The 51,226-nt window shown below is 45.7% G+C and carries 38 protein-coding genes; 13 read left to right on the forward strand and 25 right to left on the reverse strand.

Going from position 1 to position 51,226, the window contains the following annotated elements; genetic code table 11:
- Window positions 1–5: 5 nt before the first annotated feature.
- The 5 genes from dnaB to QVA83_RS14660 form a co-directional block, all read right to left on the reverse strand.
- Window positions 6–1,391, reverse strand: coding sequence for a replicative DNA helicase (dnaB, locus tag QVA83_RS14640; RefSeq protein WP_014951107.1), 1,386 nt, complete (start codon window positions 1,389–1,391; stop codon window positions 6–8).
- 115 nt (window positions 1,392–1,506) lie between these two features.
- Window positions 1,507–1,977, reverse strand: a complete 471-nt coding sequence (locus tag QVA83_RS14645) for a hypothetical protein (RefSeq protein WP_014951108.1) — start codon at window positions 1,975–1,977, stop codon at window positions 1,507–1,509.
- A gap of 254 nt (window positions 1,978–2,231) precedes the next feature.
- A complete protein-coding gene (locus QVA83_RS14650; protein ID WP_069945118.1) occupies window positions 2,232–3,233 on the reverse strand; it encodes a DUF4097 family beta strand repeat-containing protein in 1,002 nt (333 codons plus the stop codon).
- 13 nt (window positions 3,234–3,246) lie between these two features.
- Window positions 3,247–3,759 (reverse strand): hypothetical protein, encoded by a 513-nt coding sequence (locus QVA83_RS14655; protein ID WP_069945119.1) that lies wholly within the window; start codon window positions 3,757–3,759, stop codon window positions 3,247–3,249.
- Complete coding sequence (locus QVA83_RS14660) at window positions 3,752–4,327, reverse strand: RNA polymerase sigma factor (protein WP_014951111.1); 576 nt, start codon at window positions 4,325–4,327, stop codon at window positions 3,752–3,754. Before QVA83_RS14660 ends, QVA83_RS14655 begins: the two co-directional genes overlap by 8 nt.
- 117 nt (window positions 4,328–4,444) lie before the next feature.
- Between QVA83_RS14660 and QVA83_RS14665 the strand changes: the two genes are divergently transcribed.
- On the forward strand, window positions 4,445–5,095 hold the full coding sequence (locus QVA83_RS14665; RefSeq protein ID WP_069945120.1) for an MOSC domain-containing protein: 651 nt from the start codon (window positions 4,445–4,447) through the stop codon (window positions 5,093–5,095).
- Window positions 5,096–5,116: 21 nt separating this feature from the next.
- Here the strand turns inward: QVA83_RS14665 and QVA83_RS14670 are convergent, their stop codons facing one another.
- The gene (locus QVA83_RS14670; protein WP_069945121.1) at window positions 5,117–6,229 is read right to left on the reverse strand and encodes an MBL fold metallo-hydrolase; all 1,113 of its coding nucleotides are present in this window, start codon (window positions 6,227–6,229) and stop codon (window positions 5,117–5,119) included.
- Window positions 6,230–6,518: 289 nt separating this feature from the next.
- Between QVA83_RS14670 and QVA83_RS14675 the strand changes: the two genes are divergently transcribed.
- Both QVA83_RS14675 and QVA83_RS14680 read left to right on the forward strand, forming a co-directional pair.
- Window positions 6,519–7,208 carry a response regulator transcription factor gene (locus QVA83_RS14675; protein WP_014977663.1) on the forward strand — a complete coding sequence of 230 codons (690 nt, stop codon included), beginning with the start codon at window positions 6,519–6,521 and terminating at the stop codon, window positions 7,206–7,208.
- Window positions 7,205–8,635, forward strand: a complete 1,431-nt coding sequence (locus QVA83_RS14680) for a sensor histidine kinase (RefSeq protein ID WP_069945122.1) — start codon at window positions 7,205–7,207, stop codon at window positions 8,633–8,635. The genes QVA83_RS14675 and QVA83_RS14680 overlap by 4 nt, the downstream gene beginning before the upstream one ends.
- Here QVA83_RS14680 and QVA83_RS14685 read toward each other — a convergent pair.
- The 7 genes from QVA83_RS14685 to rpsF form a co-directional block, all read right to left on the reverse strand.
- Window positions 8,613–9,743: a PepSY-associated TM helix domain-containing protein gene (locus QVA83_RS14685; protein WP_069945123.1), complete on the reverse strand. Its 1,131-nt coding sequence runs from the start codon at window positions 9,741–9,743 to the stop codon at window positions 8,613–8,615. The two genes, QVA83_RS14680 and QVA83_RS14685, sit on opposite strands and share 23 nt — an antisense overlap.
- 13 nt (window positions 9,744–9,756) lie before the next feature.
- Window positions 9,757–11,802 carry a TonB-dependent receptor gene (locus QVA83_RS14690; protein ID WP_061096100.1) on the reverse strand — a complete coding sequence of 682 codons (2,046 nt, stop codon included), beginning with the start codon at window positions 11,800–11,802 and terminating at the stop codon, window positions 9,757–9,759.
- Window positions 11,803–11,898: 96 nt separating this feature from the next.
- Window positions 11,899–12,987, reverse strand: a complete 1,089-nt coding sequence (locus QVA83_RS14695) for an efflux RND transporter periplasmic adaptor subunit (RefSeq protein WP_069945124.1) — start codon at window positions 12,985–12,987, stop codon at window positions 11,899–11,901.
- Between the two features lie 13 nt (window positions 12,988–13,000).
- Window positions 13,001–16,186: an efflux RND transporter permease subunit gene (locus QVA83_RS14700; RefSeq protein ID WP_069945125.1), complete on the reverse strand. Its 3,186-nt coding sequence runs from the start codon at window positions 16,184–16,186 to the stop codon at window positions 13,001–13,003.
- Window positions 16,187–16,645: 459 nt separating this feature from the next.
- A complete protein-coding gene (gene rplI / locus QVA83_RS14705; protein ID WP_012519953.1) occupies window positions 16,646–17,098 on the reverse strand; it encodes a 50S ribosomal protein L9 in 453 nt (150 codons plus the stop codon).
- Between the two features lie 26 nt (window positions 17,099–17,124).
- On the reverse strand, window positions 17,125–17,352 hold the full coding sequence (gene rpsR / locus QVA83_RS14710) for a 30S ribosomal protein S18 (protein ID WP_012519954.1): 228 nt from the start codon (window positions 17,350–17,352) through the stop codon (window positions 17,125–17,127).
- 11 nt (window positions 17,353–17,363) lie between these two features.
- Window positions 17,364–17,765 (reverse strand): 30S ribosomal protein S6, encoded by a 402-nt coding sequence (gene rpsF, locus QVA83_RS14715; RefSeq protein WP_014951120.1) that lies wholly within the window; start codon window positions 17,763–17,765, stop codon window positions 17,364–17,366.
- A gap of 246 nt (window positions 17,766–18,011) precedes the next feature.
- On the opposite strand from rpsF, the gene QVA83_RS14720 reads away from it, so the two are divergent.
- The 3 genes from QVA83_RS14720 (at window position 18,012) to QVA83_RS14730 (ending at window position 20,656) form a co-directional block, all read left to right on the forward strand.
- Window positions 18,012–18,299, forward strand: coding sequence for a YebG family protein (locus QVA83_RS14720; RefSeq protein WP_014951121.1), 288 nt, complete (start codon window positions 18,012–18,014; stop codon window positions 18,297–18,299).
- A 222-nt stretch (window positions 18,300–18,521) separates the two neighbouring features.
- A complete protein-coding gene (locus QVA83_RS14725) occupies window positions 18,522–19,325 on the forward strand; it encodes an ABC transporter ATP-binding protein (RefSeq protein WP_287498629.1) in 804 nt (267 codons plus the stop codon).
- Entirely contained in the window at window positions 19,325–20,656 is a 1,332-nt protein-coding gene (locus QVA83_RS14730) for an ABC transporter permease (protein WP_061096104.1), read from the forward strand. Before QVA83_RS14725 ends, QVA83_RS14730 begins: the two co-directional genes overlap by 1 nt.
- A gap of 117 nt (window positions 20,657–20,773) precedes the next feature.
- Here QVA83_RS14730 and QVA83_RS14735 read toward each other — a convergent pair whose 3' ends face one another.
- The 9 genes from QVA83_RS14735 to QVA83_RS14775 form a co-directional block, all read right to left on the reverse strand.
- Window positions 20,774–22,357 (reverse strand): methyl-accepting chemotaxis protein, encoded by a 1,584-nt coding sequence (locus tag QVA83_RS14735; RefSeq protein ID WP_039229218.1) that lies wholly within the window; start codon window positions 22,355–22,357, stop codon window positions 20,774–20,776.
- A gap of 156 nt (window positions 22,358–22,513) precedes the next feature.
- Window positions 22,514–24,019, reverse strand: a complete 1,506-nt coding sequence (locus QVA83_RS14740; RefSeq protein WP_069945259.1) for a sensor histidine kinase — start codon at window positions 24,017–24,019, stop codon at window positions 22,514–22,516.
- A gap of 87 nt (window positions 24,020–24,106) precedes the next feature.
- A complete protein-coding gene (locus QVA83_RS14745; protein ID WP_014951126.1) occupies window positions 24,107–25,189 on the reverse strand; it encodes a methyl-accepting chemotaxis protein in 1,083 nt (360 codons plus the stop codon).
- A 152-nt stretch (window positions 25,190–25,341) separates the two neighbouring features.
- Complete coding sequence (locus tag QVA83_RS14750; protein WP_069945128.1) at window positions 25,342–25,743, reverse strand: hypothetical protein; 402 nt, start codon at window positions 25,741–25,743, stop codon at window positions 25,342–25,344.
- Window positions 25,744–25,787: 44 nt separating this feature from the next.
- Window positions 25,788–27,167 carry a sulfite oxidase gene (locus QVA83_RS14755; RefSeq protein ID WP_069945129.1) on the reverse strand — a complete coding sequence of 460 codons (1,380 nt, stop codon included), beginning with the start codon at window positions 27,165–27,167 and terminating at the stop codon, window positions 25,788–25,790.
- Window positions 27,167–28,171 (reverse strand): YeiH family protein, encoded by a 1,005-nt coding sequence (locus QVA83_RS14760; protein ID WP_069945130.1) that lies wholly within the window; start codon window positions 28,169–28,171, stop codon window positions 27,167–27,169. Before QVA83_RS14760 ends, QVA83_RS14755 begins: the two co-directional genes overlap by 1 nt.
- Before the next feature lie 6 nt (window positions 28,172–28,177).
- A complete protein-coding gene (locus tag QVA83_RS14765) occupies window positions 28,178–29,185 on the reverse strand; it encodes a TauD/TfdA family dioxygenase (RefSeq protein ID WP_081334031.1) in 1,008 nt (335 codons plus the stop codon).
- Window positions 29,186–29,194: 9 nt separating this feature from the next.
- Window positions 29,195–30,148 carry an aldo/keto reductase gene (locus tag QVA83_RS14770; RefSeq protein ID WP_014977675.1) on the reverse strand — a complete coding sequence of 318 codons (954 nt, stop codon included), beginning with the start codon at window positions 30,146–30,148 and terminating at the stop codon, window positions 29,195–29,197.
- Between the two features lie 354 nt (window positions 30,149–30,502).
- The gene (locus QVA83_RS14775; RefSeq protein WP_069945131.1) at window positions 30,503–31,252 is read right to left on the reverse strand and encodes a GntR family transcriptional regulator; all 750 of its coding nucleotides are present in this window, start codon (window positions 31,250–31,252) and stop codon (window positions 30,503–30,505) included.
- A 99-nt stretch (window positions 31,253–31,351) separates the two neighbouring features.
- Here QVA83_RS14775 and QVA83_RS14780 point away from each other — a divergent pair, with 99 nt between their 5' ends.
- From QVA83_RS14780 to QVA83_RS14795, 4 genes are all read left to right on the forward strand, one after another.
- The gene (locus QVA83_RS14780; protein ID WP_069945132.1) at window positions 31,352–32,104 is read left to right on the forward strand and encodes a TSUP family transporter; all 753 of its coding nucleotides are present in this window, start codon (window positions 31,352–31,354) and stop codon (window positions 32,102–32,104) included.
- A 116-nt stretch (window positions 32,105–32,220) separates the two neighbouring features.
- The gene (locus QVA83_RS14785) at window positions 32,221–34,287 is read left to right on the forward strand and encodes a glycoside hydrolase family 31 protein (RefSeq protein ID WP_081334032.1); all 2,067 of its coding nucleotides are present in this window, start codon (window positions 32,221–32,223) and stop codon (window positions 34,285–34,287) included.
- A gap of 16 nt (window positions 34,288–34,303) precedes the next feature.
- Window positions 34,304–36,031 carry a solute:sodium symporter family transporter gene (locus tag QVA83_RS14790; RefSeq protein WP_014951135.1) on the forward strand — a complete coding sequence of 576 codons (1,728 nt, stop codon included), beginning with the start codon at window positions 34,304–34,306 and terminating at the stop codon, window positions 36,029–36,031.
- Between the two features lie 307 nt (window positions 36,032–36,338).
- A complete protein-coding gene (locus QVA83_RS14795; protein WP_156078960.1) occupies window positions 36,339–38,747 on the forward strand; it encodes a TonB-dependent receptor in 2,409 nt (802 codons plus the stop codon).
- 122 nt (window positions 38,748–38,869) lie between these two features.
- Here the strand turns inward: QVA83_RS14795 and QVA83_RS14800 are convergent, their stop codons facing one another.
- Complete coding sequence (locus tag QVA83_RS14800) at window positions 38,870–39,865, reverse strand: cation diffusion facilitator family transporter (protein ID WP_156078961.1); 996 nt, start codon at window positions 39,863–39,865, stop codon at window positions 38,870–38,872.
- A gap of 394 nt (window positions 39,866–40,259) precedes the next feature.
- On the opposite strand from QVA83_RS14800, the gene QVA83_RS14805 reads away from it, so the two are divergent.
- From QVA83_RS14805 to QVA83_RS14815, 3 genes are all read left to right on the forward strand, one after another.
- Complete coding sequence (locus tag QVA83_RS14805; RefSeq protein ID WP_287498630.1) at window positions 40,260–42,941, forward strand: glycoside hydrolase family 16 protein; 2,682 nt, start codon at window positions 40,260–40,262, stop codon at window positions 42,939–42,941.
- 66 nt (window positions 42,942–43,007) lie between these two features.
- Window positions 43,008–45,953: a TonB-dependent receptor gene (locus QVA83_RS14810; RefSeq protein ID WP_156078963.1), complete on the forward strand. Its 2,946-nt coding sequence runs from the start codon at window positions 43,008–43,010 to the stop codon at window positions 45,951–45,953.
- A 136-nt stretch (window positions 45,954–46,089) separates the two neighbouring features.
- Window positions 46,090–47,973, forward strand: coding sequence for a GGDEF domain-containing protein (locus tag QVA83_RS14815; RefSeq protein ID WP_156078964.1), 1,884 nt, complete (start codon window positions 46,090–46,092; stop codon window positions 47,971–47,973).
- A gap of 133 nt (window positions 47,974–48,106) precedes the next feature.
- Here the strand turns inward: QVA83_RS14815 and nhaC are convergent, their stop codons facing one another.
- The gene (gene nhaC / locus QVA83_RS14820) at window positions 48,107–49,594 is read right to left on the reverse strand and encodes a Na+/H+ antiporter NhaC (protein ID WP_287498631.1); all 1,488 of its coding nucleotides are present in this window, start codon (window positions 49,592–49,594) and stop codon (window positions 48,107–48,109) included.
- 232 nt (window positions 49,595–49,826) lie between these two features.
- On the reverse strand, window positions 49,827–51,226 hold a 1,400-nt coding region (locus tag QVA83_RS14825; protein WP_287498632.1), incomplete at its 5' end, for a putative glycoside hydrolase.

Below are 51,226 nucleotides of genomic sequence, written 5' to 3' on the forward strand. Positions count from 1 at the left end.
TGGCTTTAGTACTCGTCCGCAATGGCTGGGCCTGCGTAGTTATCAAATCGTGAAAACTGGCCTTGGAAGGTTAGTCGACAGGTACCTATTGGACCATTACGCTGCTTACCAATAATAATCTCTGCAATGCCCTTATACTCACTGTTTTCGTGATAAACCTCATCACGATAAATAAACATAATAAGGTCGGCATCCTGCTCGATTGAGCCAGACTCACGAAGGTCAGAGTTTACAGGACGTTTATCGGCGCGTTGTTCTAGCGTACGGTTAAGCTGTGAAAGGGCAACTACCGGCACTTCAAGCTCTTTAGCCAATGCTTTCAGTGAGCGAGAGATCTCTGCAATTTCCAATGTTCGGTTATCGCTAAGAGAAGGTACGCGCATCAACTGAAGATAATCCACCATGATGAGACTGATTCCACCTCGTTCGCGAGCGAGTTTTCTTGCGCGACTTCGCACGTCCATTGGTGTAAGGCCTGACGAATCATCAACAAACAAACAATCTTTGTCTTTGAGCATAGCCATGGTGTTGGAGATACGTGCCCAATCTTCATCATCCAGCTGCGCAGTACGAATTTTGGTTTGGTCAACGCGGCTTAATGACGCCAACATACGCATCATGATTTGTTCTGAGGGCATCTCAAGACTGAAAACAAGTACAGGTTTGTCTTCTGCCATCATGGCGTTTTCAATCAAGTTCATGGCGAAAGTAGTCTTACCCATCGATGGACGAGCCGCCACGATAATAAGGTCAGAGGGCTGCATACCACTGGTCATTTTGTCTAGGTCGGTAAAGCCGGTAGTAACACCGGTAACGTCTTTATTGGTTTTCACCAATTCTTCTAGACGGTCAATGGTCTTCCCTAAGATAGACTCGACATCGCGAGGACCTTCGTTTTCACCAGTTCTTCGTTCGGCAATTTCAAATACTTTACTTTCGGCCAGGTCAAGAATGTCTGCACTGTCACGGCCTTCGGGGTTGTACCCAACTTCCGCTATTTCATGCGCCACGCCAATAAGCTCTCGGGTTATCGCGCGCTCACTAATAATTTGCGCATAAGACACAACGTTCGCAGAACTTGGCGTGTTTTTGGCAAGTTCACCTAAGTAGGCAAAACCACCAGCATCTTCCAGTTCATCATGCTTTTCCAGCTCTTCTGATACTGTTATAAGATCTATTGGCTGGCTACTGTTTAGTAGTCGAGTGATAGCACGAAAGATAATTTGGTGTGAGCGATTGTAAAAATCGTTATCGGTAACAAGCTCCGCGACTTTGTCCCAGCTTTCAGGGTCAATAAGCATGCTGCCCAAAACAGATTGCTCAGCCTCAATGCTATGAGGTGGAACCTTCAATTTTTCAACATTCTTATCGTTTTTAGACGCAGACGCCACGAGTGAAACCTATTCCAATGCACAAAAGTCAGTTGGATATTATGCGCTTTTAACGTCCATCACTCAACAAAGGAAGTCGTCATTTTGTTGCGAAAGCGCAAAAAGACAACATCGTTTAAAGCGTTTTCTCCAGCTTTAAAAACGTACCGTCAACCAAGGTGTAGGCGCTGCCACCTTCCTGAAAAATGAGTGTAGAACCCATGATTGCTGAATTATCAAGGCACGACAAACTTACTTCAGTAATCTTGTCGTCGCTAAAGCCGAGCGATGATGGAGAGGCTTTAAAAGCAGCATAAAAATCTTGATTACTGATATTTTTCGTTGAATACACCGGTGACTCACAGAATGCCTGATCGAGTTTAGCCGAGTCTGAAGCATAGGTTACCGAGCGACCCAAGAACTTTTCTGACTCTATTGATGAGTGAGCTGAAACACCTACATTATAGGCCTTAGTCACCACCCAAGTACCTTCGTAATAAGCGGGTTCCTGAACAGCACAGCCTAGCGTAAATGCGCATATTCCAAACGCACCAATAATTAGACTATGAAATCGCCAAAACCTTTTGACGTGTCCAACAATACTCAATTTAACCTCCAATCAAAAAATAACAAACCATGTGATGATGTGGGTGAAGCGTGCAGGTCCGCTAACTTGTAACTAAGAGCCATTAAAACGCACTTTTGTTACTTACAAACGCTCAGCTACACATTTTTAGCGACCAAACAAAAAAAGCTGCGATCACTCGCAGCTTTTCATTAATCACCACATGTCTGATTAATAAATGTGGACTAAATTCATTTTTTCAACCTAAAGTTTCAATTGTGTTGCCTATAGCTTATTCACTTTTGGTCTATTTCAATTCGCCCGTGTACCGTAGAGATGTCTACATTTGCAGCCCCACCGTTGTGGATAAAGCGTAGCCAGCTACCTGGGCCATACTTAGGCTTTTGCGACTTTTCATCACTGATATTGTTTACAATGTTGCCGCCAGCGTGCGTCTCAATATCAAATTGTGCCGATACGCCATCTTGAAAGACAAATTCCATCGCACCGCCTACAGAATTCGCTTTTACGCTACCGTTCTTATTAAGACCTAAACTTGCGTAAGTCCTTCCATTAACCGTATTGATTTGCAGTACGTCTACCGCTTGAAGAGACACATCGATTCGACCGTTGACGGTTTCTACTGATACGTCTGGGCTATCGGAAGTGATGTCGAGCTTGCCATTAACTGACGCAAAGCTCACTGGCGTGTTTCCTGAGTGTGACGCTTCAATTTCGCCATTCACTGTTTCCGCCTCTAAACGGCCTCTCACATTCTCAAGCACGATATCGCCATTAACCGACTCAACTTCAACCCGCTCACCTATGTTTTTAAGGGTTACGTCGCCGTTTACCACCTCAACATCTACTGCTTTTGTTATACCTTCTGCAATAAGATCAGCATTGACCGCGGTATAGTGAAGGTCGCTTGCTGAAGGTATATAGATAACAAGGTCGTCGCCATCTTTACCTTTATTAAACCAGCTCTTTGAGTGGCGCTTGACTTCAACGTGTATAACCACGACATCTCCACGTCTTTCAAAGATAAACTCTTCAGTTTGATCGCCCAGTTCACCGGTGACACGAACCTGAGACTTATCCCAAACTCGGATATCTGCTTTTCCGTTGATGTGTTCAATGTCCACTTTCGGCGAAGACGATGTGTCGATGGTCTTATCTACTTTTTCTCCTGCAAACGCCGCAGTAGCGATACTTAGCAGCGCAGTAGTAAGTAATACCTTGGCCCCCAAAGGTGCCATGAACGTGTGCAAAAATGTGCTTTTCGTATTTATATTCATCTTTAAACCCTTATTAAATTTGCTGCCACTTTGGCGCGTGCACTCGCTCAATTAAGGCAATCTGCTGTTGATATACGTGATGCAGCATTTTAATTAATGCTGAGTTGTCTGGATCGTCCTTTAATGCCGCTTTAATAACATCTGCAGCATCGTCCAATTCTTTTAATTGCTCTTGCCAATCTTCAGTTAGCGCCGTTGTACTTTCATAACTAGCAAGAAGACTATTCACTTGTTGTTGTTGCTGCATACTCATTGCGTCAATCAGGGCATAGCCATCGCTTCGATTTTCATCAGCTTTAAACGCAAAAGGAGCCGCGAACCACAATACAGTAACTAAACAAACGCTTGCGGCTATTGCCATCCACTGTTTTGATGTAACCGTAGATGATGAAGCGTCGTCTTGTGAAGCGTCGCCTTGCTGCGATGTTATGCCGAGTTCAATACCTCGCCACAAATCTCGTTCTGGCTGCTTCTCTTTCGATATCCCAGAAATATGCTGAGCAAGCTTGTCGTCAAAATTACTCATCATCGACTCCCATAAAATCTTTCAATAATTGCTTAGCACGGAAAAATTGTGCTTTGCTTGAGCCCACTGCCATGTTCAACATGCTGGCAATGTCTTCATGCCTGTAACCTTCAATTGCATGGAGGACAAAAACCATTCTGGCTCGCTCGGGTAAGCGAATAACTAATGCTTCTAAATCCACATCGGTGCTGTTTTCTTCAGCCGGCATCTCGTTAATGCCGCTGTTTTCCAAGTTAAACATGCGCTGCACCCACCCTTTCTGCTTGCGCATATAAGAGATGGTAATGTTTGCCGTAACACTGTGTAACCATGTGGAAAATTGGCTTTGCCCATCAAAATTACCCAATTTTTTCCATAGCTGAATAAAGACTTCTTGCGAAGCATCTTCTGCCATTCCCTTTTCACCTGTAAGCCGGTAACAAAGCGCGTAGACTCGCCCAATATGTTCATCGTAAAGGGACCGAAACGCCTGCTTATCGCCCTTTTTCGCTTTAGATATCAGCTCATTTTCGCTTTTATTACCAAACACCACATTGGCGTGTACAACACGTTGTTGTGTGTGTTCCATTCTTTTCTCTTTGTTATTTGTGGTGCTGATTAGCATTAGCACTTGTTAGTGTTATAAGGTTAGTCGTACCCTATAGTAGAAAGGTTTAAATGCACAAAAATATTTTTTGGAGATGCCATGTCTACCTCATTTTCTGTTAACGCTCTGTTTGCTGGAAAACCTCAGCCGCTAGGCCCTCGTGGGGCACCAAGCAGTATTGTTAAAGTCCCCGTCGACGCGTTAACGGTGCATATGGACAGAACCGATGAAGACGAACAGGCCAACAAACGGCTTCACGGTGGACCGGAGAAAGTGCTGCATCAGTTCAACCCGACCAACTATCTGACATTAAGAAAGCATTTTCCTGAAGGCGACTTTTCGCTGGGCAGCATTGGCGAAAACATCAGTGTAGAGGGCATGGACGATGCTACCGTTTATATCGGCGATATATGGAAGTTCGGCGAGGTAGAACTGCAAGTAAGCGCCCCCCGTGCCCCTTGCAATAAAATCTCGCAACGCTTCGAAGTGCCCAATTTAGATAGATTTGTCGGAGAACGAGGTATCACTGGCTGGTATTACCGGGTTATTAAAACCGGAACCATCAGTGTTGGCGACGAAGTAACACTACTGCACCGTGAGGACGATACCGTTAATGTTCACACCCTAATGCAATGCGCCCATACCAAAGCAGACAAAGCCCTGGCCCAAAAGCTAGCGAATCTTGAGGCGCTTGATGACGAATGGCGCGGAAAATGCCAAAAAATTGCGGATAAGATTGCGGATAAATAAGCCATTTATCCGTAGCTTAAATTAAAAAGACGCCTGTTCACCTTCATTCAAAATAACCCAAGGCATTGCAGGGTTTAGCTGCTTCTTCATTTTCATAAGACGAAATAGCGCAGAATGTGACGTCTTGTCACCCATCATCCAGCTGGCATTTCCATAGCCCCAAGGCACTACGGCTTTACAGCCTAGGTCTTGGGCCGCAACAATGGCATCTTCTGGCGTAGTATGTACCTTGCGATACCATTTAGGTGAGGTTTCGCTGAAATAAGACGCTATAGGTAACAGGCAAACATCTATTTCACCAAAGCGCGCTTTAATATCCATGAAGTGCGGTGAATATCCCGTATCCCCCGCAAAGAACAATGTTTTGCCTTCACTCTCAAATACCCAACCACCCCACAGTGTCGCATTGTCGTCCTCGTACAAATAAGGCACCCAAATTCGGTTACTGAAATGATGGGCCGGCACGAAGTGGATAGAGGTTTTGCCTACGTTTTTGCTGGTATACCACGCCATTTCTTTAATGGTGTAGCCTCTATTAGGGAAGTGCTCTGCGAAACCTAACGGAACAAGATATTCGGGCTTTGTGCCTAATTCGGCAATATCGGCTTTATTGAAATGATCATAGTGAATATGGGAATAAACCACAGCATCGGTTTGTGCGAGTTTGTCTTCACCTACCTCAGCGGGTTCGTTGCGGCTGAACCCCTCCGCCAATCGAAAAGCCCAATTGACGGGCCAATCAAACTGCCCAAACACAGGGTCAATAAGTATTTGCTCACCACTTGCGGTGTTAAGTAAAAAACTTGCGTGCCCTAACCAGGTGACATTAAAGCCGGTGTGCGAGTTCACTGTCGGGTTGTTGCCAACGAACTGACAATTTTGCATGTCACTTTCACATTCAATATCGGCAGACGCTGGGTAGCAATCATTAGTGCACGTGACGGGGTATGCTTTAAAACTGTCGTAAATATTGCTGAATCTGTCCTCATACCCAGGCTCATTGGCGTGCTTGATTACAGCATTTTCACTTTCTATCTGAGTAACATGATTAGAGCTGGCGCAACCAGTAACGACACTTCCTGCTACTACTAGCGACGCCGACAACGTCGTTAACTTCTTTAAACTCATTACCATTTTTAAGATCGTGTCCTTGTAGCTCCAACCTAGGAGGCAAAGCGCTTAGTTGACTGCTTCGTCTATGCTTTATTTACTCAATTGTGCAGACATCAAGAGCACCGCAGTTTAGCGCAAGCACTAAGATAGCTGTTAACCGTTATTGTAAAGCGAGAAACCATCAGCACCACAGTAAATTTGTAACAATATAAAAGCGCGCGTTAGCGGCCCCATTTATCGTCACAAACCGATTAGTTGCAAATGATAACTATTATTAATAGTATGTTTAAAATTCTTTCCTGAAGCCATTATGCGTAAAACCCGAATACTCATTGTTGAAGATGACGCGACGTTAAGTGAACAAATCACACAGCTGTTGCAGTCTCGAGGATTTGACACTCGCCACGAAAGTGACGGTAATGCTGGATTACAAGCTGTGCTTGAGGAGAACTTTGACCTTGTGTTACTCGACATACGCCTTCCCTCTTTAAACGGCTTGTCGCTGTTAAACCAATTAAGGCAAATAAAGCAAACCCCGGTGATGATGATCACCGCATCAGGTGCCGAACAAGAAAGGATTGAAGGCTACCGTAAGGGCGCAGATGACTACTTACCCAAGCCCTTCAATTTTACTGAAATGATGCTTCGCATCGACGCACTGTTGCGACGCAGCAAAACACTAAACGACTCAGGCACGCAAAAGTCGGAAATCATTGTTGATGTGCTTTATTTAAATCGCATTCAGCAAGTTACCAAATACCACTCAAGATTACTCGAATTCACGCCAATACAATTTAAGCTTCTTTGGATGTTAGTAGATAACAAAGGGGAAACGTTGAGCAAAGCATTTCTTTATCACAGCGTGCTTAACAAACCCTTTTCGAGGTACGACCGAAGCTTAGATATGCATTTGTCTAGAGTACGCAAAAAGCTCGTTGAGACTGGCATGCCCCCTGAACGCCTTGCCACTGTCCACGGCCAAGGATATCGCTTTTCGTGAAAAATAAACTGCTATGGCGACTGTGCGCATTTATTGCCGTTGGTACTGTTCTGTTATTTTGGGCCATCGCGTGGCTTACCAATCATACCGAGACCAGCATGAGTTTTATCGATAAAGCTCATCAAGAAACCCTTTATTCCTATGGTCAAGAAGCGGAGAAAATCTACCTGGAGGATGGAGAACAAGCGTTAGCTGCTTTTTTGCAAGAAGTGAAGACAACAGAGGACACGTGGCTTGCCGTAGTTAACTCCCAAATGACCACATTCGCTAACACCCAAATGTTAGATGAGTTTGTTGACCGATTTCAAATAGGCCGCAGCCCCGAATGGAAAATACATTTGTACTTTTCTGAAAACCCTGTGATGGAAGTCCCCTTCGTCGATGACAATACGCACTTTTTAATTCAACTTCCACAGCGTATGCGCCCAGGTTCGTTATTGCTCGCCACACGCTTAACGCTTCAAATCGCATTACCTCTAGTGATATTAAGTCTGTTGAGTTTTATGCTGTATCGACACCTAATGACGCCACTAAAGCAATTAGAAAATGCCACAAAAGATTTCGCAAATGGCAATTTAGAAGCCCGTGCAATGGCTGCAATGCCCAAGCGAAATGACGAACTTACTGGGCTTGCCCAGACGTTCGACAAGATGGCCCAAAGAACCAGCAGTCTCATTTATAATCAAAGAAGTTTGCTTGCTGATCTCTCTCACGAGCTTCGCACGCCTCTTGCCCGCATTGATATGGCAATAGACTTTGTAGAGCAAGACATTAATCGTGAACAAGCACTTTCACGCCTGCGTTATGAAGCAAGTACGATGAGAGAGCTTGTTGAAGATACCCTAACCTTTGCATGGCTAAATACAGAATCGCCACAATTGAACAGCGATGACTTTGACTTGGTAGAACTTATCAATGTTATTTGTGAAGATGCGCGGTTTGAATACCCTGATAGAACCTTGCATGTCGACACACCTGAATGCGCGAATATTGAAAAGAGCAGCCAGCTTGCTTTGGGGCAGGCGTTAGAAAATATTATTCGTAATGCTTTGCGTCATACCCCTGAGCAAAGCAAAGTGAGTTTAACGCTGACCAGCGATAATAATAACTATGTTATCACGGTTACAGACGAAGGCACCGGCGTCCCTGAATCAATGCTAGACGCCATATTCGAACCTTTTTTCAGAGTAGACAAGGCACGGGCAGCCAAAAACTACGTACATGCCGCAAAGCGCTCTGGCTTTGGTCTTGGGCTTGCACTGGCGAAACGTCAAATTGCCGCTGTGGGCGGCGACATTTCGGCGATAAATCGCGCTGCACTAATCAAAGACAACGCATTACATAGAGACGCTAGTGCTACAAAGCAAACAGGGCTAGTCGTTACCATTACCCTGCCTAAGTCTTTTAATGCTGCTTTCGCAAATTGAGAAGTCTCTGCACACCGAGTAGTGTGCCAGTATAAACTAAGATACAGCAAAGCAAGCTTACCAGCCCTGCAATGGTCTGCCCTATAAAGCCAAAGTATTCTCCCGTGTGCAAAAAGCGGGAAGTACCCCAAGCCTGACTCCCTTTGGGCCAATCGGTTTTGTACAGTGTCCTAGTGATGTCACCGGTTCCCGTGTCGAAATACAGTGAATACGCTAACTCTTGCCTGTGCCCTATACTTTTATCGATATAAAACCGTGCAACACCCTCACTTTTGCCAATTTCCATCCACATGGAATACCAATCCTGATAGCCATTTTCATTGGCGTGTTGCTGAGCTTTGGTAAATAGCGTGTCGTAACTGACAACGTCGGCGTCTAGCGTCTCAGGCATAGCTTTCTTTTCGCGAGTAGGGACTTGTTCACCGTACATTCCATACAATGCTTTGTTTGCCCACTCAAAATAAAACAGGGTAGCCGTTAGTCCAATCACAACTAAAAAAGGCAGTGACCACATACCAAAAACAAAATGCCAATGTCGGCGACGGTGCTGTTTATTAGTGTACTTTTGCCGTAACCACATTTGCTGCTTTAAGGATTTTTTCGATATGTGTTTGGGCAACCATATGATGACTCCCGATAACAGCAAAAAAATAAAAATAAGATTGCTATAAGCCGTTATGGTTTTGCCAATTAATTGGTAATCCCCTTCCATTAAAAGATATCGATGCAGGTCAGTTATGACATGAAACGCTTCTTCAACGACCCCTTCTCCTTCTCTTAATATATCTCCGGTATAGGGGTGAATAAGATAGCTGTGTTCGCCGGCCCATGCGGGAATTGCCGCTCGCTCGCTATTGACCCATCGAACAAAAATATGCGCTTCGTTAGGATGCTTTTCACGAAGTATTGATACAACCCGCTCAGTCGAGATTACCGACTTTTCGATATCAATCGTTTGTGCATAAGCCATTTCACTTAGCTCTTTGAACTGGCGCTCGTAAGTGAGTAATACACCGGTAAAAGCCATAATGAAAACGACAATGCTGGCCAATAAGCCAGCAAAGAGGTGGGCCCAAAAGACCCACCTTTTAAACGTGGAAAAGTTCATCTAAAGGCGTTGCTTAGAAATCGTAAGTCACAGACAAACGAATATCTCGTCCAGCTTCTTGCGGACCAATAACGCTTGGGAATACTTCGCTGTAGTCACCCACACTTGAATGGTCGATATACGCTTCATCAAACAAGTTCGTTACCGCCAGATTTAAGCGAAGGTCGTTTGTGACTTCCCACTCGCCATAAATATCCACTAGGGTATAGTCTGCTTTGTTAAGTGAATAAAGCGAGTCGGTCCAACCGTTTTCCAAAGCCTGATGTAGTGTATCTATGTTGATGTCGTCAACCATAGTGATGTTAAAGCCAACGCTAATGTCTGCAGTAACGGTGTAATCTGCACCAAGTACCCACGTATCACCGCGACTATTACCTAAGCCAACAAACTCGTATCCGTTAATATCGATGCTGTTATAGGGTACGCTGTACAGATCTTCACGAGGCATCAATTCAACATCTACGCTTGAAAACCCAAAGTACACGTCAACAGAGTCCCAGCGATACGCAAGGTTAAACTCTACGCCAGATGATTCTAGGTCGCCGATATTATTAAATACCGAGTTTCCTTGATAACCGCTAAATAGCACATCATCAATAGTAGATTCATAGGCGCTAAGGCGTGCATTAAGGTTATTCGCGCTGTATTCGATTGACGCTTCAATATTAGTGACAGTTTCAGGCACCACGTCACTGGCAACAACGGGAACGTCCTCACCATCATATAAGTATTCGTCAAGCGTGAAACCATCACCAATTTGCTTACCGCGCGCCGCTTCTGCGTAACCAAGACCAAGGGTCCAAGCTTCGGTAAGCTGATACTCAAGACCGACGTTAAAGCTAAGTTCATTGTCGTCTAGTCCAGATGGCTCATCGGTAACGGGTGTGCCGTAATAGTCATCGATCAAGATTTGTTGCTGAAAATCAAAGTCGTCATAACGAACACCGTAGCTCAACAGCAACTCTGGTGTGATATTGCTATGAGCTTGCGCGTAAATACCCATTACGCTGCCTTCTTCTGCGTTCTGCACAGGACCTACGCCAGGGCCACTTTCTACCTCATCTTTACGATAGTCGATACCGTAGGTGAATACGTGGTTTGAAATGTCGGTGGTGTTTCTAATATCAAAACCATAGGTATCGATATCAGACAAGAAATCGAAACGGCCGCCGCGGAACGATGATGATGTTTGGTATGCAGTGGCTTCTAAGAAAACCAATGCGCTGTGGTCAAAGCGGTAGTTCGCTACGTAGGTATCACGCTCTGCTTCACTAGGATAAAGTGGAGCACCTTCTAGTACTACCCAGTTAGGTCTTGCCGAAAACTCACCTTCTTCATCGCGCTGCTCTGCACTTATTGAAAGGTATTGATTATCCGCAATGTAACCACTGGCTTTAAGGAACATGAGATCTTGATCTGCGGCAGTACCCAGCACTTCGTTGCCGTCGCCATCTTCAAAGTTATCTCTGTCAACCGTGCTGTAATAACCTAGCAAGCCCCATGAATCACTTAGCTTTCCATAAAGGCTGCCGCTATATCGGGTGCCTTCGTTTGAGAAATAACTCGCTTTTACTCGACCACCAAATTGTTCGTCGCCTCTCAATAAATCTTGCGCATCTTTGGTTTTAAAGCGGATTGAACCACCAATGGCACCTGGGCCACTGGTTGCTTCACCTGCACCAGCCTGCACATCGATTTGCTTCAAAAGATCGGGATCTAGCGTTACGCGGCCAATGTGGTGAAATAGGGTTGAGGTTTGTTGCGCGCCATCTACGGTTACATTCAGGTAGGCATCTTCTAGTCCACGGATAAAGATTTTCTGCGCTACACCTACTGAACCGCCAACGCTGACCGACGGAGACTCTCTAAAAACATCAGCTAAATCGTTTGCCTGAAACTGCTCAATATCCTCGGCAGTAATGCTCAAGTTAGTTGCTGCGCCTACCACAGCAACTCGCTCTATAGACTTGGTTTCTTCATTCTGGTTTTCTAGGGATTGCGCAAATACTACCGGACTGGATAGCGTGCATACTGCACTGGCTAAAACTAACTTTTTCAAGGATGTCTCCATTTGATAATCAACAATTACAAATAAGAAACATTCTCATTAACTTTAGTCTAAATGGATAGCACTTTTACATTTGTTACAATTCTCTCAGTTCTTCGCTGTCAAAGACTCACGCTCATTGTTGTAACGTACTTTCTGGCCTGCACGCAGACGTTCAGCTCCTCTCACCACGACCGAGCGCTTCGGGTTCACATCGCCAAACACTTCAATTCTATCGCCCATGCCCACCCCGGTTGTCACCTTAACCTGCTCCGCTTCATTATTTTCATTGAGCTGATAGATAAAGGTTCCCGACTTTCTTAGTACCAGTGCATCGCGGGGTATGGTGACACCATCATGAGTATCGCTGCTAGGCAACGCCACGCGCACTGCACTGCCTATAGGAAAGTCACCGGGGTTGATGGCAATTCGTAGCTCCATCATGCGCGATGTACTGTTGCCTACCGGTACAATGGCACGAATAGATTCTTCTACTTGGTTCACGTTATTGTGAACGCTTACGCTCATGCCGTTAGCAATATAGGGTAATACGTTGAGCGGTGCGCGCACCTGAACTTCAACACTATCAGGGTTTACCACGCGAAGCAGGGTTTGCCCTACCCCAGTGTATTCGCCCGGCGACTGCAGCCTTTCAACCACCAAAGCCGTAAAGGGAGCACGAATACTGCTTTGTGCTATCTGATACTCGGTGAATTCTAAATCCAATTTGGCTTGCGCTAACTCCTGCTTAGCATTTTCTAAGTCAGCTTCCACTTCCTCTAACTCACCTCTGGACGTGTTTTGACTGGCCTGAAGGTTTTTGTACCTCGCGAGACGTTTGGTAAACAGTTCAACCTGCGACTGCCATCTGGCAATATTTGAGGCATTTTGATTGCGGGTAATACTTAAGCGAGTATCGTCGACTTTAACTAAAGGCTCCCCCGCTTTTACCACATCACCTACATCTGCCATCCAAGTAATGCGACCGTCTACCTCAGAGGCTAGGTTCGCATCGATAACGCTAAGTACCGTTCCAGGAACCCAGGTAAGTTGTGAAATCGCTTGCTCTCTGGCTTCATCTATTTGTACCAGCACCGGCGGTGGTTGATTGCTATCCTGTGCTTGTGCGCTCAACGATACACAGCTTGCAAATAAGGTAAACACACTAAGGGCGAGAGTAGAAGTCGTTGCTTTCATGGTTGTCTTTTCCTTACACATGATCGTTGTATTTATTTTGTTTTGCGGTGGATGAGGTAGTCGGCGAAGCGCCAGTGCTCTCTATGCGCTCGGCCAGGGGTTTGAGTATGTTTACAGGTGACTTTGAAGCCGTCATACGCAGCAAGGTAGGCAGTAATAGCAAGGTGAATATGGTACTCACCGTCATTCCTCCCACAATAACAGCCGCAAGACCTCGGTAAATAACGCTGCCTGCACCTGGTAGCAACAGCAGGGGCAGCATGCCAAAGATTGAAGTCAGCGTGCTCATAAAGATAGGCCGTAAACGTAGTTTGATGGCTTGTTCTACCGCGTCATCACGGGTCAGCCCTTCTTGCTCTCCTATACGAGTCTGATGCACGAGTAAAATGGCATTGTTCACCACAAGCCCTAGCAAAATAATGAAGCCAATCATGGTTAACAGGTCCATGGGCTGGAAGGTAAAGATGTTCATGATACGAATAGCAATCACCCCGCCCACCGTGGCTAGCGGAATAGAAAGTACTACCAGCACGCTGTCTTTTAACGATTTAAACAACCCCGCCATTAACAGCAGTAGCAACACCATGGCAAAAAGAAAGTTATCAGCCATCGAGGCAATAGCGCCTTTTAAGCTATCCGCGCTACCACCATAATTAATAGCGCCATCGGTAGGCATCATGGCCATAATGGCAGGTTCAACCTCAGAGGTAATCACTTTCATGGCTTCTTCTAAACTCATCCCCTCTGGCGGATTTACGTTTAGCGTAAGGGTTCTTCGACCATCAATGCGCTGAATACGGCTTGGTCCTACGGCTCTTTCAATACCTACCAGTTCGCCTAATTGCACCACCTCGCCTGATGGCGTCATGACTGGCGTGCTGTTTAAGTCTTCGGGTGTAAACCAAGGTGCTGAGCGAAAGATAATATTCATGCGTTTGGTGCCATCGAAGTACTCCCCCACATACATACCATCACCCATGGCACGTACCAGGTTCCCCATACTGCCGCGATTTAACCCGACTTCCATCATTCTGCTGTCATTAGGGTAAAAGCGAAGCTCTGGTTCAGCTTGCTCTAGTGGAGGATTCGAACGCGCATTAGCGTTAGGGAAAACTTCTCTCAATTTGTCTAAACCTGCTTGCGCAGCGATGCCGAGCATGGCTTGGTCGGTACCTTGAAGATGAATGTCGATTGAGCGACCGTTTCCAAAGCCGCCGAACAAATTGCCTTGTTGTGAAAAGGTCTGTGTATCCGGCAAATCCTTTAAAATTTCATCGCGAACAATGGCTTCTAACTCTTTGACCTTAGACTGATCTTTAGCGCGCACACCCAAATTTCCGCCATTTGGCCATGTGATAATGTAGTAGTTTTTCAGCGCTGGCTGCTTTTCTCCGTCCATATAGGGCTGCAGTCTCTCAACGATAATTGGCATCACTTCTTCACTAATAAAGTTTTCACTGGCACCCGCAGGCAAACTTAAGAAGGCGTCAACGGCATCGCGTTTTACGGGCGGCAAATAATCCATGGAAGGCATAAGCAAAACACTACCTGTAATAGGCACGCCCATGAGTGTTAGAACTAATACAAGGCGGCGAAGCGGCGTACTTGATAGCGACATAATAGCGCGGGTTATCTTAGCCCATACCCGCTGTAAGCTATCAGCTGGCATGTTGCCATTAAGGTATTTAGCGGCAACGACGGGCAATACCGTTACCGCAACCACTAGCGACATACACACTGCAATGGCAATGGTAAGAGCGAGGTCAGCAAACAATTGCCCTTCAACATCTTCCAAAAACATGACGGGAATAAAAATAGCAACGGTGGTGGCTGTTGACGCCATGAGGGCACCAAACACTTCTTTCGTTCCCCGATGGGCACAATCCTCCATGTGCGTTTGTGAATTTGGGTCTTTATTTTCGATTTCGGCTTCGGCGCTCTTGCGCGTTCTTACAATGTTTTCCAGCACGACAATAGCGGCATCTAGCACCATACCTACCGCGAAGGCGAGTCCTGCCAGTGAAATGATATTGAGCGAGCGACCGGTAAGTTGAAGCACCACAAAAGTGCTAAGTAGTGAGATAGGAATGGCCAATGCCACAATGAGCGTTGCCCGCAGCTGGCGCATAAAGAGCCAAAGCACGGCAATGGCAAGCAGCACGCCTATAAATAAATTGCTGGTAACTAGCTGCACCGCTCTATAGATAAACACTGAGGCATCGAAGCTTTGCGCCATTACTAACTGTTCAGGGGCCAAGTCCTGTTCGTTTATTTGTGCAACTTTTGCTTTTACGGCTTCTAAGGTAGCTAAAACATTGGCGTTGTTTTGTCTGTCTACGCGAATAGATATGGCCGGATTGCCGTTTTGCACACTGTAGTTTGCACCGTCAGCGCGGGTGATTTTAATTTCGGCAATGTCATTTAAAGTGATCGGGCTGCCGTCTCGCCATTCAAGGATCATTTCACCCATTTGCGTAGGCTCGTAGCGACCTTCAAAACGCAGGGTATAGCGTCTTCTGCCCACATCGACAAAGCCGCCTGAAATATCATTCGCACGCCCCAACTCGTTGGCAACTGCCGTTAGGTCAATGCCTAACTGCGCCGCTTTAAACGGGTCGAAAACAATTTGAAACTCCTCAACGCCGCCAACCCCGCTTTCCATACGTGCTCTGGCCACGCCTGGAATAGCCTCAAGCTGAGGTTTAATGACATCGGTAAAAAAGGTTACATAGGTATTAATTTCGTTTGGATTGCCCGGAAGGCGCTGAAGAAAAAAGTAGGTCAAAGCGGGGGCGTCTCCCCCACTTCCAGCAAGCATAATATTAGGGGACAAGGCATCGCGAGGTAGTGGCGGTACGCGATTCATGCGGCTAATCACTTCAATGAGCGTTTTCTGCATGTCCGTATCTAAACCAAACTCTAGATTAATCCACGCATTACCTTGGTTTGCCCATGCATTCATCGACTCAAGGCCAGGGATCCCTTGCAGCACTTCCTCTTGAGGTTCAATGATCTCCGACTCAATTTCTTGGGGCGACGCAGCGCGCCACGAGGTCTGGATGTTAATATTCGGTCTTTCAATGTCAGGAAACAGCTGTACAGGTAAATTAAACAGGCTATATAGCCCTAAAAATACCAGCAGTGTTATTCCTATACCTACCCCAGTCGCGTTTTTTATTGCTTGCTTAGTGATGTCCATAATATGGCACTTATGCTTTTTATTGTTTGGTTTACTATAGGTCGCAGGAATGACAGAAAAAGTTTAAAGCCATGACACTAAGAATTTCAGCGATTATTAACATTTTGTTTAAACACCGTTTAAAAAACGTTATTTATCGCAGATGAGTGGACCTCAAAAATACGCCATTTGTCGGCGCTGGACATATTTGCTTACACCCACCGTTAATTAGGCGTCGCGACGTGGAGTGAGGGTAGGGATATTTTTAACTCGCCCTTCGGGAAGGTTTGGCAAGCATCACTATGGGAATTTAAAAAGCAACGGCCATTCCTACATTCCCACGCTTTGCTAGGAAACTTACCAGCACCTTCTGGGTGGGCAATCATCTATGCGGATTGGTATTGTTCTTTAAGTATCGAACAAAAATTTAGAGCAAAAAAAAGCCGCTCTAGGAGCGGCTTTTTTCAAATACGTCAGCGATTACGCTTCAGCAATGATGATCACTTTGATTGAAGTGATAACGTCAGAGTGAAGTTGTAAGTCGATGTCATACTCACCAGTTTCACGAAGAGTACCAGTAGGTAGTTTAACTTCTGCTTTTTGTACTTCAACGCCAGCTGCAGTGATTGCATCAGCGATGTCACGAGTACCAACAGAGCCAAATAGTTTACCTTCGTCACCAGCAGGAGCTGCGATTGTAACTTCAGCAAGCTCAGCAACTTTTTCAGCGCGTGCGTTAGCAGCAGCTAGTTGCTCAGCAATTTTCGCTTCAAGTTCAGCACGACGTGCTTCGAACTTTTCAACGTTGTCTTTAGTTGCAGGAACCGCTTTACCCTGTGGGAAAAGGAAGTTACGAGCGTAACCAGACTTAACAGTCACTTGGTCGCCCAGGCCGCCAAGGTTGGCGATTTTATCTAGTAGGATGATATTCATCTTAGCTAACCCTTATATTCGCCAAATTACTTGTGTGAATCAGTGTACGGAAGCAACGCAAGGAAACGTGCGCGCTTGATCGCAGAAGACAGCTGACGCTGATATTTTGCGCTTGTACCAGTAATACGGCTAGGGACAATTTTACCGCTCTCAGTGATGTAGTTCTTAAGAGTAGCGATATCTTTGTAATCAATCTCAGTCACACCTTCTGCAGTGAAACGGCAGAACTTACGACGTCTGAAAAAACGAGCCATGGGTGATCTCCTTAAGCGTTGTCTTCAGTGGTTTCAGTTTTCTTTTCCGCGCGATCTTGGCGAGGAGCAGAATCGTCACGACGCTCACGACGAGGCTCTTCTTTCATCATTGGAGAAGGCTCAGTCACAGCAGTCTTAGTGCGCATAACCATGTTACGTAGGATCACGTCGTTGAAACGGAAAGCATTTTCCAATTCATCAACAGCTTCTGCAGACGCTTCAGCATTGATTAGTACGTAGTGGGCTTTGTGCAGCTTTTCAATTGGGTAAGCCAGTTGACGACGGCCCCAATCTTCTAAACGATGAATCTGACCACCGTCTTGCTTTAGGATTGTGGTATAACGCTCGATCATACCAGGTACTTGTTCACTCTGATCAGGGTGAACCATAAATACGATTTCGTAATGACGCATTATAGCTCCTTACGGTTGTAGCCTCGACAGTACAGCCGACTGTATGGAGACAAGGAACGAATTGGGATGGCTGTAAGGGCGCGCATTATACGCAGCAGTTACTAATTGCACAAGCATTAATCACCTTTAGAGCAATCATTTGCCCTTTCCCCAAACACTACGCTCAGACATTTAATCAAAATACTGTTTATTTATACAGTAAAATACTGTACAGTTTTTGTGTCTTTAATAAACAGGGGACCTACCATGGCCATTACCACACAGTATGTTGTTACGCACAAAGGGGTAGAAAAATTGGTAACTACCGACAAAAAAGAAGCCGATCAGTATGACAAAATGCTCGATGCAGCAGATAACCTTGCTGACTACATTCATGCGAAGGGCATCAAGCTAGACGATAGCGTAGTGGAAGAGCTCACCATCATGCTGTCTAAAAACAAAGATAAAATCAGTAAGATTTTCAAAGGCGCTACCGCAGAAAGCGTATTAGAAGATGAAAGCGCAGAAGTGGTAAAGCTACAAGCTAACGGCTGATAATTTAGGCGCGCCTCTCTTTTGCGTCGTTATGATGAGCAATTAATAAGAGCAATTGCCGCTTTAGGCTGATGAGATCTGATAGCATAGCTATACGCAAAAATGTTATTTGATAACATTACCTCAACGCGGCAATGTGTTTTCTCTGGTTTTTAACTGGGTGAACAGACGTGTCGCTTTTGCTAATGTGAACATAAGACGTAAATACAGGTCGGGCTTAGCGTGAATACCATCAATAAAAACAATAGCACTCACTCCCAGCGCAACGCAGTGTCTGAAGGGCACAACGCAGTGAATAAAGAGCGCAACACAGCGATTGAAGTTAGCAATTTACAGTTTTCGTACACCAAAGAAAGTCCCCCCATCATTGACATTAAAGCGTGGCAAGTTTCGCAAGGTGAGCACGTTTTTCTCTCAGGGCCTTCGGGTAGCGGAAAGAGCACATTGCTCAATTTGCTGTGCGGAACATTAACTCCAACTCAGGGCGACATTACCTTATTAGCGCAGCCTTTCTCCGCATTATCGAACCGACAGCGGGACAAGTTTAGAGCGCGCAATATCGGCGTTGTTTTTCAACAATTTAATCTTATTCCCTACCTTTCTGTGGTACAGAACATTAATGCGGCGGTGTATTTTGCAAGTACAAACGTCAGCAAGACAGCATCAGACGCAAAGCTTCGTCATTTACTGGACAAGCTACAGCTGCCTTCTCACGTGCTGCATGCGAAAGCTGACGCATTGAGTATTGGTCAGCAGCAGCGCGTTGCCATTGCCAGAGCACTGATTAACGACCCACAATTATTAATTGTCGATGAACCTACCTCTGCCCTAGATACCGATGCCAGAGATAGTTTTATGTCGCTGCTAAAAGACGTTGCAGGTGAAAGCACCATGATTTTTGTTAGTCACGATAAAGCCATGGAGAGTTATTTCGACCGCCACTGCAGCATGAGTGAATTAAGCCCAAGTACAAACCACATAAAAACGCGAGGCGATGAGGCCCCAAAAGCACAGGAGCGTGCGTAATGCTAAGTACCATTGCTATTGAAAGCTTAAAGCGCAGGAAAACAACGGCAATCCTCACACTTTTAAGCATTACCATCAGCATTAGTTTACTTTTGTGCGTGGACATTATTCGCACCCAAGTTAAAACCAGTTTTACGCGCACCGTTTCTGGTGTAGATCTTATTGTTGGCGCACCAAGTGGACAGCTTAATTTACTCCTGTCATCAGTGTTTAATATAGGCACTCCCACCAAAGGTATTGAATATAAAAGTATTGCGGCGCTTCAATCTAACAAGCAGGTATCGTGGCTTATCCCACTATCTTTGGGTGATACCCACAGAGGTTTTAGAGTAGTAGGTACGACCAACAGCTTTTTCGACCACTTTAAATACGGTGATATGCAATCACTTGAAATGGCAGCAGGCTCGACATTTACGCAGCCACTGTCTACCGTTATTGGCGCAGATATCGCCAAATCATTGGGGTACAAGGTAGGGGATAAGATTATTATTTCCCATGGTCTGGGTAGCGTATCGTTCAACAACCATGACGATCACCCTTTCACTATCTCAGGCATAGTTAAGAAAACCGGTACGCCCGTAGATAAAGCCGTATACGTTACCCTACAGGGACTTGAAGAAGCCCACACAGGACCTAAACATTCGCCCACCTCAATGTTAGGCCGTAAATCTGCTGACAAGGCGAACGAGCATGAGCATGAACATGAGCATGAGCATGAGCATGAGCATGACGAGCATACAAAAGAACATGCAGTTTACAATAGCGAAGCGTTTACGCCTGAGTCAGTATCCGTGGTGATGCTGGGGCTTAAACATCGGGTAACTGCACTGCAGCTTCAGTATCAAATTAATCAAAGTAAAAAAGAGCCGCTAATGGCTATTCTACCGGGCATGGCACTCGCAGAACTTTGGCAAATTATGGGAAATGTTGAATCGCTATTGCTTGGCCTTTCCGGTCTTATCGTCATCTGCGCGTTAATTGGGCTTGCGACTATGCTGCTGGCAACGATGAGAGAGCGTTATCAAGAAATCGCCGTTTTACGAACTATAGGCGCAGGACCGTTTACCTTACTGCTACTCATACAGATTGAAGCGATGCTGCTTACGATTGTGAGTGCCGCACTGAGTTTAGGCTTGGTAGCTGGGCTTATGAGCGCACTAAAACCTTGGTTAAGCAGTACCTATGGGTTGTTTTTAAGCAGCCCACTGTTTGGACAAAGCAGTGTTATTATCATTTTACTGATACTGGGGTGCACATACTTGGTTTCGCTATTCCCCGCTGTGGCGGCCTACAGACGCGGCCTACACGCGGGACTAAACGCGAACTCATAAATACCCATGCCTACAGCGTTGTTTCCGGTTTTATAGGCTTTTATTTAGCCCCACATCTATGCGCCAATAGGCAATAGGTCTTTTAATGGATCGAGCTTAAGCGAGCTGGAGAGAGTATTACTCTCCCACTCGCTTATCTGTACTGAAACGCAATATTAGCTCGTGAACCTGATTAACCGTTGCGCGCAAATCGTGACTTGCTGCAAGCGATGCTTCAGATGAACGCTGGGTTTCAGACGCGCCGTCAGCGACTTCTACTAACTGCTGGTTAATATGCTCTGCCACCGTGCTTTGTTCTTCTACCGCTGAAGACATCTCTACCGTGGCATCAGCGATACCTTTTACTGCATTGTTAATTTCAAACAATGCACCTCGGGTTTCTTCTACTATAGCGCTGCCGTGCTCAGCTGAAGCTAGCCCTTCCGTCGATACCCTAACAGCGCGGTCAGAACGCTCAGCCAATTCATTAATGATGTTGTGGATTTTATCGGTCGATTCGCGAGTTTTCGAAGCTAAAGTACGAACCTCATCGGCAACAACCGCAAAACCTCTTCCTTGTTCGCCAGCCCTTGCAGCTTCGATCGCAGCATTAAGCGCTAACAGGTTAGTTTGCTCAGCGATGGTCGAGATGATATTGGCCGCTTCGCCAATATCGCTGGTTGACTGAGCCAACTCTGTCACTGTGGTAGAGATAGACTCAACCGCCTCGCGTAAGGCGACAATCGCCTGCATGGCTTGTTCTGCTTTTTGGTTGCCTGTCTCTACATTAGATGCCGCTGTCCTTGCGCTCTTTGCGTTACTTTCTACTCGTTCGGCAACTTCTTGAATCGCTTGACTCATTTGCGTTACCGCAGACGCAATTTGCTGTGTAGCTTGATTTTGCTGAACAACCGCGGCACTGGTGCTTTCTGCTTGTTGATGCGTGGTGTTAGCTATCGATTCGAGCCCCGCTGACGCATCTTTAATTCGGGTTAATGCCGTGCGATTTCTGGCAAGTTCACACCCCAGTGCAAGTTTGGCTTGGCTTATGTGAGGGGGGTCTGGGAAGTAGGTTTGTGCCACCGTTTCATTAGCGTAGCTTTCTGGGCTAAGAGAAAGCAGCGCGCCCCAGTCTTTTCTTGTCTTGGTTTCTTGAGCAATCATTAAAACTACAGCTCCAAGCAGCGCAATGCCTGCCGCTGCCCAACCATGGGTAAACGCGAGTACTAAAACAAGTAGGGCGCTTAACAATATTGCTGGCGCCATGTGCATTAGCCCTTGCCCCAGTCGCGACATCGGTGATACCGCAGATTTTCCTTCCTGCATTCTGGCGTAAACACTAGATGCGCGTGCTATTTCGTCATTTAACGCCGGCACTCGAACAGATTCGTAGCCTACTACTGACTTACCTTCATAAACGGGAGTCACAAACGCCGAAACCCAATAGTGATCGCCATTTTTTCTTCTGTTTTTGACTAACCCAATCCAGCTTTGCCCTGATTCCAAAGTACGCCACATTTCTTTGAAGACAGGAGCAGGCATATCTGGATGACGGATAATGTTGTGATTTTTGCCAATGAGCTCTTCGCGACTGAAGCCACTTGCTTCTACAAATGCGCTGTTACAATGCTGGATTACACCGCGCTTATCGGTAGATGAAATAAGACGATGATGTGCGGGAAACTTGTACTCTTTTTGGGTAACTGGCTGATTATTTCTCATTGGGTGCTTTCTCCATGTAGCAAAGCAATCATCCGTTAATCGTAGGAAATGTTGCTTACCTCCTAAGACTAGAACATAAACAAATTCTGTCTAGCAGGAAGAAAAAATTAGAGAAATTCTATATTCTATCAGCTATTTAGGAAAGCAATTTATACTTTAGGCTAGAGGTAACAAAACGGTAACGCGCGTACCCTTTCCTTCTTCGCTAGTGATATTTATCTTTCCGTTGTGCTCTTCAACAATAGTCATGGAAATAGACATTCCCAACCCTGTTCCCTCGCCGGGTGGTTTAGTTGTAAAAAAGGGCGTGAATATTCTATCCAGTGTTTCTTTCGACATACCAATACCCTCGTCTTCTACGATAAGCATGGCGCTTTTGTCATCTTGCTGCACTTTTAGTGTTATGGACTTCCCTTCTGGCGTTGCATAAATAGCATTGGTCACAAAGTTAACCAACACCTGCTGAATCTGTCCTGCATTACCAAGGAAATAGACATCCTTATCGGGTACTTCTACATTAAGTTTGTTTTTGTACCTGTGCAGGTTATTCGTGAGCTTGATCACCGTGTTCATGGCGTCAATGGCACTAATTTGTGTATGCTTTCCTGAACCAGGATACGAAAAACTTCGCAGCGCTTTTACAATTTCAATAATACGTTCAATGCCCTCGTGAGATTCATTGAACATCTCTGTAATTTCGCTCGCACTTTCTTGTAGTGAAAAGCGTTTTTCCAGCGCCTCGAACTGCGACTCTACCTCTCCACCAGCAGTGCGACAAAGCTTGCCTATTTCTTCTAACGCGTGTTGATAATCGCTAAAAATTTCTTTTGCAACCACCGTATTGCTTCGAACATAACCGATAGGGTTATTGATTTCGTGTGCTATACCCGCAGCAAGTTGCCCCAACATCGCCATCTTGTCTGCACTAACCAGCCTTTCTTCTAGAAAGTCTCTGTCTTTTTTAACCGAACTCAGTTCTATTTGCCGACTGGTGAGCTCAGTTTTTTTGTTCTGGTAACGAGACGTAATGTTTAGATAATGTTTGGTGGTATCAAGAACGTGTAGCGTTTCTTCTTCTAAGTGATCGTCTTTGGTAAGCAACACGAGCCAAGCGAATTCGCCGTCTGCCATTTCATGCATAAAGTGAAGTAGCCTTGCTTCTTCTTTTGTATCTGGTCGCTGCACTGCATTAACGCACCAGTGGGAATAGCTCTCGCGCAGTGTCAGAGGGGTTTCGTCTTTGAGAAGTTTGGCGAGCTCGGGAGAGCTATACCATCCGTTTTCGTGAGATAGCACCTGACTATCATCCCCCACCGTTAGCGCTTCACCTTCTACAATAAATGCTTTTCCACAATGGGCACCGCTAAATTCGACCGCCGATTCCAGCGCAGAAAATATAAAACTCTTACCCGGCTGAGCATTTGAAAGCTGTGATGCGGCACGGTTAAGGTACAACAACTCCCTTTCCCGCTGTTTTGAATCTTTTAAGGCTTTTCTTAGCGCTTGATTCGCTAAGTAAGCATCTTGTGAGTAGGTTTCAAGAAAAGACTCTGCGTTTTTACGCGCTATTTTTTGACGTTTAAGCTGTCGTTCTAAAGAGTTAACGCGGGCTTCCAGCTCTAGAATGCGCTCTTGTTCGGTGGAATACGATGTTTCACTCACCAAAAAGCCCTCCGTTTTGGGCGCCGCTATGAATTCGGGCGCCACGCTTTTCAATAGGGCCAGTTGAACCGCAAGGCTCTACGGGCGCTAATTAACTAGCCTATCAAGTAGTGTTAGTACTCTCTCACTGGCTTGTTCCATTTCCATAAGCTTAGCATCTGCCTCAGCATTGTTGCCATTTTGTTTAGCTAGAACGGCAGCGATACCGCTACTATGCACTTTTGCATGCGGCGCTTCAATCTCTCTGAATGCCGTTGTCTGGCCAATCGCTTTGTTAGCATTGTCACTATACCACTGCCCAAGGCGGCAGTTCTTATGATCGCCAAAGTCCGCCACAGATTTATTGCTGTAGCCGCACAGCACTGCATAAACCTCGGCCTTCCACACTACATGATCCAATTTTACTGTTTGAATGAACGTAGCAATTGCGCCTTCGCTAATGGTGGACTTCATACTGTCACAGTGTTGCACCATAACTTCGTAGCTGCCATTTAGCTGATTAATGCCGGTCTCTAGCTGCTCGTTGTTTCCGCGCAGTTCATTGACACCTGAAACCGCTTTGGAAGTAGACTGAATTATACCGTTCACCAACTCAGATACTTCTGTTGCTGATTTGTTGGTTTCTGTCGCCAATGCACGTACTTCATCAGCAACAACACTAAACCCGCGGCCTGCATCGCCTGCTCGCGCAGCTTCGATAGCAGCGTTTAGCGCAAGTAAGTTAGTTTGGTCAGAAATACTCGTAATAGTAGTAACAAATTTATTAATGTTATCTGCTGTTGTTGATAGCCCCGATATACGTTCGCTCATGCTGCCCATTTGGACATTAAGCCCGCTCATGTCGGTAACAATTTTGCTTAATGTAGTCGCAGAATCACTAAACAACTCATTAATATTAGCAACAGACTGGTTCTCAGCATCGATACGTTGATAAGTAGCCAACACCGTTTCACGAATACCTTCTAATTGACGCATTGCATCAACAATGCACTTCATTACAACGGAATCGTTCGACGATGCATGCTGACCGTTTGCAGCCTCAATGGCATTAATGAGTTCACTATTTTCTGCCTCTAAAACGTCAATTTTGTCTAAGGCTTCTTGCACTCTTGCTTCTAGTTTACGTACTTGCGCTTCTTTTTCTTCGTATTTACTGCGAGATACAAACATGTGTGGTTACCGATATGTTTTTTATAGAGTTATTTTGTTCAGATTAACAGATATCCAGACCATTTAACTATTAGTCTGAAGTAGCGTTATGCTATGAGTATCGGCGGAATCTTGAAAAACTGATGAAATAAAACGCTCGGTTGAGACGAGCTTTATTTTTGTGGCAGTAGATGCGGCTCTAGGGGCGGGCGACGGGCGCCTTTTTTAGGACCATACCACAACGTCAGATAGTCTAGGATAGCGGGCTCCGCATCACCTAATGGCCATAGCTTTTGCGTGTCTTGCATCCATCGAATAGTTTCAAGCCATCTCTCTCTGCTCATTGCGTTCTGTGTAATTAGTGAAGGCGAATGGCATGCGCTACAGTGTGCAACCACTAGATTATAGCCGGGCGCTACAGTAAGACCTGACTGGGGGTCAACAGACACAGTCGTGGCGTCAGCGGAATGCATACTTGAGCCGCTATTTTTATCGCTACTTTCATTGATGGCCGCAACCAGTGGTGTGCTAACTAACCCTGCCATAATAGAAACAAAAACGAATAGACGGCGCATGCGAGCGCTCCATATCTCAAACACGTTACTCGGTACCATGTGTTTTACACAACCCGCACAGCAATGCGATGGCAGGCATTGTTTAAGTAGCCTTTTGGATTCCAGCCCGGCAATACCATAGGTTGTGCTTTTCCATTTTCATCTACGGCTTTGGCCCATATTTCGAAATAACCTTGTTGAGGAAAAGCTATTTTTGTAGTGAATTGCTGCCATGCATGTCTATTTACGGGAAGCGTGAGCTCTGCTATTTGCCACGTTTGTCCGAAATCAATAGATGTGTACACTTCAGCCACTTTACCCTCGCCACTCCATGCATGACCGCGCACGCTTAGTTTCTTGGCCAAAGGATGATCAGTGCCCGACTGTGGAAAAGTAATGAGTGACTTAATAGGCATAGCTTCAATGATACACATATCTTCATCGGCTACTTTCGCCCCCGGAGCAACAGGTTTACAAGGGAGTCGGTACGCTTTGCCCAGCATTTTTGCACCGTCATGCACGCGGTCTCTGACCACTATTTTCTTAAGCCACTTGCCAGACGTAGACGCTGGCCAACCACCAAAAACCAGTCGGAGCGGATAGCCATTCATTAAAGGTAGAGGTTCATCATTCATTGCCCATGCAATCAACGACTCATCTTCCATCGCTTTGTTTATCGGCACCCCGCGAGAAATAGCCGCTTTGCCCGGTGTACGGCTTAAATGCTGGTCATCACCATAATAGCCAATGTAAACAGCGCTATCTTTTACGCCCACTGACGTGAGTACATCTTTAAGCCTTACACCTGTCCATTTAGGGCATCCCACAGCTCCGGTAGTCCATTGGTTCCCCGTCGCTGCTGGCGAGAACTCGGCACGTCCATTACCGCCGCATTCCAGCGTTAGTTGGTATGAGTAATGTTTGAATTGAGTTTTGAGCTCTTCCAACGTGAAGGTTTTTGACTGCTCGGCCGACTCCCCTTCAATAGTAAGCGTCCACGTACTCGCGTCTGGCTTTTGCGGGGGAATACCATTATTCCTTACGAAAAATCGAGAGGCAGGCGTAACCGCATCATCAAGTAAGTGCGCTGGCGTTTCAGCGTTAATTGGCCGGTCGTTAAGTATTGTTAGCCCGTCTTTTCCCTCGATAGAAAAAGGCGTGTTCGACTGAGCAAATGCAGCGGGAATAAGTCCTGCTGGCATGAACTGACCGTAAACGACTTCAGCACCAAGTAGCAAAGACAGAGACTTCAGACCTTTGATAAAGCCACGCCGAGTCAGCGCGTTGCTAGTTCGCTGAAAAACCTGTTCGTCGGCCTTTACAGGGTCCTTAGCGTACAGTTCGTGAAGGCCATGTTTTTTCACTGCTACCACCTCGTCATTGAGTGCTTTGTGTATTAAGAGTGCATTAAGAATAATTGTGATAAATCGCGCAAAAAATCCCACTATATTGCGAACAAATAGCCCAATATAAGCAGTGCAATCCACAGCGTTTCTGCCACAATCATTACAATTGGCAGCATACCGACTTCGGCTAACTTACCAAGGTTAGACTTCATACCGATTGCCGTAATTGAAACGACTAAGAAGAAGCGTGATATCTGGGTCCCCGTCTCAATAACTACTTCGGGTAGGGTTACAAAGCTGTTGAGTAACATAAGTACAATAAAGCCAACTAGAAACATCGGCATTTTAGGCACTTGCGCCCCGTCAGCCTGACTTTTGGCTTTGTAAAAGTGTTTAATGGCAATCATCATAATGAGTACCACTGGCATTAGCATGGCTACTCGTACCAGCTTGGTCAGTGTCGCCATGTCGCCTGCACTGTCAGACACCGAGTAACCTGCCCCCACAACTTGCGCCACATCGTGAATAGTGCCGCCTAAGAAAATGCCAGCTTCCGTATCATTCATGCCCAACTGCGCCGCCACAATTGGGTAGAGCACCATGGCGATGGTCGACATAGCGGTTACGCCAATAACCGTCAGCAACGTGTCTCTTTCGTGGTTTTCTCCCTTGGGAAGAATGGTGGAAATGGCGAGAGCCGCAGACGCACCACAAATGGCTACTGAGCCTCCCGTTAATGCACCAAAACGCTTTTGTAACCCGAGTAATTTGGCGAGACCCACTCCGACAATAATTGTTGTGAGTATGGCAGAGGCCAGCATAAGAGCGGTCTGCCACCCAAGTACCGCTAAGTCACCTAGCGCAATGCGTAGACCAAGCAGAACAACTCCAGCGCGAAGAAGAGTACTTGCCGTGAAATCGATACCACACGCACAGGGCGTATCGTTCTGATACAAAAACGATACGGCCATACCCAAAAGTAATGCGAACAACATAGCAGGGGCATTGTAATGCTCACTCAAAAAGAGCGCCGCCATACCGGTAATGGTTGCAATTCCTAGCCCGGGCCAAATATTTTTACATTTTACTGCTATATCGTTCATTTTCTTTTATCGCTCTGAGGCCACAAGCGCAACAAGCACTACGCGCTTTCGCTCGCCAGAATAAGGGCGGCGGCCATGCATTGCACGGTAATTGTCAACAATAGCCACGTCACCATCTTGCCACTCTAAGTCAAAGGTGTAAGTTTCAGACAGTTCTGCAACGCGCTCTAAACCGGCTTTAGGAATTGCACTTCCATCGCCAAAAGTAATTGCCGACGACGGGTTTTCCCTTACGCCTTTCCATCCCATATACGCAGCTATTAGCTGGTTATAGAACACTTCTGAGCCATCACTAAGTTCGATAACCGCAGGTAAGACAGGCGTAATGGCTCTTAGACTACCATCCTCCAACCATTGCCAGGTGTATCCTAACTCTTTTAATTTAGCTTCTGCCTCTTCTAATGACTCAACGCTTAGCGTGCTTTTCCAGCTTCTTCCTTGGCCAGAATTGGCATCATTGGCTGCTGGCATAGTAGTCGTATATTTAAGGCCTTTCTCTTTAAAGTCTCTAGCAAGCGCCGGATTTTCTTCCTTCAATGCTTCAAACAATTTATCGGAGCGGCACAAAGGCGTTGCTCCCCCCTCATCCGCTGCAGTCTTACAAAAGAAAAACAGCTTGCTAGGTGAAATAGGCGTCTGCGCCATTTCATGATGTAGAAAAATTTCTACGTCTTTCGGCGCTTCATTTGCTGTGAACACGCGCTCAGTAAAGTTAATACGCACGGCATTAGACAACGACTCCTGATAGGTAAAGTTAGGATAGCCGAAGCCTGCTGAGAAAACGTCAAAGGTCTCTGCGGAATCAATTGGAAACCCTCGAAAAAGTAGTGCTCCCGACTTTGCAAGTTTTGCTTCAAGCTCTGATTGATTTGCTTTTACAAATGCACCGGTCTCTTCTACCGTTGTACAACCCTCGTTGTTCACGACTATTTCAGGGAACACACCGCCGTTATAATTGTGCTGAGTAGGTACACTTGCGTAGGCTACCGCAGAGCTGTCATTGACGTTTTTCATAGCTAACTCCTAGTCGTAAATAGGGTGGAAACGGTTAAAGGCAGCTTCGCAGAAGTGCCCTGGATCGTTAAATCTGCGATTTACGTTCAATGCAGATATTGCCTGCATTTCACTGTCGCTGAGTGAGAAGTCAAAAAGTGCGAGGTTTTCTTTCATACGCTCAACTTTTGACGTTTTTGGAATGATGGCGTTACCGCGCTGAATTCCCCAACGCAAGACAACCTGCGCGGGCGTTTTACCATGGGCTTCTGCCGCGGCTTTTACTACGCTTTGCTCAAGCACTGATTCCGTCTGATCAGCCATTTCAAGCTCTAGATAAGATAAGGCACCTAGCGGAGAGAAGGCCGTCACCTCCAGTCCATAGTCTTTTGCCAAACGAATTAGTCGCTCTTGCGTAAGGTACGGGTGAGATTCAATTTGCAGCATGGCTGGCTTAATACGCGCATAGCTCATCAGGTCGTTAAGCAAACCGGTGTTGTAATTACACACACCAATTTGTTTTGCTTTTCCGCTATCGGCAAGCGACTCCATTGCCTCCCATGTCTTATGCAAAGGTACAGGCGCGAGTTCCATTTTAGGCTCGGCAGCATCAGGTTCGTAAAACCATTCTGGTGGATAACGGGTCTCGATAGGCACAAATTTCTGCGCTATCGGGAAATGGATCAGGTATAAGTCTACATAATCTAACTGTAAGTCTGACAAGGTTTTTTCTAAAGCAAGACCCACGTGCTCAGGGGCGTGAAAGGTATTCCATAGTTTAGAAGTAACCCAAAGCTCTTCTCTGGTGCATAAGCCTTCATCAATCGCTCGCTTAATGCCTTCACCCACTTCCTTTTCATTGCCGTAATCAGCGGCACAATCTAAGTGTCGATAGCCAGCCTTAATCGCTTGGTACGTGGTTTCCGCACATATGGCAGTATCGACCTTCCAAAAACCAAAACCTACCTCTGGTATCTTATTCATTGTTTCATTCACCTTAGAATTCGTTGCTTTAAGCTAGTACGGACTTTCTCTTAAACGTACTGCAAAGATAAAAAGCCGCGGTTTACTTTTGCAGTATGCTCTTGTATAACTTCAGCTTCAAACTTTAGTCTTGTATAAGACATAAGTTATTACACAGATATACCGATGTCAACAAAGTGTTAACAAACTTAATGAAAAGTTTGGAGTGCAATAAAAAGAAATGTCTAGCGGTGGCATAACAAGGTAAAGCGTTACCTTGTTATGCTAGGTGTTCGAGAGTCGGTAAGAAACAATTTGATAGGAACGGACGTTTAAAACGTTGTGGTTGAACGGTTTGGCGTTGATAGCAAAGGATTAATCAAGTTCAACTTGGTAATGGTAGTGGTCAGTTCTACATTTGCTTTCACGATATTCAATGAGTTTACCGTCAATAGACTCAGTGACGCGGGTAACCATAAGTAACGGCATTCCTTTTTCGATACCTAAGCTTTTTGCATCACTTTTTGAGGCCAAAACCGCTTTAATGCTGTCACGGGTCTTAAATACAGTTTGGTTATAGTCCGTTTGATAAAAATGATACAGAGTATGCGGAATATCTTCTCGCTTCTCGATGTCAGGAAATCGCTTAGACGGTAAATAAATAGTTTCAAGCATACAAAATTCGTTATCGAGAATTCGCCTACGCTTAAGCTTCACTACTTTGTCTTTAGCGGTAATTGATAGTGCAGTTTGGACACCTTCAATTGGCTCGACCAGCTCTTTACTTAACAGTTCAGCTTTGGGTAGGTCAGCACCTTTTCCGTCAGCTTGTAACGGAAAGAAACGAAACAGCGCATCTTGTGCCGTATGCTCAGAAACAAATGTACCGACCCCCTGACGACGGGTTACAATTTTGGTATCTGTCAACAATGTTAGCGCTTTGCGAACGGTTCCTTGGCTAACATTGAATTCGTCAGCAAGCTTAAACTCACTAGGTAGCATCTCGCCTGGTTGCCAACGGCGCTCGACAATAAGCTGCTTAATGTATTCAGCGACTTGTTGATACAGCGGCTGAAAGGCAAGACTTGGACCGCTGAGTTTGTGATCGAATTGAGATGAAGACATGAACCCTAACCTAAACGCTTAATTTTTGTTGTTATATCATACACAAGAGTTATAGCGCACTTTTGATATAAATCACATACATTGCAGGAATTACACGTGATGCTTTTGGAAACACTGCTTCCCATCTTTGCGCTATTAGGGCTTGCGACACTGCTACAGACCTTAAGCGGGTTTGGTTTTGGCCTTATGGTGGTATCAAGCTTTACGTTATTCGGCATCTTGCCGCTTACGGCGACCACCTTTATGGTGAGTTTTCTAAGTCTTTTCAATTCCATCAGCTTAGTAGCGAAAAACACGGAGCAAATAAATAGACGTGCTTTCACTATTATACTGGTTAGCGGTATACCATTTATGGCGGTAGGCTACGCATTGTTGGAATACCTGTCTGTTGGGATGGCAACTTGGCTCAATTTACTGCTTGGCTTGGCTATTCTCAGCTGCTGTGGCCTTTTATTAATAAAAAGAAAGCGGACACAGCCATCTGGTCGCGCATACGGTTTTTCTATCGCTGGCGCTCTAGGTGGATTGCTAGGTGGTCTTTTTTCTACCTTTGGCCCACCTGTGGTATTTCAGTGTTATCGACAAACCTGGCCAATTAATGAAATCAGGATAACGCTGCTGGCCGTATTTAGTGTTACCTCACTTATACGCCTTGCCATAATACCGTTTGGTACTTTGCCCTCAACAGAAGTGTTTCTGTCTGCTGTTTTCGCCATTCCCGTCATTTTAATTTTCACGCGATTAGGACGAATTCTCGCTGCTCGCGTATCCGCTGCCGCTGTTCGACTGTTAGCCTTAACCATGCTTGCATTAAGTGGCGTAACCCTTATTGTCCAAAATATCAGTATATAAGACGGCTTGATAGTGGACGCGGATCTAAATCTTCATAATTTTCTAATTGCAGATTGACACCCAAGTTACATTTCATTAACTTATGTCTTATATAAGACATGAAGGGTAATGTAGAAATGAGTAACGCGTTTTGTGTAAATGAGCCAGAATGGAACGATATTAAAGCCGCTGACATTACTGAGCAGCCCTTTTTGTCGGATGATAAGACACTTATTGTCCCCACCCAATATGGTGAGTTGAGTCTAAGTATTAGTCAGTTTGGTTTACGCATTCAAAGTAACGTAAATGCAGCAGATAATTTTGGTATGCTTACTCAAGCGCCGGAAAGGCTATCGCTAGTACTTTCCGGTGATCAGTCTCACAGCACCCTGGTAGCAGGCGACTATCGATTAGAAGTTTTTGCCGCACCTCTTCATTTCAAGCTATATAAGAATGACGTTTTAGTTCAGCAAAGCGCCACCGACGGCCACTTTGTACGTCAGCATCGCTTGCCGCCATTCGCTAAAACCGACAAAGGTTGGTTAGTAAGTTTAGAGCTTAGCTACGACGAAGCCGTTTATGGTCTTGGAGAGAAATGGGGCAAGCTTGATAAACGCGGCCAGCTAATTCGCTCATACAACCACGACGCTTTAGGCGTAAACGCCGAAAAGTCTTATAAAAACACACCATACGCATGGAGCCCAGAAGGCTGGAATCTTTTTGTACATACCCCCGCTCCCGTTACTCATGGTGTGGGATATGCACTTTGGTCACAGCGAGCTTACGTGTGCTTAGTAGAAGATAACCTACTCGACATGTTCTTGTTCCATCAAGACTCGCCAGCTAAATGCCTTCAAACCTACAGTGAGTTAACAGGCTTCGCACCAACGCCTCCAACATGGAGCTTAGGTGTAATCCTGTCTAAAGCGTATTATAAAGACGCCGACGAGCTACTCGCCGTTGCCCGCGAAGTGCGCGAAAAGAATATGCCTTGCGATGTTATTACCCTTGATGGTCGCGCATGGCAAGACACTGATACCCGCTTTGCTTTTGAGTGGGACCCTAAACGCTACGCCGATCCTCAGCCGGTTATTGATGAACTTAAAGCGTTAGGCTTTAAGATTTGCGTATGGGAATACCCCATGGTTTCAGTGAAAAACCCCCTTTACAAAAAGGCGGCCGAAAAGGGTTGGCTGATAAAGGACAAACGCACTGGCGAAGCGTACCGCTATGCGTGGGACTTAAGCCCATTTGGCGAAGTACTTACGCCTTTGCCAGACTCAGGTATTTTAGACTTTACCCACCCAGACGCTTACGAATTTTGGAAAACCTCGCACAAGCCTTTATTTGACCTTGGCGTGGACATGATAAAAGCCGACTTTGGCGAACAGCTGGAAGACGACAATATGCTGTCGTATAGCGGTGATTCAGGTAATCGTCTACATAACGTTTACAGTATGCTTTACAACCGCTGTGTCTACGAGGCTGCCGACGCTTACTGCAAAACAGGTCCTTTCCTATTTAGCCGTTCGGCTTGGACAGGAAGTCAGCGCTACCCATCACAATGGGGCGGTGACCCGCAAGCCGACTGGCATGGCCTAGCCGCAAGTATTCGTGGCAGTTTGTCCTGGGGTATGTCAGGCGGGCCGTTTTTCGCTACCGATATAGGCGGGTTTTACAAAGACACCCGAGATGCAGAACTTTACGTAAGATGGGCACAAGCGTCAGTGTTTAGTGCCCACATGCGATTGCACGGTATTGGCCCTCGTGAACCCTGGTCCTACGGCGATGCCGCTTCCAATGCAGTATTTGAGGCCCTTAAGCTAAGATATAAGCTTATTCCATACCTAAAGGAAACCGCAGAAAAAGCATCACAAACAGGACTTCCGGTTCAGCGCGCCATGGCGTTAGCCTTCCCTGAACAGCCGCTTTCGCACGGTTTTGAACAACAATTTATGTGCGGTGATGACCTACTTGTTGTGCCTTGCGTGGTGCCCGGCGGAAAAATTAAATACTACTTACCAAAAGGTGAATGGATACGTTTTGGTACCGAAGAAGTCGTGCAGGGTGAGCAATACAGAGAAGAAATACTTGCGCTTAACGATGTGGCGGTGTTCATACAAAAAGGCAGTCGCATTGTAATGGGCCCAGATGTTCAACATACCGATATGGATATGTCGAACACCACACATTGGCCAGCGTAGCGCATAGGAGCAGTTCATGGATATCACCCTTACCCTATTGTCATGCATGGCATTTATGGCACTGGTTGCCGTTATTTCTTACATGAAAACAAAAGGGGAAGTAAACACGCAAGACGGTTACTTCCTTGCAGGAAGAGGGTTGACCGGCACTTTTATTGCTGGGTCCATGATCCTTACCAACCTTTCCGCAGAGCAGCTTATTGGATTAAATGGCTCTGCCTTTGGGTATAACTTAAGCGCTATGGCGTGGGAAGTTACCGCTGGTATCTCTACCATTATTATGGCGCTTATTTTCTTGCCTCGTTACTTAGCAGGCGCTTTCTCCACCCTACCTGAGTTTTTACGCGACCGTTTCGACGATAGCGTTCGCAGAATGACGGTAGTTTTGTTTATGGTGGGGTATTCGTTAGTTACCATTCCATCGGTGCTTTACTCTGGCTCTATTGCCGTGCTTAGGCTTTTTGATGTACCCGGGCTTTTCAACGTAAGCTATGAGGTGGGACTGGTACTTACCATCGTCATAGTCGGTACGATTGGCGCTCTCTATGCCATTTTCGGTGGTTTAAAAGCGGTAGCCGTATCAGACACGATTAATGGAGTTGGCCTTTTAATTGTGGGTTTATTGGTTCCCGTTCTTGGCTTGGTGGCCTTAGGCGACGGCAGCTTTAGCCAAGGTCTATCTACTATTGCTACAACGGAAACTGAAAAGCTCAATGCTATAGGTGGTCCCGACGACCCTGTTCCTTTTGGTACTATTTTCACGGGTATGATTTTAGCCAATTTGTTTTACTGGGGTACTAACCAATACGTAATTCAGCGAACCTTAGGCGCTAAAAATCTGGTTGAAGGCCAAAAAGGGGTGTTGTTCTCTGGCTATTTTAAAGTGCTTGTGCCCTTTATGATGATGTTACCAGGCGTGATTGCTTATCACTTATATCAAGACGAAAACCTTCAAACTATCGACCTTGCCTACCCTCATTTAGTAAAAGATGTACTCCCACAGTATTTGTCGGGTTTCTTTTTAGCAGTATTGCTTGGTGCGGTGTTTAGCTCTTTTAATTCACTGCTTAACAGTGCTGCCACCCTATTTTGCTTAGACGTATACAAACCCTTCAAAAAAGACAAAGTGAGCGACGAAAAGCTTATTCGCGTTGCCAAGATCACCAGTATTGTTATTGCTGTGCTCTCTTTTATCACGGCGCCGCTGCTTATGTTTGCCCCTGAAGGATTGTGGCAAATCATTCGCATATTCACTGGCTTTTACAATATTCCCGTTATCACTATTGTGCTTGTTGGCCTATTTACAAAACGCGTTCCTGCGCTGGCGGCAAAAGTCGCGATTATCTTCCACGTAATTGCCTATGGACTGCTTAAGTTCGTATGGGAAGTCGATATTAACTTTATCCATATCTACGCCATTTTGTTCGCTATTGAATTGGCTATTATGTTGACTATAGGCAGGCTCTACCCAATGACTACTCCATGGCATTTCACTGCAAAGGCTGAAGTCAATATGACGCCATGGCGCTATGCCATTCCCTGCGCCATCGTGCTTGTTGGCCTTATCGCAACGCTTTACCTGATGTTCTCTCCTGTAGGCTTTGTGAATGGACTAAGCAACGCGTTTGTCCCTGCACTAGTCGGCTTGTGGGCAACATGTTTCGTGGCAATTGGTATAAGTCTGAAATGGTGGCGAGTAAAGTATGAGCAAGGCTTGAAGCGCCTTGCTTCTCAGCACGCCTAACTCTCCTTCATCATTTTTGTATAGAAAAAACACAAAAAAATTAACATAACGTTTGCAAACGGCTTAACAATTGTTTAACTTAATCACTCTTATATAAGACATCAGATGCAAGATATCTTTTATATAGAAGACCGTATTTTTACGCTATTGAATTTTGCTATTGAAAGAATAATACGCGTAGCGCTGTACCCTACGCAGCCAGAATAAAAAACGAAACGCCGATTACTTGCTCAAATGCTTTTGTATCCGACTAAAGGTAGCAAGGTGTAAGTGAGGGCGTGATAAGCGAAACACCCTGGAGAACAACATGAATACAAAGAGATCACTCATCAGCAAGGCGGTAACCCTTGCTATGACATCTGGATTGCTACTTCACACCAATGCATTTGCGCAAGAGGCAGATACAGAGCAAGTCGACGCCTCAAAAGATGATAAATCATTTGAACAAATTGTCGTTACATCGCAAAAGCGTGTTCAAAGCATCAGCGATGTGCCCGTTGCTGTATCAGTGTTACGCGGTGACCAGATAGAATCTGCCTTTGCTAACAATGTTGAAAATCTACAAGCGCTTGTGCCTTCTGTGAGCTTCCGCAAAGGGACAACAACTCGAAATTCAGCCTTAACCGTTCGTGGTATTGGAACAATTTCATTTAGTATCGCCGCAGAGCCAAGCGTAGCCACGGTGGTAGATGGCGTTGTATTAGGGCGTTCTGGTCAAGCGTTTGCCGATTTGTACGATGTAGATCGAATTGAGGTATTACGTGGTCCACAGGGTACTTTATTTGGCAAGAACGCCTCTGCTGGTGTGGTAAACATCACCACAAAAGATCCTTCTCAGGAGCTCACAGGCAGTCTTTCTACTGAGTTTTATCAAGATAACGAATACCGTTTAAAAGGCACAGTAAGTGGTGGCTTAACCGACGACCTTTCAGCCAGCTTAACCGTCTTCCAAGGTAAATTCGACGGCTATATCGACAACGTTTACAACAATGAAAAAGTAAACGGCTATGACCGTGAAGGTGCCCGTGCAGTTGTGGTTTACGAGCCAACCAATGATTTAAAAGTAAAGTTCATTAGCGAAATTTACAGCGCGGATGACGACTGTTGTGCTGATTTAGAAGGCGTATCTAGCGGTCGAAATCCCGACTCAAAGGCAGCGCCCAACAGTGAGACCATTGCCGACGGTATCGATTTAGAGCAGCGTCAAATTGATCATGACTTCGAATCTCGCACTATTGACGACCACTCGGCCTTCTCCGTACAAGTGGACAAAACCATTGGTGACTACACCTTCACGTCGATCACTGCCCAGCGCTCGTGGGAAAATACAGAATTCCGCGAAGGTGATTTTACGTCTATTGCTGGCGACAGCGACCAGCCAGTATTTGGAGTGCCGTTTCAGCTGCATGACGTAGGTGAGCAAGAATGGAGTCAGTTTTCTCAAGAATTCCGTGTTGCATCAAACCTAGCTGGCCCATTCAACTTCTTAGCCGGTATGTTCTACTGGAACATGGATTCAGAGCGTAACTTCACTCGTGATGCAAGTTGCCAAAACAATAACCTTCAACTTGACCAAGCACTGACATTCTATGCGCAGAATAACCTGTCTGGAGACGCGCTGACAGACGCACTTTCTGACCTAGACGCTTACGCTAATTCACTAGGTGTGACATGTAATGCCAACGACATTGTGTCTGCCACGGCATTCATGAGCACTGAGTTTAATAACTGGGCCGTTTACGGAGATGGCACCTACGACTTAAGCGATGACTTACGCCTTATTTTCGGTCTTCGCTATACCGATGATGAAGTGTCTTACACTCACCGTCGTATAAGTAACGACGAATATGGACGCCGCGGTGTGGGCGTTCGCCCTGCGACCGAGAACACCGATGCAGAAGGTGTGGTAGATGAAACCAATTTGTCTGGCCGCCTTGGTGTTCAATACGATCTCGACCAAAATCAAATGGTTTATGCAACCTATTCTCAAGGCTACAAAGGCCCTGGTTTCAATGTTTACTATAACTTCAACCCAGAGAATGACGGACGCCCTATTGGCGCGGAAGAATCTGACGCTTACGAAATTGGCTATAAGTACGCAAGTCGCGATCTACTTTTAAATATCGCGCTATTTAGCACTGACATTGAAGGCTTCCAAGCAAACAACTTTGATTGTTCTGACGGCGCATGTATCACGCGCCTTACCAATGCTGGTGATGTGACGACCCAAGGCGTTGAAGTAGACTTTATGTGGAACGCAACCGACAACCTAACGCTAATCGGTGGCGCTGCGTACACCAAGGCTGAGATCGATAGATTTAATTGTCCTGAAGAGGCAGAGTGTACCGACCGTTCGGGATTGGATGTTCCATTCTCACCTGACATGAAATACTCACTGTCAGCGGAGTACTTCATGGAAACAGAGCATGGTTTTGACGTTTACTACAACGCGTCTTACATCTATACCGATGAACAGTACTCTGACTTGCCAGGCAACACGGGTGAATTCAATCCTCACTCATTGTTACCTGACTACAGCATGCTTAACGCAAGCGTTAGCTTCTCATTCAAAGACGATGCCTTCCGCGTATCTTTGATTGCGAAGAACTTGCTTGATGAAAGCTACGCGACCACATATAGCGGCGACAACTTCCGCTATCAAATACCGCGCGATGCAGATCGCTATTACGGCGTAGCATTTAAAGTAAGGTTTTAATCTCGTTATAAATTAAAAAACGTGTGTGTTGAAAGGGGCGTGTGAACGCCCCTCTTTTTTGCACAACTACAGACTGTTAGTCCCTGAAAATCAAAACAAACGCCTTTGACCAAATAATAGTATTAATTTATCTCTTCGTGCTGGTGTTCATGAGAGTGGGCGTGTAAATGGTCATTATCATCACGACATGGCTCACCCGGCAACTCAAACTCTATCGTGGTATGAGCAAGTTCAAAGGGGGCTAAACGCTCGTGAACTTCCTTTTTGAGTGCTCTCAGTTTGTCATTGTCTATTGCACAGTTTATTACCACGTGTGCAGTAAGCACGTGCTGCTCTCCGTCAAGCGACCAAAAATGTACATGGTGAATTTCTTCAACGTGCTCGATTTTCAAAAGCGTGTTGCTAATAGCACTCCTTGTAGCCAAGTCAGGTACGCCCTGTAGAAACAAAGACATGGTCTGCACAACATACCGAACAACATTGACCAAAATAAATAGCGTAAAACCAATAGATAAAATTGGGTCGAGTATAGGCCATTCAACAAAATGGAGCACAATGGCTACTACCAGTACCGCTACCCACCCCATCGTGTCTTCAATTAAGTGCCAGTTAAGCACCTTTTCATTCATCGAATGACCGCCGTGGAGTTTATAAGCTGCAAATCCATTCACGACAATACCTAGGATCGCTAATCCAATCATACCCTCTGTAATGGGCATTTCGGGGTTAGATAAACGAGGGATGGCCTCAGACAACACCCAAATTGAGCCAATCACCAAGATAACGCCGTTGATCATAGCTCCCATAAGGCTTAGCCGTTTGAAGCCATACGTATACTTTTCGGTAGATGCTTTATTCCCGAGCTTATTTAAATACCACGCCAGACCTATGGATAGAGAGTCTCCTAAATCATGAACAGCATCTGCCATTATGGCGACACTGTTAGTAAGCCAACCCCCGATGAATTCAATAATAGTAAAGATGAAATTTAGCCAGAACGCCCATCCAATGCGTGTGGAATCTGTGCCTAGCGCTTCAGCATGCGCACCGTGGTGATGGCCGTGATGCTGACCTTTATGATGATTGGAGGCGGTAGTGCTGTGATTGTGGTGATGCATAATAACAACTCACATGAGATCGTATATTGAGCTTAACGTGATGTGTACCTAGGTGCGAACAAAATATCGAGCACAGGTCATTAACAAGTCCCTGAGATAATTTGTAAATAGTGAGTGAAACAAGCACCTTTAAATTTTAACCCACACTCTAATACAACCTTATCTTATTGTTTTACTTGAAAATAAACGAAAAACAACAAAAATAAGACCGACAGCCAAATGTTAATTTTTTGAGAACAGTATTGATCTTTATGTGTCAGTCGCTTAATGTAATGTAAGCGCTTTCAAACAGCCATTTTTATTTGACCTAAATTGTAAGCGCTTACAAAAAGCTTTTTACGTGGCATTTGCCACTACATAAAAACCCAATTTCTTTAGATCAGGGCTGAAAACAATGACGAAAAAAGCATCTCAACTTTCGCGGATAGCTGCCGCGATCTCAGTCGCAACCCTATTTGGCTGTGGAGGCGGAGCAACCACATCTACAGACATCGACGTTGTTGATCCTGCGGCACCCGTTTCTGACTGGGAGCTGGTATGGAGCGACGAGTTCGATGGGAACAGTATTGACGATGACAACTGGACTCATGAAGTAAACTGCGACGGTGGCGGCAATAATGAATCTCAGTGTTATACCGACAGCGAAGACAATTCATTTGTGTCTGACGGTAGCCTAAAAATTGTTGCTCTACCCGCGGAAGAAGGAGCGCAAAAGCTTTATACGTCAGCCCGTCTAAACACGCGCTACAAAGCAGACTTTAAATACGGCCGTATTGAAATGCGTGCTAAATTACCCTCGGGCCAAGGCAGTTGGCCGGCGTTTTGGATGATGCCTACTGATGAGGTTTACGGTGGCTGGCCTCGTTCTGGCGAAATTGACATCATGGAAGCCGTAAACCTTAAGGCACTAGATGCCGATGGCAATCCTGAAAGCCATATTCACGGCACCCTTCACTATGGTCAAGAATGGCCAAATAACGATAGCTCAGGCAAAGCCTACTCGCTTCCTGATGGAGCGAATCCAGCAGACGACTTTCACACCTACGCCGTTGAATGGCAAGAAGGCGAAATTCGCTGGTACATGGACGATTACCTTTACGCTACGCAGCGTCGTTCAGAAGTTCGTTATAACGCAAACGGTGACGCAACTGGACTTTCTCACCGCGGCTGGTATGCGGAATACTTTGAGCAAGGCACAGGTGAGCTAACCACTCACTGGGACAACGCGCCATTCGATCAAGAATTCTACATTATCCTTAACTTTGCAGTAGGTGGCGACTGGCCAGCTAACGTAAACGAAACAGGTATTGATGCTGAAGCGTTTGCCGAAGGTCAGACTTACGAGGTCGATTATGTTCGAGTGTACGAATGTGCATCGAACCCAGACACCGGCAAGGGCTGTGAAACTGTTCGCCCAGGTTACAACTCACTAGACGATGCATTAGTGGAAGGCGAGGCGCCTATCCCTTCACCACCGTCAACCGGTGTTGCACAAAACCTTACTATTTTCGACGGAACACCTAATCCAAACTGGCCTGCGTGGGACTGCTGTGGTGGGTCAACACCAGCACTCGTAGAAGATGCCGAGCAAGGACAGGTTTTCGAATTTGCTATTAATGAAACACCTACGGTAATGGGCTTTATCAGTCGAGCTCAATTCATTACCGATCCAGAAGGTGAAGCGTCTCCGTTTGATGCGTCTCCAATGGAAGAAACTGGCAGTGTTAAATTCGATCTAAAAGTTACATCGCTGCCTGCAAATGCGACAACTAATTGGCTATTTAAGATTGAAAGTTCTGAAGGTTCAAATGCCGCAGAACTTCCACTGATGGACGGCTATGTAGGACCCGCAGACACCGCTGGTGCTGCGCCTGAACAGGGTGTGTGGGAGTCTTACGAATTTCCACTTAGCGCGCTTGCAGCAGCAGGCTTAGATACAAGTGCTATCGATGTCATCATGGTTTTCCCTGCGTGGGATACCGGCAATGGCGCGGTTTATCGCATGGCTAACGTAGAAATTTCGCAAGAAGGCGGAGCTAGCTACCCAGAATTAGTCATCTTCGAAGATGGGCAAAACCCTAACTGGCCTATGTGGGACTGCTGTGGCGGCTCTACCCCTACTGAAGAAATGGACAACGAAGAACACGGTCTAACTGCAGAATTTCGAATTGGCGCAGAACCGACTGTAATGGGCTTTATCACGCGCCCTGAATCTGGCGGCGGTGACACCCCGTTCGATGCTACAGCACTTACCGACGGTGGCTTATTGCAGTTTGATATGCGCGTAGTGAGTGCGCCTAGTAACGCCGAAGCATCTTGGATATTCAAAATCGAGTCTAATGGCGCATCTACTGCTGTTGAATTGCCACTTTCTGATAGCGTTGAGGGTCAGGAGCCTGTGGAAGGTGAATGGCAAACCTACACATTTACTATTTCAGAATTGCAGGCACGTGGTTTGGACGTAAGTGCTATCGACGTCATTATGGTTTTCCCAGCTTGGGGCACAGGTGAAGGCGCGGTTTATCGCTTAGACAATGTGAAATTTTACCACCCTGATAGCGGCGAAGATGCGTCAGGTGCGGGCATCACGCTCTTTGCTGATACAGCAGCTGAACAATGGTCAATCTGGGATTGTTGTGGTGGCTCAACGCCAACTGAAGAAGTAGACGACGCGGAACACGGCACAGTAGCAGAATTTCGCATTGGCGCAACACCAACGGTGATGGGTTTCTTAGCTGATGAAACCGTATCATTCGATGCTTCATCACTACTTTCAAATGGCGCGATTAAGTTTGAAATGAAAGTAAGCTCAATGCCTAACGACGCCTCTGCACCTTGGTTGTTCAAAGTAGAGTCCATTAATGTCTCTTCTGCTGTTGAACTTCCAATGTCGGCCAGCTTGGAAGGTGCTGATCCGGTTGAAGGTGAATGGCAAACATACACTTTCCCACTACAAACCCTATATGACGCAGGCTTAGATATCAGCGCTATCAACGTCATCATGATGTTCCCAGCATGGGGGCAAGGCGAAGGTGCAGTTTATCGCATCGACAATGTAGAAATAGCAGCACAGTAACAAAGCAAATGCCGCTTTAGCCTTTAAAGCGGCAGTGACCAATTGATAAGAATTAGTAGGGCAATTATGAAAAACACACCATTTAAAAAGACCCAGCTTGCCACATCAATGGCTTTGTTGATGGGCTCTACCCTAGCTCTTCCCTCTTACGCACAAGAATCAGAAGCGGTAACACCGGCAGAGGGCGAAGTTGAAGTTATTCAAGTAAGCGGTATTCGCGGCAGTATGATCCGCTCTATGGATTTGAAACGCAGCTCAAGCGGCGTAGTAGATGCCATATCCGCTGAAGAACTAGGTAAATTTCCTGATACCAACCTGGCTGAGGCACTTCAACGCATTACAGGTGTAAGTATTAGTCGTTCAAACGGTGAAGGTAGTGAAATTACCGTTCGTGGTTTTGGTCCTGAGTTCAACCTAATTACCCTGAACGGTAGACAAATGCCGGGGACGGGCTTTACCCGTTCCTTCAATTTAGCCAACCTTTCTTCTGAAGGTGTAAACACGCTTGAGCTTCAGAAGACCGCCCGTGCAGAAAATCCCAGCGGGGGACTAGGTGCAACGGTAAACATTATTACCATGAAGCCGTTGGCGCAATCAGGACAAAATGCCACGTTTTCAGTGAAAGGTATTTACGACTCGTCTAACGAAGCGGGTGATGACGTAACCCCTGAAATTGCTGGTGTCTACAGCAACACGTTTGCCGATGACATGTTTGGATTTGGTCTGTCATTCTCTCATCAAGAACGTGACTTTCAACAACAAGCGGCTAATATTCAAGGCTGGCAGCTTCAAGAAAACGCTGCACTACCTGACTTAGACCCTGAAAATGTGGTTGATAACCGCACCAATATTACCGACGCTGCGTTCTTCCCTAAAGACATGAACTACAGCATTACTGACGTTCAGCGTGAGCGTTCAAACGCCCAAATTACTTTCCAATTTCGCCCAGTTGACGATTTTACGGCAACGATAGATTACACTGCAACACGCGCCACTACTGGCACCAACACAGTGGGATGGGGTATTTGGAATAACTTTGGCGCTAATATTAATGCGTACGAATTAGACGAAAATGGTACAGCAGTCTATGCCGATATTAGTGGCGACGACGGCTCGTTTACTGCCAGTCGCGAAACCACGCGAGTTGACGCGCGTTCAATTGGTGTAAACCTAGACTGGGTAGTGTCTGACGATTGGCATTTCCGTCTGGATTACCACGATTCTTACAACGAGATTGATAACGGTTATGACAAAGGTTTGGGTAGCTCTGGCCAAATTATACTGGGCTCAAACCAGCTTGAGTCAAAAGTTTACGACTACAGAGCAGGCGAGATTCCACAAGTTTATGTGAACTGGAACAACGGTACGAATGAAATCTTACCTAGTGAAATTGACTCTAACTTCAGCCAATTCATTTACTCACCAGGTCGCTCTGATATTGAGCAGCTGCAGCTTGACGGCACGTGGTATAACTCAGCTTTCGACATTCCACTGGTTAAAATTGACTTTGGTTACGCCCGAACAGAACAAGCATTGACGGGTTTTGAAGCGTGGAGCGGACTACGCGGCGGCCCGGGTTTTAGTCCATCTTTCACAGAAATTTTCCCAGACAGCATGTTTATTCGCAATGACACATCAGGCTTCCTAGACGCCTTTGACGGTGGCGGCGCAGGCATGAATCCGGGTTACTATTACACCTATGATTTTGACGAAGCCATTGCCCGTCAACTCGCTTTCATTACTGGTGATGTCGTTGGCGAGAGTAACGCTTACTCTATCGACCCTTACTTCAGCGGTGCGCCTTCTGTCAGTAACGTAGAGGAAATTACCGACTCTATTTATGTTCAGTCAGAGTGGGACTTCGAGGTCGGTGATTATTACGTGCAAATAAATGCTGGTGTACGCTACGAAGAAACAGAAGTGCCAAGCTCTGCGGAGGTTCGTGTACCTGTGCAGGTAAATTGGGTCGCAGCTTCTGAGTGGATCACGCAGTTTGAAGACGAGCTACAGGTGCAAGACTTTACAGGCGAATATGACATTTTATTACCCATGTTCGACGTAAAAGTAGATGTGACGGATGACATTGTTGCGCGTTTCTCTTGGGGTAAATCAATTACCAGAGCGCCGATTGGCTTGCTACAAGGTGGCTTGGCATTCAGTGGAAGTCCTAAAATTGGCGCGAGAACCGCATCGGCGGGTAACACCAGCTTGCTACCGTTCGAGTCAACTAACTTAGACCTTTCATTTGAGTGGTACTACGACGAGTCGAGCATGCTTGCCGTGGGTTTATTCAGAAAGTCGGTTGAAAACTACATTACAACCACAGGTCAAGATCAGCAGTTCGAAGGTTTACGTGACATCTATCAGGGTCCTCGCTGGAACGAAGCCGTGACCGCATTAACGGCAGCTGGTGAGCAAGCCACCGATAGCGCTATCTATAATTACTTTATTGATAACGGCTATGCTGACGAAAACGGTGTGGTAACCCCTAATGCGGACGACCCGTTAATTACCTGGCGTACCACACAGCCTGGTAATTCCAGCGATTCAAAAACGGTTGAAGGTATTGAGCTAGCTATACAGCACACGTTTGGCGACACTGGTTTTGGTTTCGGCGCCAACGCAACGTTAGTTGACGGTGACGTTGAATACGATCCTTACAACCTGAACGAGCAAGACCCGCTAGTAGGTATCAGTGACTCGGCCAACTTCCAAGTGTTTTATGAGAAAGAAGGCCTTTCTGTAAAAGTGACCTATGCATGGCGCTCAGACTATGTTGTGGGTATTGGCCAAGCACAAGGTTCTTCAGATAACCCAGCAACTCAGTTCGACACCTTTGGTCAAGTTGATGCCAGCATCAACTATGATGTGAATGAGCACCTAACTGTCTTCCTAGAAGGCGTAAACATTAACGACGAAACAGAGCGTGGCTACGGCCGATTCGAAGAGCAATTCTTATTTGCTCGTCAGTACGGACCTCGCTACACGCTTGGCGCTAGATATACTTTCTAAGTTGATAGAGCAATAATACTAAGGGCCTTTTCAGGCCCTTTTTTGTTTTAGCACGCTAGAATTATCAAACATTTCTTCCAATATTTGATAACCTCACTGGACAAGCTCAGGTACGAGTAATAAAAGAAGAAAGCGAGTGAAGTATAAGAAGTGTATTAGCGTACTAGTGCTATTTTTGTTGGGAATAAACAATACCTTCGCATCTGACGATGACAGATATTTCCAAGCGTATTCCCAAATTATAGGCAGTAAACCCGACAGTGAAGAAGAGTTAACGGCATTAGTCTCTGACTCTGATGTCTTATCTGAACAGTCATCTCTTGCATCTGTTTACATTGCTTTACTGCAATCTATGCTTGATCATCCCACGGGATTCGAAGAGTACAAACTTGCCCCGAAAGACCACTTAAAAGATATAAAGCGTTCACACCCAGCGTTGTATTTCAGACACAACATTCTGTCAGCTTATAACCTCGCCATTCAGGAAAAGTGGCGTTTAGCCCATAGCACTATTGACGAAGTAATAGCGTTTGCTAACGACAACGATCCTGAGCTTTACTTTGACGCTATTGCGACTAAATCCATTTTTCTAGCGAGAATGGGACTAATAAGAGCATCCCTAAACTCAGGCGCGAAAGTGTTAGGCGAACTGCCTTCATTAACCGAAAAACGCTTCTTTGGAGACGGTGCTATAGAAAACATGGAGCTTGAGATAGGGCTCAATATGTCTTACTTAGGGGAGAATAAGCGTGCTTTAGAATTGTGTTCTCGTGCAGAGACCTTTTTTTATACTAGGCCTTTGTCTAGCCCCCATCGGTATTACCAAATTGCCCTAGACTGCCAACGAAGAAGCCTCGAGAACTTAGGTCGAATAGATGAGGCTTTCGACATGCTCGAAAAATACACCGAATACGCTACATCCATTGAGGACTGGAATACCTACACCTATGGACTAGTTTTAAAAATTGAAAATTTCTATGCTCTGGGAAAAGTAAAAGAGGCACATGAATTAATTGAAAAAACTAAGAGTTTCATATCCTTACTACCAACCTCATACGATACTAATACTTATCAAATTTCTCGGTTCAAAGCACTAGTAGAACAGAGTGAGTTTGAAAGGGCTAACGCGTTGTCAGCTTTAATTATCGACAACTTGAGTGACGAGTACAGCTCACCCGATTTACATTGGGCACAATTCAAATCTATTCAGTCTTCTCTTTTCGAGCAGCTGGGGAACAAAGAGGCTGCCATTTCAGCATTGCGAGATAGTAAGAACTTTTATCAATCTCTTTACTATCAAACTGACGACAGAAAAGAACTGTTTAGCGACTATTATGAAAGTGCGTTAGCTGAGCGAAAACTACAACTCTTAAAACAACAGCACGAATCATCTCAACTGGAACTTGCAAATAGCAACAGAATGAATCTAATTCTTACTGCTGGGGCGCTGACTTTATTAGGACTTTTAGCCCTCATTAGCTATCTATATGCTGTCCAGCGAAGGTTGAAAAGAGAACAGGAAACATTAGCGACCGTAGATACGCTCACAGGCGTTCGTAATAGAAGAAGTTTACTCGGCGCAGTGCAGTTAGAGCTAAATGAAGCAAAGGCGTATAAAAACGACTTATCTTTAGTGTTAATCGATTTAGATAACTTCAAAGAAATCAATGACAACTATGGCCATGAGTGTGGGGACGATTTACTCAAAGCCTTTTGTGAACACGTTTCCAAGTCGATTAGAAAAACAGATACATTTGGACGTTATGGTGGAGAGGAGTTCATTCTGTGCCTTCCTAACACGTCGGCTGCCGAGGCTAAAAAAGTTGTTAGCTCTATCCTTGATAGTTATCGAAAAGTGCGTATTACGCCAAATATCAGCGCACAAACCTTTTCTGCTGGCATTGCGCAGTATCAAACAGGGATTGAAACATCGAATCTCATTAAGCAGTGTGACGAAGCGCTTTATGTCGCTAAAAGGTTTGGTAGGAATAGAGTTTGTATTTTCAGTCAGGATGACTAAGAAAACCAAAGAATTGAACGCCAATAAGTCGAGCGTACTACAGTATTAGAGTCATCAGACTTTAACACTGTAGTAACTAATTTTAGCTACGGTCACTTGCGCGTTTCAAGCGACTGTTTTCGCTTATCCAACATTACTCGGTAACGGGCGTTCCGTCCTTATTAAATTTCGCTATTTCGGCCCCAGAAGACTCCCATTCTTCCTTTTCAACTTTAGTGGCTTTGGGTGAGAACCAGCCAACGTAGGCGTAAAATATCCCTATTAGGGGCGCCGTCCAACAAGCAAAGGCAAGAGGGATGTACAGCAGGTTTTCTAAGTTTGCGCCAGAAATACCCAGGCCAAGAGCAGATATCACAAACGCACCACCGGCATTCCAAGGGATGAGCGGAGACATTAACGTGCCCCCTTCTTCAATGCCACGGGACAGGTTAAGCGTGGAATAACCCATGCCTCTATAAACGGGTGAATACATTCTTCCCGGCAAGGCTACCGACAAGTACGGGTCGCCAGCCACCAGATTAGTAGAAAACGCCGTACCAACCGCTGCTATCTGTGTACCAGCAAAGGTTTTCGCTTTGCTCTTTATTGCATTGATAATGCTTCTTAGACAGCCTGTCGTTTCTAACGCTCCACCGAAACCAAGCGCAATCAATACCAATGAAATAGTCCACATCATTGACTGAACGCCGCCGCGATTAAGCAAACTATCTATTTCAACAATATTGGTTTGGATGGCATATCCGTTATTTGCATAATCGAAAACGGCTTGCAAACTCTGCCCTTGCATAAATATGGCGAAAGCTCCTCCCACAACCGCTCCTGCAAATAACGCAGGAAGGGGTGGAATTTTCTTTAAGGCCAACCCCATAACAACAAGCGCTGGCAATAACGCCCACCCCGTAACGGTAAAGTTATCTTCTAATGCACTGGTGATACCTGCAATTTTTGCAAATGAGACGCTCTGAGCATCGATAACGAAGAAGCCGACGCCAAGGTAAATCAGAAATGCGAGCACCATGGCAGGGATTGTCGTTGCCATCATATTCTTGATATGTGAAAACACGTCGGTACCTGTAACCGCTGGAGCAAGGTTTGTGGTATCCGACAGCGGCGATACCTTGTCTCCGAAAAAGGCGCCTGAAACTACTGCTCCCGCCGTCCAGTACATGGGGATATCGAATCCTTCACCGATACCCATTAATGCTAAACCAACGGTGCCTACGCTGCCCCAACTTGTGCCTAAAGAAACTGAAACGACTGCACAGATAACCATACCCGCGGCCAGAAAAATTTGGGGAGACAGGGTCTTTAACCCGTAGTAAATAATGGTGGGTACCGTACCGCTGGCTATCCAAATACCTATGATCATCCCTACAACAATAAGTACACTTACCGACGGCAACGCAACATGGATAACTTTAAAGATTCCTGCCCGCACTTCTTCCCACGTTAGACCAAGATAAGTACCAACAAAACTTGTTAATGCTATGCCAATGGCAAGCGGTATATGAGGCTCAAACACGCCGAAGTAAAATATCTGGGTGCCGAGGATTAAAAGCGTCAATACAACAGGTGTTAACGCAAGTAAGAGACTTGGTGTTTCACGCTGTTCATCTGTCATTTTACTACCCTGTAATTTTCCCGAATGACAAGAATGAATGCAGGACGGAAACACGTCTTATCTACTTTCATCTCACCAACGATTGTTGTTTATATTACAGGTTGGCTACGGGATGAACTGCATAATAGATCGATAAACGGAAGGCTCAAGGTCGGTGCAAACAAAAAAAAGCCGCCAGTTTTTGAGGTTGGCGGCGTTGTTTTTTCTAGTAGCGTTGAGAGCTACTTACTGTTTAGTTTTGGCAACTTATACTCGCCGATTTGTCAGCCTCAGGGGTAAACTGAATATCTGCCACACTCAAGCTAGCCTTCCCTGAACTTCCCAGCTCAAACGGCACAACAAGGCCGGTAAAATCGATACCTTCATTAACAAAGCACTGTAGGTCAATACTTATGTTTGTCCATGTGTCAGCTGGCATTGCCTTTAGCTGCTCGCTAATATCAATTTGAGTTGAACAGCTGCCCGCTGCGTCTCCCTCGCCTTCACAGTTCATGCCTACGGTTACAGGTGCATTTATGTCTGAGTGACGACTAACGTTAAAGCTTAAGGCACCATGCGTAAGTAGTTGCGCACTTAAATCTTCACGGAAGAAGCTCTTGCTTGCAAAACGCATAGCGGCGAACTCGGTGCCATCGAAAGTGATTTTACGCGCATCTTCCTGCACTTCCTTATCAACCGTACGATAAGTAATGGCTCCAACAGTATGCGTGCTTGCGTTCACTGCCAGAGAATCATCACCAGAGTAGAGCCATAATACCCAAGGTGCCTCAACCGAGCCCTTTAGAATTTCCATCGGCTTGTTGCTGTCAGTACTCACCTTAATTTCAGTATTTAGCGTATCGCTTAGAACATTGTCATCGCTGTACGTTAAGCCGAAGCCATAAGGCAGCAAAGGTTCATAGGTTTCATCGCCCTTGTTAACGATCTGCTGAGGCTCTGACGGCCACGAGAAAGACAGCTTGCCTTTAAAGTCCTGCTCACCAAACAAAACGTCTGCCACCGCTGCACCTTCAGAGCCAGGAAGCCAAGCTGCAACAAATGCATCAGATGCATTAAGCTCTGCGTTAACCCACATCGGTCGGCCGCTGATAAACACCGACACCACCGGAATGCCCTGAGATTTCAAGTTTTCTAGCAACGCTAGATCTGTCTTGCTCCCGTGTTGATAAATTAAGGTTTCTCTATCGCCATGACCCTCGGCATAAGGCTCTTCACCGAACACCACTATGGCGACATCAGGTTTAGTTTCAAAGCTACCGTCAACCGATAGCTGTACGTTACCACCAGCATTGTCTACATGCGCTTTAATGCCGTCATAAATAGAGCTGCCGCCGGGGAAGTCATCGTTGGTATTATTTGTGCCTTGCCACGTAATACTCCAACCACCTGATTGCTTGCCGATGTTATCCGCACCATCGCCCGCTACCAATATGCGTTTGCTTGCAGAAATCGGGAGGGTTTTATTTTTATTTTTCAGCAGTACCAGAGACTCGCGCACCGCTTGCGCCGCCACTTCTCTATGCTCTGCCTTGCCAATAAGCGAACGGTCGCCAGATAACAGGCGGTTTGCCGGGCTTGGCTTTTCGAAAAGTCCAGCGCGTACTTTCACTCGAAGAATTCGGCGTACCGCAT

It is taken from the genome of Alteromonas sp. AO-Serp (genome assembly GCF_017849675.1).
In the GTDB taxonomy this organism is placed as follows: Bacteria; Pseudomonadota; Gammaproteobacteria; order Enterobacterales; family Alteromonadaceae; genus Alteromonas; species Alteromonas macleodii.

What these genes read in the sequence shown, in the direction of transcription:
- rpsF (WP_014951120.1), bottom strand. Translation starts at nt 17,765, where the DNA reads ATGCGTCATTACGAAATCGTATTTATGGTTCACCCTGATCAGAGTGAA.
- QVA83_RS14750 (WP_069945128.1), bottom strand. Translation starts at nt 25,743, where the DNA reads ATGCGCCGTCTATTCGTTTTTGTTTCTATTATGGCAGGGTTAGTTAGC.
- QVA83_RS14700 (WP_069945125.1), bottom strand. Translation starts at nt 16,186, where the DNA reads ATGGACATCACTAAGCAAGCAATAAAAAACGCGACTGGGGTAGGTATA.
- QVA83_RS14655 (WP_069945119.1), bottom strand. Translation starts at nt 3,759, where the DNA reads ATGAGTAATTTTGACGACAAGCTTGCTCAGCATATTTCTGGGATATCG.
- QVA83_RS14730 (WP_061096104.1), top strand. Translation starts at nt 19,325, where the DNA reads ATGCTAAGTACCATTGCTATTGAAAGCTTAAAGCGCAGGAAAACAACG.
- QVA83_RS14650 (WP_069945118.1), bottom strand. Translation starts at nt 3,233, where the DNA reads ATGAATATAAATACGAAAAGCACATTTTTGCACACGTTCATGGCACCT.
- rpsR (WP_012519954.1), bottom strand. Translation starts at nt 17,352, where the DNA reads ATGGCTCGTTTTTTCAGACGTCGTAAGTTCTGCCGTTTCACTGCAGAA.
- QVA83_RS14685 (WP_069945123.1), bottom strand. Translation starts at nt 9,743, where the DNA reads ATGAACTTTTCCACGTTTAAAAGGTGGGTCTTTTGGGCCCACCTCTTT.
- nhaC (WP_287498631.1), bottom strand. Translation starts at nt 49,594, where the DNA reads ATGACAGATGAACAGCGTGAAACACCAAGTCTCTTACTTGCGTTAACA.
- QVA83_RS14770 (WP_014977675.1), bottom strand. Translation starts at nt 30,148, where the DNA reads ATGAATAAGATACCAGAGGTAGGTTTTGGTTTTTGGAAGGTCGATACT.
- QVA83_RS14790 (WP_014951135.1), top strand. Translation starts at nt 34,304, where the DNA reads ATGGATATCACCCTTACCCTATTGTCATGCATGGCATTTATGGCACTG.
- QVA83_RS14675 (WP_014977663.1), top strand. Translation starts at nt 6,519, where the DNA reads ATGCGTAAAACCCGAATACTCATTGTTGAAGATGACGCGACGTTAAGT.
- QVA83_RS14775 (WP_069945131.1), bottom strand. Translation starts at nt 31,252, where the DNA reads ATGTCTTCATCTCAATTCGATCACAAACTCAGCGGTCCAAGTCTTGCC.
- QVA83_RS14670 (WP_069945121.1), bottom strand. Translation starts at nt 6,229, where the DNA reads ATGGTAATGAGTTTAAAGAAGTTAACGACGTTGTCGGCGTCGCTAGTA.
- QVA83_RS14780 (WP_069945132.1), top strand. Translation starts at nt 31,352, where the DNA reads ATGCTTTTGGAAACACTGCTTCCCATCTTTGCGCTATTAGGGCTTGCG.
- QVA83_RS14805 (WP_287498630.1), top strand. Translation starts at nt 40,260, where the DNA reads ATGACGAAAAAAGCATCTCAACTTTCGCGGATAGCTGCCGCGATCTCA.
- QVA83_RS14795 (WP_156078960.1), top strand. Translation starts at nt 36,339, where the DNA reads ATGAATACAAAGAGATCACTCATCAGCAAGGCGGTAACCCTTGCTATG.
- QVA83_RS14800 (WP_156078961.1), bottom strand. Translation starts at nt 39,865, where the DNA reads ATGCATCACCACAATCACAGCACTACCGCCTCCAATCATCATAAAGGT.
- QVA83_RS14665 (WP_069945120.1), top strand. Translation starts at nt 4,445, where the DNA reads ATGTCTACCTCATTTTCTGTTAACGCTCTGTTTGCTGGAAAACCTCAG.
- QVA83_RS14810 (WP_156078963.1), top strand. Translation starts at nt 43,008, where the DNA reads ATGAAAAACACACCATTTAAAAAGACCCAGCTTGCCACATCAATGGCT.
- QVA83_RS14745 (WP_014951126.1), bottom strand. Translation starts at nt 25,189, where the DNA reads ATGTTTGTATCTCGCAGTAAATACGAAGAAAAAGAAGCGCAAGTACGT.
- rplI (WP_012519953.1), bottom strand. Translation starts at nt 17,098, where the DNA reads ATGAATATCATCCTACTAGATAAAATCGCCAACCTTGGCGGCCTGGGC.
- QVA83_RS14720 (WP_014951121.1), top strand. Translation starts at nt 18,012, where the DNA reads ATGGCCATTACCACACAGTATGTTGTTACGCACAAAGGGGTAGAAAAA.
- QVA83_RS14660 (WP_014951111.1), bottom strand. Translation starts at nt 4,327, where the DNA reads ATGGAACACACACAACAACGTGTTGTACACGCCAATGTGGTGTTTGGT.
- QVA83_RS14765 (WP_081334031.1), bottom strand. Translation starts at nt 29,185, where the DNA reads ATGAAAAACGTCAATGACAGCTCTGCGGTAGCCTACGCAAGTGTACCT.
- QVA83_RS14695 (WP_069945124.1), bottom strand. Translation starts at nt 12,987, where the DNA reads ATGAAAGCAACGACTTCTACTCTCGCCCTTAGTGTGTTTACCTTATTT.
- QVA83_RS14760 (WP_069945130.1), bottom strand. Translation starts at nt 28,171, where the DNA reads ATGAACGATATAGCAGTAAAATGTAAAAATATTTGGCCCGGGCTAGGA.
- QVA83_RS14735 (WP_039229218.1), bottom strand. Translation starts at nt 22,357, where the DNA reads ATGAGAAATAATCAGCCAGTTACCCAAAAAGAGTACAAGTTTCCCGCA.
- QVA83_RS14785 (WP_081334032.1), top strand. Translation starts at nt 32,221, where the DNA reads ATGAGTAACGCGTTTTGTGTAAATGAGCCAGAATGGAACGATATTAAA.